The sequence below is a fragment of the Prolixibacter denitrificans genome (assembly GCF_003014495.1).
Lineage (GTDB): Bacteria > Bacteroidota > Bacteroidia > Bacteroidales > Prolixibacteraceae > Prolixibacter > Prolixibacter denitrificans.
On the sequence record NZ_PYGC01000007.1, the window covers coordinates 173,015 to 230,685 of the forward strand.

Consider the following 57,671-nt stretch of genomic DNA (forward strand, 5'->3'; position numbering starts at 1 on the left):
ATGGTTATTGCAATTTGCCAGAATTGAATAACCGGACCAAGGCATAATCAAGTAAAAATATTTATGAAGACATTGGATCATGCTCCTAAATTCGATCCAATTTTTGCCTTTTTATTCCTTAATCCAATACGGATTGCCGGCAGCCTGCTTATCAGGCTGCCTTTTTTTATCCCACAGATAAGTTAGCAGTAAAAGTAGGACGACTATTTAAAAGGATGTATAAACATAATAACCATTACAATTACCGCTGCAAACCACAATGACCGCTCCCACCGTTGGCGTTTGTTCTTCGAAATCCGGTTAAAATAGTGCCGGATAACGGGTGCCATGTACCGGATTGTGAAATAGGCACCGATGAAACCAAGTAGATTGCCAGCCAATACATCGCCCGGGAAATGGGCTCCAAGATAAATCCGGGTATAGGATACCACAACGGTCAGCAATCCTAAAATAAAGGGCATAACCTTTCTTTTTCTGATATGCCAGGCAATCACAGTGAAGGCAGCAGCTGTAGTGGTACTGTGGCCCGATGGAAAACTATACTTGTGCAATATGTAATTCCCGACATAATGCACCATGCCCTTTCCTTCAAAAACTGTTAAAGGCCTGTCCCATTCGAAAAACACCCAATGCTTAAGGAACTGCGCAATGAAGCCGGTAATAATCACACTGGCAATGGCAACAAGCACCATATTCATATCTTTTCGCATAAAAAGCAGCAACATTAGTGCGGAAAGGAAGAATGAATCTCCCAACCATGTCAAAATCAGCATCGGGTAATCGAGCCATTTGAAATAAATGCCATTCATGACGAGAAAACTGTCATGATAGCCATAAGCGAGTAATAAAAAGCCTAATAGTATCCAAAACATTAGTAGTGGAGCAAGGAAATATTTATTATCCCAAATAAAGTTTTTCATACCAAGTTACTAGTTTGTATCTGCTTTAATTTTTTATTTCTGGTTACACTTCCTGCCTGCTTAGCGAATGCGGAAATTCGACGCCATCAGGCCAATTCTAAAAACCGATATTTCGTGATTGAAATAGATATTGTAATAATCCTGTCCGTAATAATATTCGGCGAACAATGATATATCGTTCAGTAATTTAGGATGATAAGCCATCCGAAATGAAAAATCAAATTGCTTTGATAAATCGTATCTCTTTTCCGGTGAACGATTGTCAATGATCCACGTGAAATGCATGTGGTATCTTAATTGGCTCTGATTGAAATAATTATCCGGTTTGTTTTCGTGGTAGTCGTTGCCGGAAATCAGGCTTTTAACCGCTCCCAGGTAATTCTTTAGTTCTGAGTCGAAATTGAGCCGGAAGAGACCGTAATCATCTACCAATCCTTTTGAATTGAGCAGGTGGGTTTCAAATCCAAACTTGAAATATTCCGGAACCAATTGATTGCCTCTCGACTGGTCGTCGATCAGTATCCACCCGGCCTTGACAAAATTCGTTGCAAAATTGCCGTTTTCAGTGTTGTAGGTCCCGTCAGAATTATACACCGGCCCGCTTTGCCCGTTGGAATGATGTCCGAGGGTTAAATACGAAAGCAATTCTCCTTTATATACATCAGGGTTACCCAGATTACGATACACTGTCAGGCTGGGCATATAACTCGGCGTGGTTATCGGATAGGAACGTTCATCCTTCATCCGGATAACTCCTTTGAATGAAATATCCATTGCCCATTTGCCGTCGTGTGACAAATTCACCAGGTAGTACGGAGCGATTACCGCTTCGAACAACAGCGGATTCAGGTTTCCAATTCCCTGCTTAAATGTTATATAACTAGGCGAATGGGCCATTCCGATATATTCCGACATTAATTTTTGCGGCGATGGCGATTCCTGTGCCAATACTTTTGAATTAGTCAGCATGAAAACGATTCCGGTAAAACCGAACGCAATCAGCCAGCTTTTAAACAGACTTTTCATCACACAATCTCTTCGTCCTGTTCTGTCTGGAACTTCTTATATTTTAACATTAGTTAATACTAACTAACTTACATTTCATAAAAAAAACGGTTCCGGAAATGTTCCTTCTTTTCTCCCTTTGGCACCTTAATTCCCAGCACCTGGATAGTATCGCCCACATTGCTACTGATACTATGTACCAGGTGTGCCGGACATTCGACCAACATCCCCTTGGTTCCAATCATTTTGTCTTCGGCTAACCGGATGGTAGGATTTCCTTCTACAACGTAGTAGAGCATGTCGCATGGTAGAATTTTCGGCCCCATGCTTTCGCCTGGCTGTAAATCAAACTGCAGAATTTGCAGCGATTTGTTCTCATATAGATATTGCAAGTCCACTTCTTTTCCGCTAATGGACCTGAGCCACGGATTTCGATGTACTATTTTCATCCCTGTTACTTTTAAACCAATCCATCACTTGGTTAATTCATCCAATTCTTATTTCAACATTCTTTTCTTGAAATGAGCATCAACACGTTTTCCAAAATCTTTGAGCCTTCCTCTACGAGGTTTATTTTCTGCTCAAACAACTGCCACTTCATCATCATCATCCGCATCGCGCCCATTATTATGATGGTTATTTGTGAAGAAGGAACATCATCCCGGATTTCTTTCTTCACCTGCCCCTCCTTAACGATTTCTTCCAATTTTCCTGCTACCAAAAGCGTAATGTCTCTGATTTTCTCTTTCAGATAATCTTCGCCCTGGTAAATCTCCTCGGAGGAAATAACTGAAATCAAGGCCGGATTCTTCTGCAGCCGGCTAAACTGAAATTCAAAGGCCTGCCGCAGCTTATCAAAACTTGATGAATCACTTTGCGCGATCCTGGTAATGTTCGATTCTGTTGACCCTGAAAAAAAGTCGATGATATTCACCAGGATTTCTTTCTTGTTTTTGTAATGCCGATAGATGGCCGGCTCCGAAATACCAATGGCATTCGAAAGGTTTTTGATGGTCAAACCCTGTAGGCCTTTTTCAGCAATCAGCTTGATTCCCGTGTGTATAATCTCCAACTGTCTTTCGGTATACATGATCTGTTAGTTAATACTCACTAACAAAAGTACAACACTTTTGGGAACTGAGCATACTCGATTAAATATTTTTATATAAAGTTTACGTTAACTCACTTTTCGTAAAAAAGAAAGGAGGCTAATTGCCTCCTTTACACTATATAATGTTCTTTAGATCAATCGTCATCGTCATTATCCTCCCCGGCCAATCGGGCGGGATAGGGAACTTTTCCTTTTGCACTGAACCATAAAATGCGATTCAACAGGTCATCATCTCCCCCATCGATATGATCATATTGTGGCTCCATACTGATATTGGCGTAGTGCAACGCTTTTCCTTTCAGGGAAGAAAGTGCTGCATTCATCTCGTCAAGCGGAATCTGGTTTTTCACCGATTTGTAAGGAGTGTAATCAGGTGTTTGATCGAAACAGGCATCCATTGTCGGAGCTATGGCATCCTGAATATTCATCGGTGTAAGTCCCAGTATCTGTTCAATGGTTCGAACCATTGCAGGTTGGTTATATGCTGCATGAACTGCTTCATCTTTGTGGGAATACGGACTAATAACCGTTCCTACTGTCCGGTAAGCTGAAATGTGGTCCCAACCAGTCTGACTGTCATCTTCGGTAACGAAAATAACGGTATTCGACCAGAACCGACTATGACTCAACGCCTCTACAATCTGGCCCAACGCCAGGTCATTGTCCGCAACCATAGCCCTGGGCGTTGGATATCCGGGACGAGTTCCAGCAGTGTGATCGGCCGGAAGTGCCATTACCATCAATTGCGGAAGAGAGTCTCCTTCCATGTTCTCGTACTTCTTCAAATCTTTAATGAAGGCATCAGCACGCATTACATCCGGTATCGCATGGTGGTCATATCCAGGGTAAGTTTTGCTCAAAATCGTTTTAACCGGTCCTACCGTGGTCTTATTGGTGAAATGGAATGGTTCACCATTCACAAACTTCTGATATATATCTTTCCAGCCAAGTGACTTATCGAATTCGGGAACCGCTGCTTCACCGTATATCTTTACCGATACTCCGTGTTTCATCGCGTTATCCCAAATAAATCCAGTGGGAGCATAAACCAAAGCGTCGTACTGAACATGCGGATAGCTCCGGAACCAGGCACGCACATTTTTCTCTACATAATCGGTAACAATCGATGCATCGGTCCATTGGTGCCCTTCGGCAGAACATTTTCCGGAAGCCATGTAATTGTCCATCAAGACAAAGTCGTTGACCAGGCGGTGCATATTCGGTGTAACCTTACGTCCGTATATACAAAGAGTCGAATCACCTCTGCCTTTCTTTACATCGCCTAATACCTGATCGTAGGTCCTGTTCTCTTTGATAATATAAAGAACATGCTTGAATACCGAGGGTTCTCCAATCCGGTCAGGAACCGGCTTTGGTTCGACACCTTCACGGGGCGCCAATTCAGCCATTTTAACTCTCGCCAGGTCATTTACTGCAATTACCGTATTTGTGTGCTTTTCCAGCTCTTCTTTATCCGGCATAGGAATCACTGAAACCGACGCCAGCATATGGTGCGAATTGTACGCCAGCGTTTTCTCCGGTCCCTGCTCTAATCCTACGTGTGCACCTGTCGCCTCAATATTGGTGACGTACATTTTTTTCTTGTCGGCGATGGTAATCGATGATGGATAAGCGCCTGTCGGAATAAATCCAACGACTTTACTCTTTTGGTCGAGACCACGCGCCGATGCATGTTTTCCCAAACGTACAACCGCTACAGCATTATCCATACCGTTTGCTACGTACAGGTATTTTCCGTTTTTCGATACGGTTATGCCTTCCGGCGAATCGCCCCAATATTTATTGAGGCCGGGTTGCAACCGAACCATAATGCTTTCAGTCACTTTATCGGCAACCGGATCGATAACCGACACATCATCGCTGTTGGAGTTGGTTACATATATATATTTTCCTCTCGGAGCCGCAACAATCTCATTGGGATGAAGTCCGGTTACAATTTCACGTATCAACTGACCGCTATTCGGATCGAACACCGAAATACTTCCTTCGCGGGTTGCTCCGGTATTCAATGTCACTTTCGCTTCGCCCCATGGCACACCAGATACAACGTCTTCATCTCCCAGTGGCAGTCGACCTCCCCAGTTGGTCACAAAGAGTTTGCCGTTGGCCTCAGCGATTCCATAAGGTGCGACTCCCGTATCTCTTCGCCAGATGATGTTTCCTGTCTCCAGGTCCTGCTTAACCAGTTCGTTGTTACCGTCGAGCACGACATACAGGTAGTCTCGCCCATTTTCTTTTCGAATCAATAGCTCATTAGGCAGAGCTGTCTTTGCGGGTGGTAGCGGGTCATATGAGAAATAATCTGTAATTCCGGCTTTTCCGTTTTTCCAGCTTGCCCGAATGACATACGACTTTCCTCCGCTTGTCGCTGCACTCCATAATACCTCCAGCGAATTGCCTGTTTGATGCCAAATAATACCTGAATACGTACTCATGGCCCCAGCTAACTCCGACCGTGATTTTATGGGCAATGTATCAACGATTTTATCGGTTTTTGTGTCAATAAAAACCACGCTGTACCGTTCTTCTACTGCCAGCCATTTACCATCCGGTGACAAGGCTGCATCGAGCGCATGATTTTCCAGACCTTTATCGCCAAAGTAAATCTGCTTTCCGGCGGGCCTGAGTATTCTGTTCCAGGGAAGAACATCGTTACCCGATTCATCCACTTTTTTCCCTTGCGCCACATTCTGGCTCCACGCCGGAGCAGCCATCAGGCACAACAGGACTAGCGTTAATTGTATTAGTTTCATGACAGGAATTTTGATTTATTAGGAAACTGATATATCGCTTCTTTGTTCAGGTAGTCCTCCTATTATTTCACGCTACCACTTCATACCAAGGCAAAGCAAAAAGAAAAAATCCCTACCCGAAAGCATCAGGGAGGGATTTTATCATAAAAAAAGTTAAAAATATGACAAAACTATTTCTGCTCATTCTGCCCGGACTGCGGCATTTTGAATGAGCCCATGTTCGTAATCTGGTATTGCGACATATTAAAATTCTTATCACTGTTCTTATTCACTTCTGTAACCTTTAAACTGGTGCGCTCCCCCGTTTCCTTATCCAATGAATTACTCTCCATCAGGAATCCCCAGGGCATACCGTTGGCATACATCGACGACTTGAATACCGAGGACATCAAATCACGTGTCTGCAACTTTACATCCCGCGAGATCCAGAAGTCGGCCTTATCCATTTCGTCTTCATACACGTACTCCTCGCATTTGTATCCTGCAATGTTTTTTGTCCGACCGGTTTTTTTCAGGTTGGGATTCATCGCTGACATATCTGCCGGCGCTGTCTCCATATCTGCACTGGCATTATATAATGAATCAATGTTCGTCATCAAATCAAGTCCATACACTATTCCCGTGTGTTTTCCGTCCTGATCGGAAAGAATAATGGTAGCCTTATTCTTGTAATCGAAAATGTAAATCCCTTTTCCTTTTGAATCTCCCCCCATATCTCCGCCTGCAAATTCATAAGCAAAGTTATGCCTGCCGGGATTCATAAAAGTGACCAGCGTAGCATCGCTTTCCAAAGATCCGTCCTTTTTATATGATTTAACGACCATCGTAGTAGAATACTGAAAATCATACTCTTTCTCTATCGGAACCGGTTCACCGGACATTCCCATGCTCTTCATCACACGCTGCATCCGTTGCTGTTGTCTGGCTTCCCGCGACATCTCGCCTTGCCCATTAGCTGTGCTGTCATTTTTATTACTTTCCAGCGAATCCTCTACTTTATCCAGCCCTTTGTCAATTTGTTCATCCATTTTATCTTCAGCGCGCTTCTCGGCCTTTTCCTGAGTCTTTTTCAAGGCCTTGTTAGCCATTTTTTTTAGAAAGCCCTGTGCCTGCGTTGGCTGCGAAAAACAAAGGGCTCCGGCAAGAACTAAAAGTAAAATCCATGTTTTTTTCATTGCTAAATCTCGATTTAAATTGGTTTATTTTTGGTTGAGTGTTAATAAAATTAATACTTGTTTATCTGAAAACCAACAATTAAGATAAATATATAACTATCGTCAATTATTGTGTATATCACAGAAACACTGCACCTAACGGCGCGCATATGCGACAAAAAATGGGTTAACCAACATGCTTACTGCTCATTATCCGGTAATCAAATATTTATTCATCAAAGCATACCGTGTGATGAATTGAAAAAGTTACTTTTGTTGGGTAAAATTTTGATCATATGAATACGTGGTTCGAGTGTAAAGCAAAATATGTAAAGATTGACGAAAACGGACGGGAGAAAAAGGTCAACGAAGCCTATCTTCTGGATGCTGTATCGTTTAGTGAAGCAGAAAGCCGCATTTATAAAGAGCTGGAGACGATGGTGAGTGGTGAATTCACGGTTACGAAAATTGCCAAGACCAACATCGCTGAAATTATTCCGTCGGAAGATGGTGATCGCTGGTTCAAAGCAAAAGTATCGTTCATTACTATCGATGAAGAGAAAGGTAAAGAAAAACGGACTGCGCAATACGTTCTGATTTTAGCCAAAACCGTAAGGGATGCCTACGAAAAAGTCGTTGAAAACATGCAGGGAATGATGGCTGATTTTGAAATCAACGCTGTAAACGAAAGCCCCATCATGGATGTATTCCCTTATTTTGGACAGGAAGAGGAAATCCCGGATAATCTCCGCCCGCTGAATGACGATGAGCTACTGGCATCTAATAATGAAGCAGAGGAAGACCAATCTGACGATCTGGAGCCACTCGAAGATGACGAAGAAGCAGAAGAAGAATAAAAGCTTGGCTACACAACACTGAGTTCAGACTGTCCAGATAGGACAGTCTTTTTTTTATACCCAAACGGGTTGTCCGGCTTTCGTCGATCGTTTTTTGAAAGCCCAGTAAACAACCAGCGAAGAACCTATTCCAACCACAACACCCGCCAATACATCGGAAGGATAATGCACCCCCAGATCCATACGGGAATAACCAACCAGCCCTGCCCATACAAACGAAGGAACAATGACGTACCAACGCGGAAACATCAGGCTGAGAGCCATCGCCATGGCCATAGCGTCAGAAGTATGGCCCGATGGAAACGAAGGACTTCCGCCAGCCGATAATTTTTCAATAAACGGATAACTAATAAAGGGGCGCGGCCGCTGAAATGTATATTTGAGAATATTAACAACAATGGCTGACAGGAGCATGCTTCCTGCCATGTACCAACCTTTCTGCTTTAAAATCCGTTTCTTTACCCGGTAGCCCGCCATCAAAATCATCAACGGAATTCCATAAGAAACCGGGAAAGCTGCTGCAGAAATAATTTTAAATGGCCAATCCAACGCGGTATTTCGGTTAAGATTGACAACCTTCAATATATCGATATCCGGATTTTGTCCGAAAGCAGTGGTATATACGAAAACCAAAGCAACCGTAAACAATATGGTCACTGAGTTTCTACTCATTTTCTAATTCTTTGAATAACGTAGCTGGCATCCTCTTTCATAAGTTCTTACTTCATCTGTCTACGCTACCGGATGATGTTGCTGGTAACGAATCACAATCACATGACAAATTTATGATACTTAAAATTCCTGAATGTTACATCACTCTTAAGCTTTATGCCCCTGTTTAAGTGTAACACTTACGATTACGGGCCGTAATTTTTACTCAAACTCTAAAGCGATACCATCCAGTCTTTAATCTACAACCTATATCATTCAATTTGAAATCTTTATATTTAATGTGCTAAACTAACAACACTAAACAATGAAAAAATCCAACCAGCTTACGCGAAGAAAATTTATTGGAACAGCTGTCGGATCAGCTGCCGCATTTACCATTGTGCCGAGTCACGCAATTTCCGGTCTTGGCCACATCGCACCCAGCGATAAATTGAATATTGCCGGCATAGGTATCGGGGGAAAAGGAAAGGTGAACCTGGGAAACATGGTCGGACAAAACGTTGTAGCCTTGTGCGATGTCGATTGGGATTATGCCGCGCCGGTTTTCGAAAAGTACCCGAAAGCCAAACGTTTCAAGGATTTCCGTAAAATGCTGGAACAGCAGAAGGATATTGATGCTGTCGTTGTAGCCACGCCTGACCATACACACGCAATTGCGGCAATGGCAGCGATGAAAGCAGGGAAACACGTCTATGTGCAAAAACCGTTGACGCATTCCGTGAGCGAGTCTCGCTTGTTAACTGAAACTGCCAGACAAACCGGCGTAGTAACTCAAATGGGAAATGAGGGCCATTCTGATGATACGGTTTATGAAGTAGCGGAAATTATCCAAAGCGGAATCTTGGGAGATATCCGGGAAGCACATGCCTGGACAAACCGCCCTATCTGGCCGCAAGGACTGGAACGACCTAAACAGTCTGAAAAAGTTCCGGAAACGCTCGACTGGGATTTATTCATAGGACCGGCGGCTTTTCGCCCCTATCATTCTGCTTATACGCCATGGAGTTGGCGTGCCTGGTGGGATTTTGGCACCGGCGCCCTGGGAGACATGGGCTGTCATATTCTGGATGTGCCGTTTTATGCCCTCAATCTAAAATATCCTGTTGTGGTTGAAGCCAGTTCAACCATTTGTAACACGGAAAGCGCCCCGGAAGCTTCGCGGGTTGAGTATACTTTCCCCGCAAGGGAAAACCTGCAATACTGCAACTTCCCGGAAGTAAAAGTAACCTGGCACGATGGCGGATTAATGCCTCCCCGACCGAAAGAGCTGCCCGACGGCGAGCCCATGGGCGGCTGGGGCGGTGGCAATTTGTTCATCGGCTCCAAAGGCAAACTGGTGTGCGATTACTACGGCCGCGACTGGAAACTGTTATTACCGGGAAATGAGAAACCGATTACAAAGGTTGACCTTCCGCGATACGCCGACGACCCGCTGGGTGGAGGCAGGCACGAGATGCAATGGGTACGGGCCTGTATGAAAGGAAAAGATGGTGCTGAATTAACATCATCGAATTTTGAATATGCCGGCCCCCTTTCGGAAATGGTTTTGATGGGAAACCTCGCTATTCGGTTACAGGCACTCAACCGCCCGCTTCATTGGGATGGTGAGAAAATGAAGTTTACCAATATTTCGCCTGACGATAAATTTAAAATCATTACCTCCCATCAATACAAAAAGATTGACGGACAACCGCAGTTTCACACCGACTGGACGGACGAATTACCAGCTGCTGAAATGGCAAATGAATGGGTAAAACACACTTATCGTAAGGGATGGAAAATTTGAATGAAAAAAAAATTCCACTCAATTTGACACATTAACAGGCAGTTTGGTTTCGACCCGATGTATTTTGTTAATAAAAAATCATATAAGAAAGCATACTAAGACAATATTGAAGGATAGGTACACGTTTTACCTATGCTTCTACAAATAATTCTACCATTTTTTTGGGGTGCTGCTTCTTCGGGAGTCGCACCCCTTTTTGCTTTTTAATCACCTAAAATGTCAGGAGTGAAAAGCTTCCCGAAGTATATAGATGCTCTTTGAAACCCCTTCGTCTGCAGGCTCTTTACCTTCAAATTCGAGCGAAACATATCCCTGATAACCGACATTTTCCAATATCTCGGCAATCCGTTTGTAGTTTAAATCGAGGGTATACCACTCACCGCCCCCAAAGTATGTTTTTGCCTGAACAAAAACGGTGTAAGGCGCTATCATTTCCAGTTTCTGATAAGGGTCTTCCAAAAAATTACCGGTGTCCATTAACAATCCCAGCCATGTTGAATCAATCGCTTTCTTAATGCGCAACATGCCTTCCGGAGTGCTGGACAAGCCCCAGTGATTTTCCAGCGCCATCACTACGCCCAATTCTTCGGCCCGAGGCAAACACTTTTCAATGCTGTCGATTGCCCAGGCAAATGCATCGTCTTCATCATAGCCCGGAATCGGTTCTTCATGCCCCCGGTGAGCCATCAAATCGTCGAATGACTTACGCGTTCCCCACCTTCCGGAATTCAGCCGGATACTGGGAATTCCCATATCGGCGGCAATTTCAAGGCAGCGAAGTGTATGTTGAATATTCTTTTCCCGCTCTTCTTCGTCGGGTGAAACAAAATCCTGATGGATGGACAAACAAACCAAATCGATTCCGTTGACAAAGGCATGGCGCTTCAGCTTATTGAGATAGGATTTGGATTCACTGTCCATTTGCCGGTGCAGCACGTCGACACCTTCAATTCCTAACCGGGCCGCCTTTTCAATAATCTTATCGACCGACACTTTGGGCTCCTTAAAATGCCAGTACGAATAGGTCGATACCGCCAGTTTAACTCTTGTTTTCTGCGGAATGGAAGGCATTCCCGGTTTCATGGATGGCAATAACAATCCTCCGGATGCCAGGCCCGCGACTGATAGGAAGTTTCGTCGGTTTGTTTTCATGCTTTGGTTGATTAGTTAGTTAAAATAAGGTTACGGAAACATGTGATTATGGAGACTTAATTCCTTCATTATTAAAAAACAACAAATCCTTCACGTCTTCAACTTGCATAAACGCTTCTTGCTTGTTCAGGTACCGGTTCCCAACAACCCCGACCTTCTTGCAATGCAGTAAGCGTATTACTGGATAATTCATCTTCACTGATTTTGGATCGAATACCGTATTTTGACGAATGACCAACCCGGCTGAGGAAGTAGCATCTAAGATACTTTTGCCTTCGTTGTAAAATGTATTTCCCTCCAGGGTGACATCCTGGTGAACAAAGGTGGTGTCAGCCGAAGCATCTGAGAGAACCGGACCAATCAAAATCATGGCCCTATTGCCCTTTGTTGAGTTGCATCGTCTTAACATGTTGTTTTTAATAAACACTTGGTTTAATGCTACCGGCTGGAATGTCGAAGCCAGGTCACCTCCCAGCTCGATGCCATGTCTTCCTGAGCGGATATGATTGCCCTCTACCGTGATTTTTCCTGAAGTTTGCAATCGAACTCCATCTTCCATCATATTATTCAACCGGTTACCCCGCAAAATAACTTCCGGCTGCCGCGAAATATTCGTCAGCAATATACCCGGTTTTACTGTTTCCGGAAGCGCCCTATCGAACCACAATTCCTGGTATTGTTCATTCAGGTCGCGAATCCGTGTGATGACTCGTTCTTCGCGAAGAGTGAGATCGGCAGAATTAATAAACCGGAGCGTGTCTCCAACCTGTGCAAACTGACTGCCCCACTGCTTTTCACTTATCTGTCGAACTCCAAAAACACTGTTACTTATTCGTTTTATAATTTTCAACGTTGGTCCGGATACCGATATGGCGGCTCCCATCATTCCCGAAAAACGGCTGTTGGTTATGGCAATCTCCTTTTGGCACCCAATAAAACGGATACCTCCGGCCAGTGACGACAATCTTTGTCCAGCCAGGCTATCCGGTAACACATTCAGCCGGTCCAGCATGATATTTCCCGACTGCTCAGCAACCATTATTTTGCCCGGCGCGTGAACTACCGAAACATTAGACAAGGTAACACCATTGGAACCGGTCAGATGAAACGCCGGCGAGATTTCACTTTCCAACCGCTCGCTATCCGCTTTCCAAACTACTTTCCATCCTTCTTTGGGCAATTGATTCGGAGAGACTTCTATCCAAAAGTTCCCGTAACGCAACGGTTTTATTGACACATTAGCCGATGTTCCCAAGTTAGATGACAAAAACGAGCAGCGACCGGAAGCATCAGTCCGAAGCCACCCAGCAACTTTAACGGGCAGGTTTTCTCCGTTTCTTGTCATCGAAAGCCTCCCGTTTTCTACTTCCAGACTATCACCTATGCTGGTCTCAATCGTAAAGAAATGCCCTTCCTTATTTACTTCGGTGACTGTTCCTTCGCCCCAAACGGAGGACAAAAAACGAATATTGATATTCCGGATGCTGATATTCTTACATTCCTGAAGCTCGAATGGCAACATCATCCCGTGTATAATAAAAGTGGAACCTGAACCATCAATAATCAGATTTTCGAAGTTGAACAGTGGGAAAGCAATTCGTCTCAGTCCGTTAGAAGAGCCTGTCAGAGCCAGATATTCTTCCAGAGCATAATCTGGGTAAAAATGGTAAGTTCCTTTCGGGATGGTTAATCGAGAAGCCCCCGATTCGTAACAAGCATCCAACGCTTTTAAAATAACCGGTGTAGCATCTTTTTTTCCGGCGATTCCGAACTGAGCCGCATTAATACCATTCCGGACCTGTTGGCCCCACACCGGAGAGGCAGCAATAAGGATGAGGAAAAACAGCGTATTCTTTTTCATAATTTGGTTGATGGTCAATCTAAATTTTTATTCAAGATATAAAATTCGGATGACCCGGAGAAAGTGTTAACAGGCTTATTATGAAAAGTAACAAGTTAATAACGTAAATTTTCGAAAAGGGAGATTCTTACTCCTCGTCGGAGAATTCGGCTTCATCCATATTTTCTGCGGTAGCAATTGGTAGCGAAAAAGAAAAAGAAGTTCCGTGACCGGGACGGCTTGAACCTATTAATTTCCCTCCATTTTTTTCAATAAACTCCGATATCAGACTAATACCCAAACCAGTTCCTGATTCGTTATCGGTGCCTTTTGTTGTGTATGCCATACGCTGTTTAAGCATCAAATCGAGCTTGTCCTGCTCCATCCCCACACCATTGTCGCTGACCGTTATAATATGCTCATCTTTTATTTCGCGACTGGATATAACTACCGTTCCACCACGGTCCGTAAATTTGATGGAATTGCTGACTAAGTTTCGTAAAACGGAGCTAATTTGGTTGTAATCGCAGTGTACCCGGGCATACTTGTCGATGTCTAGCTCAACTTTAATATCCTTTGCATTCGCAACCTGCTGCAGCAAACTGATGGCTTCTTCTCCCATGCTATGCAATGGATAATTCCCCGGAAACGACTCAATGCCATCATGCTGATTCTTTGCCCAGAAGAGTAAATTCTCGGCCAGGAAATACACCGCTCCCATTTGCTGGTAACACTCCTCGATGAACACATCCAACTCCTGCTTATCAAGCTTCATATCACCCGTAGCATAGGCACGAAAGATTTCGTACATGCTGGATAACGGCCCACGTAAATCGTGACCGATGATGGAAAGAATCCGATTCTGCACCTGGTTCAAATGGCTCAATTCACGTTGCTTTTTCTGCTTATCAGCCAGCAACATTTCCTGCTCGGCCCGCTGTTCCGACAGAACAATGTTCATTGCCTTTAGCTTGCGCCGCTGCTTGTGCAACCAGAGTGTAAGGAGAATGAAAAACAGAAGCAGGAAAATCACGACAATCAACGTATCATACAACTGCTGTCTGTCAAGATTCGCAAGACCGAGAAAACTAAAAGGCGACTCACTGACCGATGATCCGGATTGTATAATGTGTCCGGCTGTCGTAGGTAACATGCCATAACTTGCGTTCAAACCAAAGGTGAACACAAATGTCAACATCAGAAAAAGCGATGCGAAAAACCGGTGAATATGAATGCGCCTGAAAATGTTCATTCGGGCAAATATTACTTCAACAAAATTCTGTCGAAAGACAAATTAGCTTCTACCATTAAATTTGGGCTGAAAATAACTGGTTTTACGTTTTCGACCAATTAATCTGACGACTTCCTGCTTAATAAAATGATTTTCCTGTACAAAATGTTTATTAACGACAACTGTTTTTTACCAAAGGAAAGAGATAAGACATTTCGAAGCGTCTGGTTATCTATCAAAAAGGTTGAATGGGAATTCCCGGTGCAGGCAACGCTTTGCTCCATTGCCTCTAAAACACATTGTGCGAATAAGGGTATTTTGCTATTTTTCGGGCAAATTAACAGTATTAACAAATTAACCTTAACTAACGTGAAACGTAAAACGCTAATCCTGCTTGCGTCAGCAGTATTCCTGTTGTCGTGTTCAGCAAACAAACAACCCGTACAGCGAGTGAATCCATTTTTCAAAACATTCGATACTCCTTTCCAGGTTCCTCCTTTCGAGCAGATTACCAATGCCGATTACCTGCCTGCTTTCAAAAAAGGAATGGAAGAGCAAAATGCCGAGATAGATTTGATTGTCAACAATTCTGAAGCACCAACTTTCGCCAACACTATCGAGGCATTTGAATACAGCGGACAGCTATTGAACAAAGTAGCCAATGTATTTTTCAATGTGAAGGGAGCAAATACCAATGACTCGATTCAGGCTATTGCCAAAGAAGTTGCTCCGTTGCTTTCACAACACGGCGATGCAATCAACCTGAATGAAAAGCTTTTTGCCCGCATCAAGAGTGTTTACGACCAGAAAGATGAACTCGACTTGTCGCCGGAACAGAAGAAACTTCTCGAAGAAACATACAAAGGTTTTGTCAGAGGTGGTGCCAACCTGGAACCCGAACAAAAAGAACAGCTGAAGAAAATCAATGAGAAATTGTCACTCCTTTCGCTGCAGTTCGGTGAAAACCTCCTGGCTGAAACAAACAACTTCCAACTCGTCGTCGACAACCAGGACGACCTGGCCGGATTACCGGAATCGGTTATTTCCGCTGCAGCGGAAGAAGCCAATGCAGCCGGCATGGATGGAAAGTGGGTATTCACCTTACAGAAGCCGAGCTGGATACCTTTCCTCACTTATTCTGAGCGTCGTGATTTGCGCGAAAAATTGTACAAAGCCATGTACAACCGCGGAAACAATGACAACGAGCACGACAACAAAGCCATCATCAATAAAATGGTGAATCTGCGCCTGCAGAAAGCGAACCTGATGGGCTACGACAACTGGTCGGCTTTTTTACTCGACGACCGCATGGCTAAGAAACCGGAGAATGTTTATGCTTTGCTCGAAAAAGTATGGACACCGGCATTGAAACGCGCCGAAGAAGAACGTGCCGATATGCAGGCCATGATTAATAAAGAAGGTGGCGATTTCAAGCTGCAGAGCTGGGATTGGTGGTATTACGCCGAAAAAGTGAGAAAAGCCAAATACAATCTGGATGAAGAGCAGTTGCGCCCCTATTTCGAACTGAATAACGTTCGTGAAGGAGCTTTCGCGGTAGCAAACAAACTGTATGGCCTGACATTTACTGAGCTTAACGACATGCCGCTTTATCACCCTGATTGCAAGGTATTCGAAGTTAAAGACAGAGACGGTTCTGAAATTGGCGTTCTCTATATGGATTTCTATCCGCGTGCATCGAAACGCGGTGGTGCCTGGATGACCAGCTACCGGAAACAACACTTTAACGAGGAAGGTAAAGACGTTCGACCGGTTATCTCGATTGTAACGAACTTCTCGAAACCGACGGGCGATAAGCCGGCATTGTTGACTTACGATGAGGTTGAGACACTCTTCCACGAATTTGGTCACGCATTGCACGGACTCTTGTCAAATTCTCATTACAATTCGTTGTCCGGAACAGCCGTTGCACGCGATTTCGTTGAACTTCCATCACAGGTTATGGAGCATTGGGCACCACAACCCGAAGTACTAAAGATGTATGCCCGTCATTACAAAACCGGTGAAGTGATTCCTCAGGAACTGGTTGATAAATTGGTGAAAGCCGGTAAATTCAACCAGGGATTTGCTACGGTTGAGTACCTGGCTGCTTCCTTCCTCGACATGGATTATCATACCATTACGGAACCGCAGGACATTGATGTCAATAGTTTCCAGACGAAATCGATGAATAAAATTGGTTTGATTGGTGAAATCATTCCGCGTTATAAGTCAACTTACTTCGCTCACATTTTCTCAGGCGGATATTCAAGCGGCTATTACAGCTATATCTGGGCCGAAGTGCTCGATGCAGATGCTTTTGAGGCATACAAAGAGGCTGGTAACATTTTTGATCAGACAGTTGCGACTGCCTTCCGCACACAAATTCTCGAACGTGGAGGAACGGACGAAGCGATGAATCTCTATGTCAACTTCCGTGGAAAAGAACCGGGAATTGAACCGCTGCTGAAGAACCGGGGATTACTCGACTAAACTGATTACCATATATGAAGTTAAGACCCGGTTCTTCTGAGCCGGGTTTTTTACTTTTTATCCTGCCAGAATAGCTTCTTTAATAAAACGGTATTTTCATAATATGCGATTTCCGATTTTTAATCTCACCTGTATTTACTATATTAATCGGACAATTTGCATTGAGAATACCCCTCCGATGCAATTATTGGGTGTGTGTTAATTGAGGATAGATGAAAACAAAAAATTCGGTAATGTCTCAAATCGAAAAAATCAACTTAAAAGAAAAATTCTCCAAGTTCAGCGACCATTGGAGCCCAAAGGTAATCGGACAGCTTAATCACCAACAGGTGAAGGTGGTTAAATTCCAGGGTGATTTTGTGTGGCATAGCCATGAAAACGAAGATGAGCTTTTCATGGTCATCGACGGCTCGTTTACCATGGAGCTTCGGGATAAAACAATTGAGGTTCATGAAGGAGAACTGATTATCATCCCGCGTGGAGTTGAACACCGTCCAATAGCAAAAGAAGAAGTCAGCATTCTGCTTTTCGAGCCCGGAACAATTGTCAATACCGGCGAAGTACGCAACCAGCTGACCGTGGAAAAACCAGACCACATATGAGATAAAAACGGAAGATATTTGAAACAACCAATATTACACTAAATCATAACACATATCATGGAACAAAGAATCTCGTATATAACGCTTGGCGTTAGAAATCTGAAAGAATCAGAGAATTTTTACAGCAATCTGCTGGGATGGAAGAAAACAGAAGAAAGTACCGGAAATATTATTTTTTATAAACTGAACGGCCTCATCCTGGCATTGTACCCGGTTGAAGCACTGGCCAGCGATGCTGAGACGGTACCCGGTGCAAAATGTTTCAGTAATTTTACCATATCGTATAATACCCGCACAAAAGCCGAAGTTGACGATGTGATATTCAAACTAGAGAAGCATGGAGTCAAAGTGGTCAGAGAGGCCGAAACCGTTTTTTGGGGCGGCTACCGTGGGTACGTTAGTGATCCGAATGGATTCATGATCGAAATTGTATATAACCCCAAAGCTGAAATGGACGAAGCAGGAAATATTCTGTAATTTCCGGAAATATAATCCCATTGAATTGACTGCGGGCGGGAAAAATTCTTGCCCGCTTTTTTGTGCTCATTCCTTCACCTTTTTTAACGAATTCCGGTCAACCTTTTTGAAAGCTTCAGGTTACTATAATATCACTATCACTCTACGATTAATAACGGAAAGATGAGCAGTACGATGTGGGATCAGCGATATGCAGCTGAAGAATATGTTTATGGAACCAGCCCCAATGAGTTTTTCAGGGCAGCACTGGAAAAGCTAACCCCGGGAAAACTTTTATTGCCGGCTGAAGGTGAAGGAAGGAATTCGGTTTATGCCGCATCGCAGGGATGGAAAGTAACTGCGTTCGACACCAGTACCGAAGGCCGGAAAAAGGCAATGCGGTTAGCCGAACAGCAGGGTGTTCATATTCAATACCAACTTGCCGGATACAACCAGGTTTTGCTGCCCGAAGAGCATTTCGACTGCGTTGCCATGGTGTATGCCCACGCGTCAGCTGCTGACAGAACGCAAAGACACAGACGAATGCTGAGTTTTCTGAAACCTGGTGGCACATTTATTCTGGAAGGTTTCTCGAAAGAACAGATTCATAACCGCACAGGAGGACCGCGAGATGTCGAGATGCTTTTTTCGGAAGAAGAATTGAGAAATGATTTTCAGGAATTAAGCGAATTGAAAATCTGGAAAGAAGAAATCGAACTACAGGAAGGGCCGTTCCACAATGGATGCGCTAATGTGATTCGTTTAATCGGTGTAAAATAAGCTGAAATTCAAGTTTCAGCCATTACGTTGCTACCCCATTATTATATTATTATACCTAAAACCCTCTGTAAGATAACTGGAGACTTACAGAGGGTTTATTTTTATGCAACTCTAAACATCTCTACCGAAACCAGAAGACGATGGCTGCGGTAAGCAACAGTAATATAATCGATAAATAGCGATAATTCTTATACCACGGCAAGCCTTTCAACTCTGCCGTTTCTTCCCGGAAAATCTTCTTCGACCAGGTCATATTCTCCACTTTCTCAGCTGATGGTTTTCCGGTAGCGAGACTCACACCTACGTGAACTCCCATACAGATAAGCAACAACAATGGAGCCTTATTCAGGAAATGAATGTTGTTGATAGTGTCTGACCAGCCATATATTTCGGACAGGAAGACAAATATGGCAATTGCCAAACCGGTTATGAGGCTGACAAATGCGCCGTTGGCATTCCCTCGCTTCCAAAAGAGTCCCAATAGAAAGACAGCAACCACTGGTGGTGCAATCAAGCCGAGCACCATCTGGAGATATTGGAAGAGCGAACCGAAACGATCGATTTGCGGAGCCCACAGTGCAGCAATCACCACTAAAATAACGGTTGCAATCTGTCCAACGCGAACCAATTGCTTACTGGTTAGCCCCGGCTTAATTTTATGCACAAAGTCCATCGTAATCAGCGTCGATGCTGAGTTCAGCGTGGCACTCACACTCGATGACATTGCAGCCAGTAGACCAGCGATGACCAGTCCCAAAACTCCCTTTGGCAACAAACTGTAAATCAACACGGGGTACGTCAAATTGGGACACTGAGACAGATGGGTACAAAGCATTCTCGCTCCGGTAGCGTCATTAACGGTGTAATAGTGCAGACTGCTAATATCCATATTCGAATAAAGTACAATGGCGATCACACCCGGAAGTACCATGATGAAGATGACCGGAAGTTTCAGTAAACCAGCAAACAAAGCCCCCCAACGACCGTGATTCAGGTCTTTCGCACTCAGCACCCGCTGAACCATGAACTGGTTGTTGGCCCAGAAGTAAAATCCCAATAACGGAACGCCAAACACCAAACCTGTCCACGGCATCAGTGGATCTTTGCTCGATTTCACCAGGCTGAAAATTTCTTTGGTGGACGTATGCAGTTTTCCGGCATCAATCTGCGCATGCAAGCCATGAATCAAACCGGACCAACCGCCCACTGCCGAGAAGGCATAGTAGGTTAGAATAGTCGAACCAATTACCAGTATCATAGCCTGAATCACCTCGGTGTGCACTACTGATGACAATCCGCCCGGAATGGTGTACGCAGCCGCGGCCAAAGCCAACAAAATGATGATGACTGTGGAATTAACTTCCGGAAAAATCAGTTTCAAAATCAGGTTACCGGCATATAATCCGGCTGCCGTATCAATTACTACATTTCCCAATACGGTAATAAACGAAAAATAATACCTGGATCGACTGTCGTACCGGCGCTCGAGAAACTCCGGCATGGTGTAAACTTTCGACTTCAGGTAAAATGGTAAAAAGAAAACGGCAAAGAAAACCAAAACAACGGCAGCCATCCACTCATAGTTGTAAACGGCTACATTGGTTTTATATGCATCCGATGCCAGGCCGATTAACGTACTACTTCCTATGTTCGCGGCAAACAACGAAATACCGACAATCGGCCAGGTCATATTTCTTCCCGCCAGGAAATATTCTTCCGAGTCCTTTCTCTTGGCTTTTTTGAGACCATAGATGATGATACCAACGATATATACGATGATGATACCAATATCAAGCGGGCTCAGACTTAAGTCTTTCATTACTTAGTTTTATATAAGGTCCAGATTTTGTTCTCCTTTGGGAGAAGAGTGGTTGATTGTAAATTGCAGATTATTCAAATCGACAGACAATTGCGCAAATTCATTGCCTTTATTCCACCGCAATTTTAGTTCATGCTGTTCACTTTCCTGAATTTCAAATTCTCCATTGAAAGCAGGATGTGTGTTGCGGAATTCAATCAGTTTTCTCAGTTTTTTAACCACAGGCTTTTGTAACGACTCTTCCACCTCTTCTTTAGTGTAATAGTGTCGATTGATATCCCTACCAACATTTGTCTTTTCCAGAAGTTTCATGTCGTTAGTCCCTGCGAATAATCCCATATAGTAAATCTGAGGAATACCGGGAGAAAAGAATTGAATGGCCCGGGCAATGATGTAACTGTTCTCATCGCGTCCCAATGCGTCGAAATACGTACAGTTTACCTGATACAGATCGAGATTGGAAGCAGCGGCACCTGTCGCTTTTTTGCTCTGCCCGCCCGAATTTTCATGTATTTTCCGGACGATATGGTCAATGTCCTTGTCGTCAATTAACCCAGGCTCTCCCTGTTCCGAAGCAACGTCGACAATACCGATTCCGTCGTGAGTATCCAGTACCGTAAAAGCATTCCTCGGACTCATGCGCAACCAATTTTTCAGGTTGGTTGCACTTTTGTGAAACAACGTATCGAGCACGAGCACCGGAAGGGCAAAGTCATAAATATAGTCGACCTTTTCGGCAATGCTGATTTGTGTTTTGTAATGAGAGTGAATTTCCACCAGCACGTTCATCCCGCGTTTGCGTGCCTTCTGCGTCAGCGATTCGATAAACTCAAAGGTTTTGTCGATCATAAAGCAGGATGTTCCCGGTAGCTTAATGGCATAACCAGCTGCATCCAGACGAATCATCCGAATTCCGGCTTGCTGAAATGTATCCAGAATACTTTCCAGGTATGCTTTTCCCGGCTCGCTGTTCACATCGATGTCAATCTGGTTGCTGGTAAAGGTTGTCCATACAAACCGTTCGGTGCCATCTTTAAACTGAAAACGGGAGAATGGAAATCCCGGACGTGGCCGGTAGATCTTGAGTAAATCCTGGTCGGTTGCTCCCTGAGGGAAAATCTTCCGGTAGGTAAGAAACATATCGGCAAACGGCGAACTCTCGCCTTTTTCCAGATAATCGAGAAATTGCTGCGACTCCGCAGAAACATGATTCACAATTAAGTCAGCCATTACATCAACATCCCGGCTCAACGCTTTGATGTCGTCCCAGGTTCCCAAACGGGGATCCACCTTTCGGTGATCGATGGGATCAAATCCCGCATCCGCCCGGTCGATGGGATAAAAAAACGGCAACAAATGAACGCCACCAAATAAAGGCTTTAGCTCGTCCCGATGTAATTGTTGATGTAATTCATTTATATGCCGGCTACTGAACCGGTCGATATACGTAATCAGCTGTACTTTATTCTCCATACGTGTTCAATCTCTGTTCTGATTGGTTATGGAGGGAAGAAAATTACGAGTAATTCTCTCCCCTCCTTTTCCAAACCTACCTATGCAAATTCAGGTAATCCCTCATTACATCAGAATGAATAGGTAACGGTCATTGTTGTTGCTCGTCCGGTAATCGGCCGGGCACGCATGTAATTGACTGAATTGTTGGTAAAAGGATCCGCTTCCATTTCAGTAAAACCGAGTGTGTTCGTTAAGTTATTCACATTCACCCGCAACGATAGTCCTTTCGTTATAGCGTAATTCGCAAATGCATTCACGTATGCAAATCCGGGTAACACAACAGAGTTATCATCTTGTGAGTATACTTTAGTTGTTCCGACCAGGCTCATTCCCAATGCACCTTTTCCGATGGTGTACGACGGACTGATATTGTACATCAGAGTTGGAACACGGCGCGGTGTATTACCTACGTTATCAGCAGTAAGACTCTTCGTGATTTCTGCTTTAGTGAACGTTCCACCGGAATTAATATTCAGGTTTCCGGTCCGAATAACCGTCTCCAGTTCAGCTCCGTAAGATTTGTACTTGTTATTGATAATCTTGTTGAATTCGGTATTCTGCTCATCCACATGGTTGTAAAATCCGGTCAGGAAGATACCGGCCACCGGCGAGTTGTACTTGAATCCTAATTCAGCTTGCTTGATACCATCATTGCTCAAACCTTTAACAGTTTTACCTGCAGCGGTAATAAATGGAGTGTACAACAAACGGTCGGCATTGGCGCGTCCTCCTTTACTGTAACGGGCGAACACAGCCTTGTGCGCATCGAATTTATAATTGGCACCAACCGAATAAGAAGCATAGTGATAAGAATAACTTACCGGATGTGGGTTGGAGTTATCCAAAACTGTTACGCTCTGTTCAACAGGCGAAATATTGCCATCCTTGTTCACATCAACCTGAGCTTGTTCATTACCAAGGTAATAACCGAATGCATCTCCCATATCGTAACGAACACTGGCATCAACATTCAATTTATCAGTTACATCGACTCCCATATTCGCGTAAGGAGCATCAATGGTGTAAGTCATATCATAACCACGGGTACAGCAGTTGCCCCACGCCGGAACACCATGGGCGGTCAGTCCGCCTTCACTGTAAAATGAACTGTCGGCACTGGCCACATTCATCAGGCGTGGCTGATTCTGAACATCGGTCAGATAAGTCTGCCACAACCAGGTCATGGCAATGCGCTGTGAAGCATGATAGTAACCGGCTGTTACGTGGAAGTTATCGAGTTGTTTCGAAATGTGTACATCGTTGGTGAAGTTGTCCAGGTTGTTCAATTGCACATCAAACGTGTGCAACAGCATCAGCAATCCGTTTCCATTCAGATTGGAAAGCTGTGACTGTGTCAGAGGCGTACCGGCATTGGCACCGTTTGCATAACTCAATGTCGCGCCGGCCCCTGCTAAACTGGTAGCCATTTCGTCAGCGGGTTTCAGGCTTACCGGGAACGGTGAATTGAAAGAACCGTGGTTAAAAGCTAACTGTCCCCTATCGTGAACAGTCCAGCCATTTCCTAAATCGAAGTTAAATTCAGCTCCTACTGCATCTGAAATCGGATGCATTCCGTCAGCCATGTTGAAAGAACGACTGTTTCCGTTGGCATCAACAGACAGCTGATGAATAAAATAAGGACTCTGCAATGCAGCATGCTTCAGGTCAAACCCGGGAATGGATTTATAGGTCGGATTCGAACCGGTTCCGGTTACCATGACCGGCATCGGCATATACGAAATCGCCCGATCGTTCAGGTGCTTCAGGTACAACCTTACGTAACCTTTGTCGAACTCCTTGGTGAAGTTGGCTTTAATCTGACCACCTTTATTGGCTGTAAATCCGGCATTTCGTGGCCCAACACCTTCGCGGTAGAAACCGCCGATGTTAAAACGGAAACCGTTACCAAGAGGTGCTCCGTAGTCAAAGTCGGTGCGGAATGTTTGGTAATCGAGGCCAATGGTTGTTCCAATGCTTCCGCCTTTCTTCACTCCGGTTTTGCTGATAAAATTGATGATACCAGCCGGTGAGTTACTGGCCAGTGTGGATGCACTACCACCTTTCAATGCCTCTACGCGGGCCACTGTTTGATCGGAGCGCAGGAAAATATCGGCGTTACCGAAGGAGATATCACCGAATTGCATTACCGGCATTCCATCTTCCTGAAGTTGCAGGAATTTCGCACCTCCGGTCGAAATCGGTACACCACGAACTGAAATGTTGGCGTTACCTTCACCACCTGTCGACTCAGAGTGTACACCCGGAATGTTTTTGAACAACTCGGCCGTTGTCGTTGCACTGAACTCTTCCATTGCCTTTGGCTTGAGACTCGTCAGTGAAACACTGGAATTGATGGCCGATTTAGGGTTAACCACACCGGTTACAACCACCTGGTCCAAACCGATGAGGTCTTGTGACAAAGCAAAATTGACCGTTGCAGTCTGCCCATCTTTGACTGTGACACTTTTTTGCACTTTGTTGTAACTGATGAACTGAGCCACCAGATCGAAAGACCCGGCTTTCACTTTGGTAAGTTGGTAATTTCCGTTGGCATCAGTTATGGTACCTGTATAAGTTCCCTTAATCAGGACACTGGCACCCACCAGCGGTTCACCGGTCTTCTTGTCGGTGATTTTCCCTTTAATGACTCCGGTTCCCTGGGCAAAAGAAATAACAGGGACCATAAGCAGCAGCAGGGTAAGCTGCATTAATTTCCGTTTCATAGTTTTTGGATTTATGTGATTTCAAATACAAATTTTCAATCCGAGATTCTTCGAAAACATGTTTTCATTTGTACCAATCAGCGGACAAATCTATATTCCCAATCATCCAAAAACAATAGATTTTCAGTAGGTTGAAGTCCATTTAGCATTTCAACCGGTTTCGCAACCGGTTGCGGTTGATAACTTTTTCATTGTTCTTTAACATTTATGTTACTTAGATTTAATAAACGAAGAATTTCCTACCTTTGGATGGTCATCAGCTTAACCATGCATGAGCCAGAGTATCACGATCAAAGACATTGCAAAACTCCTGGGATTATCGAAATCAACCGTAAGCAGGGCGTTAAAAGACCATCCTGACATCAGCCCGGAGACCAAACGTGCCGTTAAAGAGATTGCCGAAAAACTGCACTACAAGCCAAACCATGTGGCCATTTCGTTGCGTCACCGAAAAAGCCGGATGATTGGTTTATTGGTACCTAATATTTCCTACTTCTTTTTCCCGTCGGTTATCGAAGGCATCGAGGAAATCGTGCATGAGCATGGATACCAGTTGATGATTTTACAGTCGAATGAATCCTACGAGCGCGAAGTGAACAGTATCGATACCATGTTGGCCAATAATGTGGAAGGTATTCTTGCTTCGGTTTCCCGGAAAACGGAAGATTTCAGTCATTTCAAAAATGTCATCGACCGTGATATTCCCATTGTCTTTTTCGACCGTGTTCCGGAAGAAATTAAAGCCGACATGGTTCTGGTTGATGATATTCGTGGGACATACGATGGTGTTAAACATTTACTGGATACCGGAAGGAAGCAAATCGCGATCTGCATTGGTCACCCCAATCTATTGATTAGCAAAAATCGTTTGAAAGGATACAAAATGGCCCTTAACGAAGTGGGCCTCGAAGTGGAGGAAAAGTACATTATATCCGGACAATCGATCGATGATGTGGAGCGTGCAACCCATCAGCTTTTGAATCAGGAAAATCCCCCGGATGGAATTTTCGCGATAAGCGACCTGACCATGACCGGCATCATGAGAGCCATTTATGCCAATCGTCTTCGCATTCCGGAAGACATCGCAGTAATCGGATTTTGTGAAGAGCCCTTCAGTACGATGTACAACCCTCCTTTATCGACCATCCAACCCATGGGCTTTGAAATCGGGAAAATGGCCACCGAAGTGTTGTTTACTCGTATCCAGGCAGAGCACGGCTTTATGATGACACCCGAAATCCACAACATCACCAGCAAAATGGTTATCAGGGGCTCGACCTGATTTCAGCAATTACCCAATTTTGTCTGACAATACCGAAAGTCTTCTCTCTTTTTGCCTTTCCTTATATTCCTTTTAACTTTGATCGGGTCGAACTTAAATACCCGATAAGTATGAGCATTGTATTAATGATTCTTGCCGGAATTGTTGTTTTGTCACTGTTGGTTATCCTCACCGGTTCGCTGGTATTCAGAGGAAAAATATCACGGGAAGTAAATCGTTTGATGTCAGCGGAAGAAAGCTCACTACCGGGAGTGATTCGGGCCGACAAATTAAATGGACTTCCTGAGCCTGTCAAACGCTATTTGAAATATGCCGGAGTTGTGGATAAAAGAGAATTGCTGCGTCTGCGCATCAGCCAGAAGGGCGAAATCAGGACAGACAGGGACCAGAGATGGATGCCGTTCAGAGCGGAGCAATTTGTCTCTACAACAAAACCCGGATTTCTGTGGCGGGCCAATACATTTCCCATCCTGGTAAGAGACATGTTCGATGGTAAAAAAGGAAGTATGCGCATCAATTTACTGGGCTTGCGCAACCTGGCGATTGCTGAAACACGTGAAATAGATCAGGGTTCGCTCATGCGCTACCTGGGTGAAATGGTTTGGTATCCAACAGCTTTCCTGAGCGATAAAATAACCTGGCACCCAATGGACGAGAATTCAGCCATGGCGGTTATCAAAGCAGGTAATACAACTGCGGAGGGCGTATTTCATTTTAATGCATTTGGGCAGGTAGAAATGTTTACTGCCAAACGCTACCGCGAAATACACGGTCACTTCGAGCTGGATAAATGGATGGCTCAGATGGAAGAATACCGCGATGCAGAGGGTTTTATGATACCGTTTAAAGGAACCGTTTCGTGGAAACTGCCGGAAGGAGATTTGGATTATTTCCGGTTCGAACTGACTGCCTACCACCGAATTTCCTGACAAAAACTACTCATACCAGGATGACGTAAAAGAAAAATGGTCACTCTCCCGTAGGAAAATGACCACTATCTCAAGTTTGGGAAGTGTTTTCAGCTATTTACGTAACTTGAGAAAATCTTGTTTCATTCTTTCCAAATCGGCCAGCCAATCTTCAATCTCCTGCTCGTGCTCCAACTCTTCGTTTAGAATGGTGGTGGCCATTTGATAGGTTGTATGATCTTTCCCATAGGTAAAATCAGCGATATCCTTGTAACGCTGAATGGCACAGCGTTCTGCGTCTAGATTTTGATTGAGTACCAATTCAATATACGGATCGGTCGGTTCTTCATATTTGCATTTGCTTAGCTTCACCCACTCCGCCGGGTTCAGCACCGGTGTTCCACCTAATTGTACAATACGGTCGGCGACCATAACGGCATGATTCAGTTCCTGATCGGCATGAATCATCAACTCAGGTTCTACCTCGCTACGCATGGGACCTTCTATTACACGGGCTCCAATCCAGTACTGATAATACGCCAGCCATTCTTCACTTAAGGCTTCATTTAATGTTTTAATGAGTTTTTCTACATCCAGGTTAAGGATGTCAATTCCACGTTTTCCCATGATTTCAATCTGTTTTTTGGTTTGAGTAGGCTTAAGTTAATGATTAAAAAACAGATATCCGGTTAGAATCATTATAAAAACCGGCGTTCTACCATTCGAATCAGAAAAAACAAAAAAGGACGGCTTTTGCCGTCCTTGAAAATTTATTAATCAATAATATGCTAAAAAAGCGAATTCTTTCGTGGTTTGTCTGCCCTTTTTTCCTTTTTTAAATCGATGTAGCGCTCCTCATTCTTACTCAGGAAGTCATCCAGTTTATAGCGTTTCCAATATCTCAACGCTTCACTTTTCAGGAATTCATCATCTCCTTCCCCATAATACTCATTGAAATATTTCGCTGCTTGCTTTAGGTTACGCCGGACAACGTCACCCAACACGTAATTCACTCCTATATAAAATTTGGCTACTACATCTCCATTTTCACTGGCTTTTCTGTAATAGCTGAAAGCTCGCCGATGATTTTTCTCTACGCCCTCACCTTTTTCATACATCGTACCGATATTGTACAATGCAGCATGTTCGTTTTGCTCCGCAGCCTTCTTGAACCAGTCCATCGCCTGACCAAAGTCTTTTTTCCGGCCGATTCCCATCAGATATATATTTCCCATTTCGGTCTGTGCCAACCGGTATCCGGCTTCCGCCGACTTCAGATACCAGTTATATGATTCGGTCTCCGATTCTTTATCACCAAACTCCTTATCGGCGTATGCTTTCGCCAGCAGGTACATGTATACACTGTCGCCGTTTTCGGCACATCTGCGCATCCAATAAAGGGCTGCTTCCCTTTCCGGCTGTACTTTGTCAAAATGGTGATACAGCTCCTTCTGGGCATCCAAATTTCCATCATAGCCGGCCTTCTTCTGCCAGTATCTCGAACTATCAATATTTTTCGAAAGCCCAAGCTTACCAAACTGGTACAACTGGCTCAGCCGGTACTCCGCTTTCTCATATCCGGCTTCCGCCGATTTAAAATACCAATACCGGGCAGCTTTCGCATTTCGAGCTACTCCATGGCCGGCCTCATAGTAAGTTGCCAGCGTAAATTGTGCTACCGGATCGTTGGAAACAGCCTTGCGCTGAAGTTGTGCAACATCCACTTCCTGAGCTTTTAGCAAGCCACTTACCCCCAGAAGTAAAGTGATGAGAGCTATTTTGAACTGAATTTTTTTCATAATCGAACGGTTTTTCGGCGAAGAAGGATTTTCTTTTCTCTCAAAGATATTACGTTTATTTGAATCTTTTATTGTTTAGTTTTCAGGATTTTTTTCGCAATCCATTCTCATTTAATGGCAGTTAGCATTATTCTTTTCAAATAATTCCCGCTAAATAACATAAAAATATACAAAAAAAGTCCGAGTTATAAAACTCAGACTTTTCTGTGATCCAGGCGGGACTCGAACCCGCAACCGGCAGCTTAGAAGGCTGCTGCTCTATCCAGTTGAGCTACCAGACCATCCTTTATTTTGCGCTGCAAATATATAAAATATCCCCGTTCTCTAAAGGGAAACAGGGATATTTTGTCTGATTTTATTCCTTAAACCAATACAATATTATGCTCAGCACACTGCTGCACCATATCTTCCGGCCACAAACTGGCCTGCACCTCACCGATATGCGCTTTCCGGAGGAAATACATGCACAAACGTGATTGGCCAATTCCGCCACCAATCGATAGCGGTAATTCGCCCTTCAGCAACTTCTTGTGGAATAACAATTGCTTGCGGTCTTCCGTGCCTGACAATTTTAACTGCTTTTCAAGCGCTTTCTTATCAACACGTATTCCCATCGACGATAATTCGAATGAACGGTTGAGCATACTGTTCCAAACAATAATATCTCCATTTAAACCTTTGTATCCATCGGAATTGGACGTGGACCAATCATCGTAATCCGGTGCTCGTCCATCGTGCACCTCACCATTTGCCATGGTTCCGCCGATGCCAATAATAAAAACGGCACCGTAGGCTTTGGCAGCCTCATCTTCCCTCTCCTTCGGCGTCAAATCCGGATAACGCTCGGCCAGTTCTTCTGCATGAATAAATGTAATCTCATCGGGTAACGACGGTTTCAGTTTGGAATAATTTTCATAAACCATAAACTCCGTCCGCAGCAACACAGCATAAATCTGCCGAACTACTTTTTTCAGAAAATTCAGCGATCGCTGTTCCGAGGTAATCACTTTTTCCCAATCCCACTGATCGACATACAGTGAATGCATATTCGAGAGTTCCTCATCTGCCCGGATGGCATTCATGTCGGTATAAATTCCATAACCTACCGGGATGCCGTATTTCGCCAGCATCATGCGCTTCCATTTGGCGAGCGATTGGACAACTTCCGCCTCCTTGTCGTCGAATTCCTTTACCGGAAACGAAACGGGTCGTTCAACGCCGTTCAAATCGTCGTTTACGCCGGTTCCTTTCAAAACAAAAAGCGGTGCTGTCACCCTTCTCAGTCTCAATTCTGCAGACAGGTTCTCCTGGAAAAAATCTTTCACAAACTTGATAGCCTTCTCCGTATTCTTCAAGTCAAGAAGTGGCTTGTAGTTTTCAGGAAAATATAGATTCATGCCTTTGGATTTATTAGTTTAACATCGGCAAATGTAACAGATTTGAATATTCAGTCTCCTGAAAATATGAGTTTCAAAAACATGTTGTGACATTTGCTTATTATCAGAAAACTTTTCCGACAAACACTAAATCAATCCATCTTTCCCATCGAATCGTACATGTAAACGGCGAAGGTGGCCAGCCAGTGCGAACCAACATAGTTTTCCGACAACACATGTGGCAAGGCATCGGCGGCGTGTTGATGGGCCATTTGAATCAACTGACGAGCCATCACACTCTCCGGCGGAAATTCCTTCGCTATATCGAACATGCACCACGCGCGACTCAGGTTCAGACCATCGAGATGTACGCCTTTGGGGTCGGCGCGGTCGCTGACAACGGCCGGATGTTGCAACGATTCCGGTATTTGCGGCATAAAAGTCCGGAACCATTCCTGAAAAGCTTCCCGGTCGAGAACGCGCAACATCAAATCGGCTTCGATAAGCGAAGGCGAGAGGAAATCATCACCTCCCGGTTCCCAGGCCGCTGGAATATTTTTATCGTTCTCATAATAAAACAGCGCTCTTTCTTTCAGCAAGTTTTCGAATGTCGAATCCCGGGTTACGTTGGCATAATCGAGCGCCAGCAGTAGTCCCAATGCCGTATTTTCATGAACACCTCTCCGAATGGGATAGTACAATCCCGGCAGGTAAAAATGGTAACGTTGAACGAGCTCCTGCGCCAATGGCGCCAGTGTATTCGCCCACTCTTTTCCGTTTGGATTATCCCAGGTCAACAATTCGGCCTGAAGTTTGAGCAACCATCCCCATCCGTAAGGCCGTTCGAAACTTTCACGCCCCGGTGCCTGAAAATAGGTAACCTCGGTTTGTATATTCTCTTTCGTAAAATGCCGATCGAGTACATCGATGATTTGCTTTCGCTGCGGTAAATCGGGATACATTTTCAATAAACGAACCAGCAACCAATGACCGTGCACAGCCGAATGCCAGTCAAAGCATCCATAAAAAGCAGGATGCAATCGGTTAGGCGTCTGTGCATCCTGGGGCCCGTTCATGGTATGACTGATTTTGTTCGGATAAATCTTGTCGACATTCTTCAGGACCAGATCGGCAAATTGCGCTGCCTTTTCTTTGGTGAGTTCCGGAACCACCGGCGTTTGAGCTTTTGACATATTCATAAAACTGGAAAGAAACAGGAAAAGCAAAATTAATTTTCTCATTATCTGAAGGTTTATATCGGTTAAATCAAATGAATTGTCTGGTTCATGAACTTCTCCTTTGATTTCCCGTAAAGGGATAAACGAAAAAGCGCGAAAAAAATTAAGCATTTTTATGGTAAGGGTAACGTAAAACACGCATGAAATCCAAAAAAAAGATTTATTTGCACCTGCAAATCAGTCGTTGGGAAACGACTATAAAAAACCAATTATCAATATGATGAAGAGCGATATTCAGGCAAAAAATCTGAATTTACAGACTATATATGAATTGAATATCGAATGAAGATTTAACATGATAAACGAAAACAAGATTATTGTCGGAAGCGAAGAATGGTGTTCTCTTCCTGATTTAAACATTCCGGCCATTAAAGCCCGGGTTGATTCCGGCGCCAAAACCTCCTCCATTCATGCCATCAACATTCAGCCTTTCAAGAAAGAGGGTATACCGTGGGTGAATTTCGACATTCCTCCTATTCAGAATGACGGAAAGACCTCCGTTCATTGTGAGGCAGAAATCGTCGACCGCCGTACGGTGAAGAGTTCCAGCGGCATCAGCGAGCGCAGATATGTGATTAAAACATCTGTAGCGTTGGGTGAGGCATCGTGGGAAATTGAACTGACACTAGCCAACCGCGACTCGATGGGTTACCGCATGTTGCTCGGACGCGAAGCAATGAGCGGCCGTATGCTGGTCGACCCCGAAGCCCGCTTTTTGTTTGGTCAGAAATCAACGGCACACCTGAACGAGTTATACCAGCCAAATCAGCCGGCTCGACAAGGTTTGAAGATCGGGCTTTTGGCTTCTGATCCCAACCTCTACAGCAATCAGCGCATCATGGAAGCCGGCGAAGCGCGTGGCCACGAGATGCATTTCCTGAACATTCGGCACTGTTATATGAAGCTCGATGCCACTAATCCGGAGATTCACTACCGGGGAGGACGGATTTTGAATGATTTGGATGCGGTTATTCCGCGCATCCGGCCCAGCCAGACTTTCTACGGATGTGCGTTGACCCGCCAGTTCGAGGCGCTTAAGATATTTACGCTCAATTCGGCGGCAGCCATCAGTCAGTCGCGTGACAAGCTTTTCTCGTTGCAGTTGCTGCTTCAAAACGGATTGGAGATTCCGACCACGGGATTTGCCAACTCGCCGCTCGATACCTCTGATTTGATTAAGATGGTAGGTGGTTCGCCCTTGATTGTGAAGTTACTGGAAGGCACACAGGGAAAAGGCGTTGTGCTGACCGAAACCAAAAAGGCAGCCGAGAGTGTGATCAATGCCTTCAAGAGCTTGCATGCCAACATTCTCGTTCAGGAGTTTGTCAAGGAAGCCAATGGGAAAGATATTCGTTGCTTTGTGATTGATGGCAAAGTGGTGGCGTCCATCCAGCGGGAAGCTGCTCCCGGCGAATTCCGGGCCAACCTGCACCAGGGCGGAACGGCTTCGGTGGTGAAAGTGACGCCTGAAGAAAAACGCATCGCCATAAAAGCGGCCAAAACCATGAACCTGAAAGTAGCCGGCGTGGATATTATCCGCTCGGCAAAGGGACCGCTCCTGCTGGAAATCAATTCGTCGCCCGGACTGGAAGGCATCGAATCGGCAACCAACAAGGACATTGCAGGTAAAATGATTGCCGCCATTGAAAAACATGTGGGCTGGAAAACAGAGAAATAAATTCTGGTTGACCACCATACCGCACGTAGAGACGCCATGCCTGGCGTCTCTCTTTCTTACCACCTACGTTGTATTACCTTATCCGCGGGAATACAATTGCCCGACGCAGCTGGTATGGCCTGCCTCTGCCAATATGAGCATTCCGTGCAGCGTGTGCGGATTACCTATACAAATAGGGGTACTTCATGCAGCGTGAATGAATTGCTCCCCGCCAGCCAAGTATTACATCCAACCCAAATGAATGGCCTGTGGTCAGCCAGGTGCCCCGTTTAATTTAAATGAGCGACCTGGCGACAGCCAGATACTCCACTCAATTCAAATGAACAACCTGGCGACAGCCAGATACTCCATTTAATTCAAATGAGCGACCTAGCGGCAGCCAGATGCTCCATTTAATTCAAATGGATAGTCTGCGGCCAGCCAGTCACTTCATTCAACGCAAACGAGTTGTCCGGCGGAAGCCAGGCAGGCCGTGAAATTTGAATGGTTCGTCTGTGGCCAGTAATATCCCTCGTCGCTACCAGAATGAGCATCGACAACCTATCGCTGTAATGATCATACTAATTTAATTGGCCATACCGGAAGCTTCGTTATTTTTGCACGCGTCATGGGGAGCTCGTACAGCCAAAATATCTTCCGGCTTTACATCATCAAGTGCGCCAAATGGTTCATGCTGGTGATGCCCATTGTCGTCCCCTTTTACCAAAGCAACGGCCTCAGCATGCACGACGTGTTTTTCCTGCGGGCCATTTATTCCGTTGCCATCGTTCTGCTCGAAATACCTTCCGGTTACTTTGCCGATGTGTGGGGACGAAAAACCACGCTGGTAGCCGGTACAGTGATGGGGGCCATTGGCTTTGGCATTTACAGCTTCTCGTACCGGTTTGGCGAATTTTTAGTGGCCGAAATGGTGCTGGGCGTCGGACAAAGCCTTATCTCGGGCTCTGATTCGGCTTTGCTGTATGACTCACTCAAAGCCGAAAAACGGGAATCGGAATACCTGAAACTGGAAGGACGCGTAACCTCCATCGGAAATTTTGCCGAAGCCATTGCCGGCGTGTTGGGCGGATTGCTGGCCACGCTGAGTTTGCGTTACCCCTATTACGCACAAACACTGGTAGCTTTTGTAGGCGTTCCGGCGGCCATTTCGCTCAGAGAACCTCCCCGCGACGACCGTCACGTGAAACCCGGATGGAAAGATATTTTCCAGGTGGTGAATCATTCGCTGATTGAAAACAAACAATTGCGTACAGCCATTCTTTATTCATCGGTTATTGGCACCGCTACCCTCACCATGGCCTGGTTTGTGCAACCTTTCTTTAAGGAAATATCGCTTCCTCTCTCGATGTTTGGTGTGCTTTGGACCGTACTGAACCTATTGGCCGGACTGGTTTCTATGATTGCTTACAAGTTTGAAAATGCGCTGGGGCGGAAAAACACGGTATTCCTCATCCTGATATTTATTACCGGTTCGTACATCGCCATCAGTCAGAACATGACGGCCTGGGGTATCGCTATTCTGGTGGTCTTCTACTTTGTGAGGGGAATTGCCACGCCCATTCTGAAGAATTACATTATTCAGTATACCACATCGGCTAACCGGGCCACTGTGTTGTCTGTACGGAGTTTTATCATCCGAATCATTTTTGCGGGCGTCGGACCGTTCCTGGGTTGGTACACCGACCAGTTCTCTTTGGGTTCCGCGTTGGCAATTGCCGGCATGGTCTTCTTCACCGCCGGATTTGTCGTTCTGCTACCGTTCCTGCAAAACCGTATCCGCATAAAGCGAACAAATAATCGGTAACCTCAAGCAATTTCCAGTATCTCGCCATCGAATCCCAGCTCCACGCCTTCGGGCAACTCTTTTGATACTTCAGCATGCAGGCCCATTTGGTGACTGATGTGTGTGATGTACGCTTTGCGCGGACGAATTTTCCCAACGATCTCGATGGCTTCGCTCAGGCTCAGGTGCGAAATATGCGATTCTTTCCGTAAGGCGTCAATCACTACCACCTCTACCCCTTGCAGCTTCTCCAACTCTTCGTCAGCAATCGTACTGAAATCGGTGAGGTAGGCAAATTTCCCTACCCGGAAACCGTAAACCGGCAACCGGTGGTGCATCACCCGAATGGGAATGATGTCGAGCGAACCAATCTTCAGAACGGAGCCATTGATAGGCACCAGGTTCATCTGCGGCGTGCCGGGATATTTTTCTTCCGAGAAAACATAGTCGAAGATGGTGCGCAGGTTCTTATCAACCCGGGCTTCGCAGTAAATGTCGATGGGGGCTTTCCGAATCCAGTTAAAACTGCGGATGTCATCCAAGCCAAAGATGTGATCGGCATGTTCGTGGGTCAGTAAAATAGCATCGATATTTTGCACCTTTTCCCGCAACATCTGCTGACGAAAATCGGGGCCGGCATCCACCACTACGCGGGTGCCGTTGTCTTCAATCATTATCGAACTTCGTAAGCGTTTATCGCGCGAATCAATCGAACGACAAACTTCGCAATTGCAGGCGATTACCGGCACTCCCTGCGAAGTTCCTGTTCCCAGTAATGTTATTTTCATGTTGAATTTTACTTTTTACGATCCTCCCGACTTTTCGCGGTAGCGGAATGACAGGTACATCAGGTAAGGCACCATCATCATCCCCATAACGGCCGGAGGAATTCCGCCCCTCGGCGGCAGTAAGGTGAGGCTAACAGCAATGGCAAATCCGTTATTCTTCAGCGAAGCCAGCAACATTCCACTGATTTGCTTCGGTCCGTTCAGCTTCTTTGCCCAGCGCTTTAAAGCCCAATCTGCCGCAAGGCTGATTCCAAAAGTAGCAAAAAAAGTGACGGCGGCTACCGGCAAAAGCAACATTGGGTCGGTCAAAAAAACATCCTGATTGGAGCCAATGACGGTATAAATCACCAACGCAAATCCCAAGTTGACAACCTTCCCGCGAAGGTAAAACACCAGCTTTTGAATGGGTTTCGCCAGCAGGAAGCGGGAAGCCACCATGGGAATAACGAGCAGGATGACCAAAATACGACCAATAATTTCGGGAGAAACAGAAACGCCCGGAGCAAAAACCATCAACATTACCGGAATCAGGATAAACGATGCCAGGTAGCTGCCCAATACACCAAACACCGCAAAAGCCACGTCACCACGTAAGATAAAAGCAAACGGAATGACGCCCGTTCCGGCCGGTGCAGCTGCAATGATCACAAATCCCCAGAAAAGTTCCTTCTCAGGAGTAAACAACCAGGCCAGCAAAATAATGAGCGTTCCCAACACCAAATAACTGGCTGAGATACCAAACAGCATGGGACGAATGAGATTGCGCAGCGGGAAAAATTCCTTGAGGGTTATCCCCGTAAGGGAAAAAGCCAGCACAATGGCCAAAAGCGGTAAAACCAACGGGCGTAATGTTTCCGCACCCGCCGGAGCGAGTAAGCCGACAATAACTGCGAGAGAAAATTGGGTATTGCGGAGAAACAAAAAGCGGAGAACGTATTTCATAAATTCGGTTACCGACTTCAATCCATACAAACAAGCCGGCGAAAATATTGTTTTTCGCTACCTTTGCGCCCATGAAGAAAATGGCTAATCTGTACCTTATACCAACTACGCTTGGCGATACCGAGCCAGGCAACGTAGTACCTGCCAATATAGTTGAAACGGTGCGTTCACTCCGCTTTTTTATCGTGGAGAATGTGCGCACCGCACGTCGCTACCTGAAGAAGCTGGATCGCGATATCGACATCGACGCGTTAGAGTTCATGGAGCTGAACAAACATACCGACCGCAAACAACTGGAACGTTTTCTGCATCCCGTCTTAAACGGAAACGATACCGGCATTATCTCCGAAGCTGGTTGTCCCGGTGTAGCCGATCCGGGCGCTGACGTGGTGAAACTGGCTCACGAAAAAGATATCCGGGTAATTCCGATGGTTGGACCATCATCGATTTTGCTTTCGCTGATGGCATCGGGAATGAACGGACAGAACTTTGCTTTTGTGGGCTACCTTCCCATCCCGAAAGGAGAACGGCAGCGGGCTATCAAAGATTTGGAGCGCCGTTCGGCCACCGAGCACCAAACGCAGATTTTCATCGAAGCGCCTTACCGGAATACGAAGCTGCTGGAAGATATTTTACAGGCTTGTCACGACGAGACGCGGCTCTGCATTGCCGCCGACATCACACTGGAAAGTGAATACATCAAAACGCAGACGGTGGCACAATGGAGAAAAGGATTGCCTGAACTGCACAAGCGACCGGCAATTTTTTTGCTTCATAAAGATTGATTTCAAACTGAATGGCTATACCTGCTTAACAACAGCCGTTTGATTTTGGCCACAAATCAATATATTTGGGCACTGAAAGTCTAAGCCAATGTTTGAAGATTCTCTGGAAGTTCTGGATCACGTGCGATTGCATTTTAGTCCGGCCGGCATTCTGGCACTAAATATCGCACTGGCCTTTATCATGTTTGGTATTGCGCTGGATATTCATATTTCCGATTTTCGCAAAATTATTACCCGACCGAAGTCGACCTTAACAGGAATTGTTTCTCAGTTTTTGCTGTTGCCTGCACTTACCTATTTGCTGGTTCTCTTTTTGCGTCCGACGCCAACCGTGGCCCTGGGTATGATTCTCGTAGCATCCTGCCCTGGTGGAAACATTTCCAATTTCATTTCCTCGCTGGCTAAGGGAAATACGACGCTGTCCATCGGTTTATCAGCTATTGCGACCCTTTCAGCTACTTTTATGACGCCATTAAACTTTGCCTTCTGGGGAAGTCTTTATACCCATTTCTACAACCGTAACGATGCCGAGGCGTTGCTGCGTCCGTTGCATATCGACTCGGGACAGATGTTCCAGACAGTATTCATTCTATTGGGTATTCCGTTGGTGCTGGGACTCATTTTCGCGCGCCGTTTTCCTCGTTTAACGGTTAAAATAAGAGGCCCCATCCGGAAGCTGAGTGTTGGTATTTTCATTGCCTTTGTGGTGATTGCGCTGGCCAAGAATTTTGAATTCTTCATTCAGTTTATTCATCTCATTTTCATTATCGTGCTTATTCATAATGCACTGGCCCTTGTCACCGGATACAGCGCCAGCAGCCTGATGAAACTGCCGCAGACCGACCGGCGAACCATTGCCATCGAAACCGGTATCCAGAATTCCGGACTGGGACTGGCACTCATCTTTAATCCCAAAATATTCCCGCCCGACATGGAACTCGGCGGTATGGCCATCATTGCGGCCTGGTGGGGCATCTGGCACATTGTCTCCGGTTTGAGCCTGTCGTGGTTCTGGTCGCGTAAACCGGTCACAGACGACGAAGCCGAAGCAGAACCATTGGTGAATGTTCACCATCACAGCCACGCGGAAGGGAAATAAGGAAATTATGGGAAAGATTTATCGCTATTCCATCGGTTATGATATTGTCAGAGGATTTGTCAAAACGGCGCATCGGCTCTTCTACCGAAAGGTTATCGTAACCGGAAGAGAAAATATCCCTAAAGACAAACCCGTCATTTTTGCCCCGAACCATCAGAATGCATTAATGGACCCGCTGGCATTGGTTTGTACGCTTCCCTCGCAAATTGTTTATCTCGCAAGGGCGGATATTTTCAAAAGTGCAATTAATCGGCCTTTCTTACGTTTTCTGAAAATAATCCCGGTTTACCGGATTCGTGACGGTGTGGAAAACCTGGGCAGGAATGAAAAAACATTCCGGCAAACCATCGAGATTCTACAACACAACACGCCTCTCTGCCTTTTTCCCGAAGCACGACACACCGATAAGCGGACTTTGCTGCCTCTCAAGAAAGCGGTTCCCCGCATCGCCTTTCAGGCAGAAGAGAGCGGTGGATTAGGAAAAGATTTGGTCATCATCCCGGTAGGTATTTATTACAGCGATTACCTGGAGCCTCAATCCATTCTTCAAATCAACTACGGAAAACCGTTACAGGTAAGTGAGTTTCTGGCTTCCTACCGGGGAAATCCGCAACGGGCCCAACTGGAACTTCGGGACGCTTTGCAGGCTAAATTGTCGCCATTGATGATTGATATCCGGGATGCCGAACATTACGAACTCTATGAAACGATTCGTCGTTTGTACCGGGCAACCATGTTGAAAGAAGAAAATCTTTCACCTCACCCTTGGGAAAATCATTTTCGGTCGGACCAACTGACCATTCAGAAACTGGAAATAGCTGCGAAAGAAGACGATTCTTTTCTTCAGTTACTTACGGATAAAGTACAGAAATACGAAGGGTTAAAGCACGAACAAAAAATAAAGGAAGATGCACTGGAGAAAAAGCCGCTCACACCAGCCCAGGCATTTCTAACTGGTGCAGGCTTTCTACTGGCATCTCCGATGATTGCGTTTGGATGGCTGCATCATGCACTTCCCCATTATCTTCTAAAAAATCACGTAAACAACAAAATTGAAGATTCGCAGATGCGCAGTTCTTTCTACTTCGTGTTGGGAATGCTGGCATTTTCGGCCATGTATGTGGTTGAATTATTGACTTTGGGACGACTGTTTCCCGGATGGTGGAAAGTGCATTATCTTATCGCGATGCCACTGAGCGGAGTTTTTACTTACCGGTTAATCCGCAGTTGGAAGGTGTTTCGAAACCGGCTTCGTTTGCGGTTTGGATTATCAAAAGAGAAACAAAAGTCGCTGCTGGATAGCAGACAAGAAGTTATTTCCTTCTGTCAAAAAGCATTTTCTGCACAAAAACAATAGAATCAAGCTAATGCGCTGTTCTGGTCGCGCAATTGTTCCATCATCTTAAACTCGAATTCGAAGTTAGGTGTAAATACATCTTTGCCCAGATTCTTCTCAATTTGTGAGCGGCTCCAGAATTTCCCCTCTGTAACTTCATCGGAGTGTAATCGGATTTTCTTGTAATCGTATGATGTATAACTGTACACCAATTCGGCTTCCACATCTGTCTCCCACTTGTAACTAGCCATCGGGCGTGCCTGGAAATCAGTCAAACCAATTTCCTCGTATGCTTCGCGCTTCAAAGCCGTTTCAACCGATTCGCCAAACGAAATATGTCCGCCAACGGCTGTATCCCATTTGCCGGGCTGTACCAGTTTATCTTCCGGGCGCTTCTGCAAATAAATATGTCCTTTAGGATTGAAAACATGAAGATGCACGACCGGATGCAAAATCTTCTGACCGTTATGACAAGTAGATCGGGGCGCTTTCCCTATGACTTTCCCTTCTTTGTCCACTACCGGCAACCACTCTTCGTCGTCAGCAATAACCGGCATTTTTCTCTGCTGCCGCTTGTTTCGAAACCATTCAATCACAAAATAGACGGCGAAAATAATGTAAAACAACCCGCCGCTAATAAACGCCCAGGCTGCTTCGCTCATGTAAAAGGCCGAGAAAATAATCAGACCGGTATGTACCAGGAAAATCCAAAACATGTTCCGGAGATTCCGCTGAAACTGCGCCTGTTGTTGTTCATTGAAAGAGACATCCTTCATGTAACGGCCAGCCATCATCTGCACAATGTTCAGTTTGCCAAAAGCCGAAACACCCAACACCGCACAAAGAATCAATTCAATCAAAGCCGGCTTCAACTTGAAAAAGATGTCGTTATCGAGAAGAATGGAGATCAGCGAAAGCACTACCAGCAAAGCAGTGTCAATCAGCACAAACTTTTCGAGACGGCGCTCCTTGATTCCGGTTACGACTAACTCGATTAGTCCAACGCCTACCGCTACCGCAATACCGATTTTCGTTCCCCAGATTTCATCCGCAAGGATAAAAACAAAAAGCGGAATGAAACCCGGCAGCAATTTTTTAATGAGATCCGTGCGCGTCACGTCGTCAGTTTATGGATTGAAAAAAACCGCGGTGAAGTTCCGCGGTCAGTGTTTAAAATTGTCTTTCGATTATCACCGGATTGGAGTCGCTCTTTATCACTTTGTAGACCGTGACATGGAAAACGAGCGTCGAATAAGCGGGGACACCCGATTGAGGCGTTCCTCCGTAGCCCAGTGTGGATGGAATAATCCATACCGCCTTCTCACCTTCTTTCATTTGCAGGATGGCTTCTTCCCAACCAGTAATTACCGATCCGGCACCTACCGTGAAAGTAAATGGTTCGTAATTGCCTGAAGAGTCAAACACGTATCCGTCCTGAACTCCGGTAGAATCGGTACTCTCAATCAAATTTCCGGTATAGAATACTTTTACCTGGTCACCGACAGCGATGGAATCCGCCCCGGCAGGAGCATCCTGCTCTTTGATGACATAAAGTCCCGAGGGAGTAGGCTGTGCATCCGGATAATACTTGGCTACGTACTTATCCCGCAATTCCAATTCCAGTTCCCTGGCTTTCTGGCGGCTTGTCTTGCTACAGGAAACAAACCCTACACCCAATACAACAGCCAGCAATAAAAACTTTAAACCCCTACGTTTCATATATTTCATTCGTTAACTATTCAAACTTCCGCTTTACGGTCTTTCTAATTTCCTTTCCGACCGATTTAAAAATTCAGCGCTAATTTATTAAAATTCGGCGCATCTCGCCTATTTCCTTTCCCCGATTTCAATTTCCCAGTTTCCTGTGCTCATCTTTCAATTTAGCAGAAAATTCGGGCAACAACTCTTCGAATTTCTGAATGGTTTCAGCCAGCGACAACTTTGATTCTCCTCCTGAGGCGTTCATATGCCCCCCACCGTTAAAGTGCAGGTTGGAAAATTCGTTGGTGGGAAAACCTCCTTTCGAACGGAACGAGATTTTCACCAAGTCTTCCTTTTCGGTGAACAATGCGGTGAAAATAACACCCTTAATCGACAACGGATAATTGACAAATCCTTCTGTATCGCCGGGCACAAAATTGTATCGCTCCAGCTCTTCCATGCTCAACGAAATATAGGCCGCATGGTATTCCGGGAATACTTTCATTTTCTGGTCCAGGCTGTACCCCAAAAGTCTCATCCGGTCGGCCGAGAAATTATTGTATATCAAATCGTGAATCCGGTCCTTATCCACTCCTTTTTCCAGCAAGCGGCTCACCACTTCGTACATATCAGGTGACGAAGCGTTATAGCTGAAAGAGCCGGTATCGGTAGACAAACCGGTGAACAGTGCTTCCGCTGCATCTTTATCGAGGTATTCACACAAATCGAGACTTTCGACAAAACGGTAAACCAACTCGGCGGTCGAACTGGCTTCGGTATGCGAGAACATCAACTCCGTCACATCAGCCGGAGCGGGATGATGGTCAATCAACACAATCGGGCTGGTCACTTTCTCAATGAGTGGTCCCAGTTTTCCGGCCCGGTCGGGAGCATTGAAATCGAGCAAAAACACCAAATCAGCTTTTTCCAGAATCTGCTGACTCACATCCGGTTCGTGCTCATATACTTTTACGTCACCGGTGCCACTCACCCACTTCAAAAAGGCAGGATAATCAGTCGGAGAAATGACCGTTGGAGCGTAACCCGCGTTCTTTAAAACACGCCACAATCCCAAACTGGAACCAACAGCATCACCGTCCGGATTTACATGTGGAATAATCACGATGTCCCGGACATTTTCACTCAACACTTCCTTAACTTTCGCTATTGTTTCAGGGGATAATCTCTTCAAAATTGACCTCTTTTTAAACGTAAGACGCAAAGATAGGAATATTGGTTGTTTCGTACCTGCACATTTTGAAATATTTCAGTGGACGTTCTCCGGATTGACCTTTAAAAATTCGGATAAAATCATTTCTTCAACATATCGATACTATGTTTAACAGCAACTCATTATTGACGGTCAGTTTCCGCAATTTCCTAATTTTGATTGAAGAGAAATCGGAGTGATTTTCTCGCAAAAATATCGCTTGTCATCCGTTCTAAATAAATGTGTCCGGTGAACTCATCGGTGATACGGATGTTTCTATTCGCAACTAAATTTATCTACATGGCTGGAAATACTACGCTAACGATGATTAAGCCGGGGGCCGTTCGCCGGAATTTAATTGGTCCCATCCTAGGTATGATTACTGAACACGGTTTCAAGGTGGAAGCACTTAAACTAACGAAATTGTCGGCTCGGCAGGCCGCCAAATTTTACAAAGTTCACCGCGGAAAGCCTTTTTACGACGGACTGGTTACCTATATGTCATCAGGCCCGATTGTGGCTGCCATTCTCAGAAAAGATAACGCTGTAACCGAATTCCGGGAGCTCATCGGCAATACCGATCCCGAAAAAGCTGACGAAGGTACCATCCGGAAATTATTTGCCGAGTCGCTTTCGCACAATGCAGTTCATGGCTCCGACAGTGACGATAATGCGATGAAAGAAGCTGCCTTTTTCTTTTCGGAAACCGAAAGATTTTGTCCCGAGGAATGGCATTGTGACGAAGAAGTCAAAGAGTACCCTCAATAAAATAATTGTTCTTACGCATGCACTAAAACCTGTTTTCACTGAAAGCAGGTTTTTTATTTTAAAAATATTCATCTTACTGAAAATCATATCTTCCAAAGTGTTCTGCTCCTTGTTCCGAAAATCATTATCTTGAGGCGCTTAATCAATAGACTTACCCAAATCATGAGAAATCATTTGTACTTCGTCACCTTTGTGGCGGCCCTGGGCGGACTAATGTTTGGATTTGAAACTGCCGTCATTAACGGAACCATATTTTACGTACAGCAGTTCTTTGGTTTTTCCGAAGCGATGAAAGGCGTGGTCGTCAGTACGGCGCTTGTTGGCTGTATCATTGGCGCGCTGTTCATCGGAAAACCGGGCGATATTTTCGGCCGGCGCCAGATGATGAAACTGATGGCTGTGATGTTCCTGCTATCGATGATTGGAGCCGGCCTGGCAACCAATCTCACGGTCTTCATTACGGCCCGCTTAATCGGGGGAATTGCCGTTGGAGGTGCATCGGTACTGACTCCCATGTACATTTCGGAAATTGCACCACCCAAATTGCGCGGTCGTTTGGTGGCCACCAACCAGCTGGCTATCGTATCCGGAATTTTGTTGGCGTTCTTCTCCAATTACATCATCGATAGCATAGGAGCTGCCAATTGGCGCTGGATGTTCCTGGCCGGAACGATTCCGTCAGGTGTTTACTTCCTGTTGCTGTTCTTTATTGAAAGAAGTCCCCGCTGGCTGGTCAAAATGGAACGTGTTGAAGAAGCACTTCACGTTATACGGAGGGTTAATCCGCATGAAAATGCAGAAACCCTGATGCACCAGATCAAGGATTCGCTGAATCAGGAGGTAATGAAGAAATACTCTTTCATGTTTAAACCTCCGTACCTGAAGTTGGTCCTGATTGGAATTGCCGTTGGGATGTTTAACCAAATGGCCGGAATCAATGTCATCATGTACTACTCGACGGATATTTTTCGGGTGGCCGGTTTCTCCGGTGAGTCCGCAATGTTCCAGTCGGTACTGATTGGGGTCACGAACCTGGCATTTACCATCATCGCGATGATATTCATCGATCGTTTCGGACGTAAGTTTTTGCTTTATGTCGGAGCAACGGGCATGTCGGTATTCCTCGGATTATTTGCCTGGTCATACATTACCGGCAATTATGCAGGATACCAATTGCTGGCGTACCTGGTTGGATACATTGCCTTTTTTGCCTTTTCACAGGGAGCTGTTATCTGGGTTATCCTATCGGAAATGTTCCCGAACAATGTACGTTCACGGGGCGCAGCTATCGGCTCTTTCTCACACTGGTTCTTCAACTTTGTGATTGCCCTGCTTTTCCCGGTTGTATCTGCCAAAATTGGCGTCGGATGGGTGTTCGCCTTCTTCTTTGCCGCTACGTTGCTGAGCCTCCTGTTCTATCACTTCGCGTTAATCGAAACCAAAGGCAAATCGCTGGAAGAACTGGAAATGGAAACCATTGGCAAGCGAGTTTCTTCCTGATTCCTATAACAGATAATATTTCAAGACGCAATTTTCAAGGCCGTATGCTTTGATATTGCGTCTTTTTTCATACCTTATCCTAATCGATAACGATTAAGATTGACAGGTACCAAATACATCAAGACGCCTTTTTCGAGAAATATATTTTCCTGCTGATTCCGGTAGGTTGAGTTTTTATCTCTGATTTCAGCTCTGGGAAAAGTATCTTTTCAACGAAAGGCAACAGTGAGAACCAGAAAAATGATCGCCATGAATAAATACATGAAAACCTTTGCTTTGACCGGTAAGGAAAAGATGGAAATACAGGAACGGCCAATGCCGGAAATAGCCAATGATACAGACGTTTTGATACGAATGATACGCGTGGGAGTTTGTGGTTCCGATATGCATTATTACAAAGAAGGTGGTATCGGAAGTCAGGTTATCTCCTATCCGTTTACCCCCGGTCACGAGGGAGCTGGTATTATTGCTGCCGTTGGCAAAGGTGTGAAGCATGTTGCTGTTGGCGATCGGGTTGCTATCGACCCGGCTATGCCATGCGGACATTGTGATCAGTGTGAAGCCGGACGACCGCATACCTGCCGCAATCTTAAATTTTTGGGCAATCCCGGTCAGGCTGAAGGTTGCCTGTCTGAATATATCGTCATTCCTGAAGGCTCGTGTTTTCCCATCAACAACCGCCTGGGATTCGATGAAGCCGTTATTTCCGAGCCGCTGGCTATCGGTTACTACGCAACCAAATTAGCCGGCGATTTGAGAGGAAAGTCCATTGGAATTCTGGGCTTTGGACCTATCGGGATGAGTGTATTGCTACCAGCTCAGGTTCAGGAACCAGCAAAAGTATATGTGACCGACAAACTGGAACACCGACTGAAAATTGCCCATGAAACCGGTGCCAACTGGACGGGGAATCCGGACGAAACAAATATTGTGCTCGAAATCAACCGACTGGAACCGCTGCAGCTGGACTACGTCTTTGAATGTTGCGGAAAGCAGGAGGCGGTTGACCAGGCAATTCAGCTTTTGAAGCCCGGAGGAACATTGCTGATTGTTGGCATCCCGGAATTCAGTCACTGGTCCTTCCCCGTCGACGAGCTTCGCCGGAAGGAAATCACCATTCAAAATGTTCGCCGACAAAATGGTTTCACACGCCCGGCACTCGACCTGATTGCCGATAGTACCATGGATGTTACACCGATGGTTACTCATCATTTTCCGTTTGAAGAAACCGACAAAGCTTACGCCACCGTTGCTAATTACGAAGACGGCGTAATGAAGGCGATGATTGATTTCTCTGCCGGACGTTACGACGATTAACAAAATTCACTTTCGAGAAAAAAGGCGAAGGCATTTCCAGACAGATCAGGAATTGTATCTTTGGGAATTTTTCACATCCATGATATACGAAACCCTCAGGAAATACTTTGGCTACGAAACCTTCAGGCCTTTACAGGAAGAGATTATTCAGTCGTTGCTCGGTGGTCGCGATTGCCTTGCCATTATGCCAACCGGCGGTGGAAAATCGCTCTGCTTCCAGCTGCCGGCACTGGTTAAAAAAGGAACAGCTATCGTCGTTTCACCACTCATCTCCCTGATGAAGGACCAGGTAGACGCTCTGCGCGCCAATGGTATTGGAGCAGCATACCTGAACTCAACGATTTCGGCTGCTGAATCGGTTCAAATCTTCAAGGATGTGATTTCCGGGAAAATCAAGTTACTGTATGTTTCGCCGGAAAAACTGCTTTCGCAGGATTTTTATCGCCAAATCAAAACCATCGACATCAGCCTGTTTGCTGTCGACGAAGCGCATTGTATTTCACAGTGGGGACACGATTTTCGTCCGGAATATACGCAGCTAAGCTTTCTTTCGCGTGAATTCAAAGCGCCCATCATTGCCTTAACTGCCACCGCTGATCGCATCACTCGAAGCGACATTGTGCAGCAACTCGGCCTGCGAAACCCGGAAACATTCATTAGTTCGTTCGACCGCGAGAACCTGAGCATTTCAGTTCTTCCCGGAAGGGACAAATTTGCCAACATCAAACGGTTCATTTCACAACGAAAGAACCAAGCCGGCATTATTTACTGTCTGAGCCGGAAACAAACGGAGCAGCTGGCTAACAAACTCAATGGTGAAGGGTTGAATGCGGTGAGCTATCACGCCGGCATGCCTGACACAGCGCGACAAACAGCCCAGGATGATTTCATCAACGACCGGGTGCAGATTGTCTGCGCCACCGTGGCCTTCGGCATGGGTATCGACAAACCGAATGTTCGCTGGGTAATTCATTACAATCTCCCGAAAAACCTCGAAAGCTATTACCAGGAAATCGGACGCGCAGGACGCGATGGGCTTCCGGCGGATACGTTGTTGTTCTACTCCTACCGGGATGTGCTTACGCTGAAACAGTTCATCGAGGAGAGCAAGCAAAAGGATTTGCTAACGCAAAAACTGGAGCGCATGCAACAGTTTGCCGATGCACGAACCTGTCGGCGAAGAGTTCTGCTTAATTATTTCAATGAAGCGTATGATAAGGACTGTGGCAATTGCGATGTGTGTCAGAATCCGCCTGCTGTTTTCGACGGTACCGTCATTGCACAGAAAGCACTTTCCGCCATTGCCAGGGTAAAAGAGCAAGTCTCCTCCGGCTTGTTAATTGATATTCTTCGGGGGTCAGCCCGAAAAGAATTGATTGAAAACGGCTGGGCTGAAATCAAAACATATGGCGCCGGCCGTGATATCTCCTACCGGGACTGGCAGGAATACCTGCTTCAGATGCTCAACATGGGCTTGTTCGAGGTAGCTTACAACGACAGTAACAAATTGAAATTAACGCTGCTGAGCCGCGATGTTCTTTTCGACGGAAAGAAAATCAACCTCGTTTCACCCGAAGAAGCGGAAAACCGCTGGCAACAGCAGCAGGAAAAACAACAGGTTCAGACCAAAGTGGAAGAGCTGGACAATGCATTGTTCGAGCATTTACGGACCGTCCGGAAAGAGTTGGCTGCCGAAAGAAATGTTCCACCCTACATCATTTTCTCCGACGCTACGTTGAAACAAATGGCGACTTCCAAACCGACTACTGAATTTGCCATGCGGCAGATTTCGGGTGTTGGTGAGTTCAAGTACGAACAGTTTGGACTCATCTTCATTCGCGCCATCATGGATTTCAACCAGTTTGGCGAAACCAATGAAAAGCAGTCGACCAACCGTTATCAAAAAACGTATGACTTCCTGCAAAAGGGATATACCCCGGAAGAAATAGCCGAACGATTAAACCTGAATATTGTAACGGTTTGCTCCCATCTGGCCTATTTGTACGAAAGCGATTACGATATTTCGTTGCATGAGTTTCTCGACAGGAAGGAGTTGCAGCAGATTGAAGAAGCCTTGCTCACGCCTGGCTTGAAACATGAATTGAAACCAGTTTATGAGCAATTAAACGGTGAAATTCCTTACCATAAAATCCGGCTGGGACTCAGTATCGTTAAGAAAGAACAAGGTTAGTTCTGGGTAGAATGCTCCCGGACAAATTCTTTCCATTCGGTCAACGTTAGCGTGTTGGGAGCATCGTACACCGCATCGATGTCGGCCGCTTTATTCTTTTCGGCCAGGTAACCACTCCAGCACATAAACCAACAGTACTTCGGCTGCTTAGCCAATGTATCAGGCGGTGGCAACTTCCCCACTTCGCCCAAACCAATCGGTTTTCCGTTCGCCAGCTTCAGTAAGTCATCGTAATCAGAACGCTGGAAATTTTCACTGTACACATCGGTTGCCAATACATCTACCACATCATCACCCGGATAAAAATCAGCATATGGCTTGACGTTGTTCCGGATTTCTGTTCCGTTGAAGACCCAAATCAGGTTATTCAAATGATGTACATTGACGAAGCGGTCGAACAGCATACGGTAAAGCTTTTTATACCTTTCGGGATTGCCACACCACCAAAACCAGTCACCGTTGGGCTCATGATACGGTCGCCATAAAACCGGGACACCGGCGTCGCGCAGTTCTGCCAGATAACCAGCAATGACATCGACCTGGTGGCACCAGCGCTTGTGCAGCCTGGTTCCGGGCGTTAACAGCTTGTTCCATTGTGTATCGGTCATTTTTGCCATCACATTATCGTCGAAAGTTCCGGGTTCATCATCAATCGGTCGGATGGCATGCCACATCAGGGTAATCACGAAACCTTCGTGATATTTACGAATGGCTTCTTCCATGTTTCGCTGCCGGAAATTAATGCCATCGAGTGAATTGGGAAGACTCTGGCCAAATTCCTGTCCCCACACGGCCGGATAATAACCGGTCAGCATTTTGGCTTCCTCTGTTCGTCCGGAAATAAACACCGGGTGATTGTGTTGTCCCGTCAACGTATATTTTCCACTAACATCGTATAACAGCTGCAGCAACTGTTTTGCCTCAGGCGAAGCATCGGGATTTACTGTAAATGCACCGGGCGTCCACTCAAGTGAAAACTCCTCTTCTCTTTCGCAACCGGAAATGAAGCTCATCAATAAAAGGAAAAGGAATAATTTTCGCATACCCGAGAAAATTTGGCACGCATCGCTGGCAAGGAGAGTGCCGGTTCAGTTTCTGTTAAGGCTGCCATTCATCAATGGCCTGTGAAAGATAGGAAATTAATACAATTCATTGGCGTGTGGGTTTACTGCAACAGGTTTTCGGGAAAGCTTCCGGCATAATGTAAGCCAATTCCCCGCGCTTTTAATTCTTTACTTACCCGGTAGACAATTCGCTGATTTCGCTCACTTTCCACCGCCCTGCGAATTATGATCTCGTTGATTTGCTTTGGGTAATCGGTGGCGGCCTGCATATAAATGCTTAAATCGTTTTGCGTGTTGTCCCCTACCAGGATGAATTTCTTTGCCGGAAAAAGCTGAATGATCTCCTCCAGAATTTCCAGCTTATGCAAATCCTTTCGTGGCAGTTTTCTTCCGGTTAATACGTGACGCATTTTCCGGAAATGTTTCAGAAAAACGGGACCGGGTGGCAAGTTATTCTGCCGCAGAAAACGGTAAATCAACGGATACAGATTCTGTTCGCTATTCGATAGGTAAAACAGTGCTGCCCCATCTTCGTGCAAACGGTTGATCAATCGAACCACGTTGTCCACGGTTTTCCGCTTTTCGACCCTGGTCAGCATTAACGTCTTAAATTTCAAAAGCTTTTTCGAAATAAAGGAATGAATCAAGGTATCGTCGATGTCTGAAATCACCAGGATATGTGTATCGAGATGACGAACCTGCCGGGTGAATAAATTCTCAGGAATATGTACTTCGGTATGTCCCAGAATGTGGACCTCCTTCAGGCATGTTGGTGTTTTCCTGAATTTCCGTTTACCAAAGAAAAGTCCATTCCGGTCTGTTTTCATTTCAATTGTGGCCGAATCGAACACCAATTGTACCCTGCACTGTTGACAACGGTTAGCCAGGTACAATGCAGCAATTCGGCGAAAGGTTTCCATCCGGGAATAGTCCGTAAACGAAAACTTCCGGTAATAACTGTAAATAAGTTGCCCGAACACAAGGGTCGTGCTACCGTTTGAAATGGCATGAAAACTAAGCAATACCGGTTTCTTCTTCCTCATCTTCACCTCCTGGTACGATTATCCTGACAGCTGACTCTATCGTCGATATGGTTAAGTGTTCCACTTTCCCTATGTATTCTCCATCAATCTGAAAGTCTACCTCCCGATTGATTTCAATTTCTGCTTCCTTGCAGCTGATTACATCAGAATACATCTCTTCATCGAGAAACAGCTCAAACTTGGTTAGTCCGAGATTGATCAGCTCCTCGAGCTGTATTTCCTGAAAATTACATATTTCGAAGCGCCCATCAGACATCGAGCCATTCAGCGACAAATAAACACCGGTTCCAAACCTCCGGGCATTGGCAAACGCCAGCATGTAGCCTTCTTTCCTGTAGGTTTCCCCGGGCGTTTTGATAGTATACTGCATCTGCTCGCTCTCCTGAAAAGCCCGGAAAAGATGCCTGGCATATCCGACCATCCGGCGGTCGCCTGACTGGGCATAATTTTTCACAATGAGCGCATTAACACCAATATCCCCCAGGTGAATTCCCAGATATTTTTCATTAAAGCGAAGGAGATCAATCGGTCGTGAAACCTGCCCCTTTACGGCCAGTTCCAACGCTTCAGGAAGAATTTCAGGAATCGTCAACTCGGTCGCCAATCCGTTAGCCGAACCTAACGGCAAAATACCTATCGGAATGTCCGTGTTTATCAGGTTTCTGGCAACCAGCAAAACCGTACCGTCACCACCACAGGCAACAACTCTGTCGGGACGGTACCAGTCGATTTCGGCTTGCAACGTTTCATCATCATTCTCGCCGGTTGTGTACCGAAACTTGAAGTCAAATTTCTCCCTCACCGAAAGCCAGTGAATGCGAAGGATGGTTTCATCCTTATCAATTCCTCCGGAAACAGGATTCATTACAAACAGAATTTTTTCCATTCAGCCACGTTCAATGATTTCTGAAAGCACTACATCTATTGATTATAAATGGAAAATAACGATTGTTTACCGGAAGAACAAATATTTTCCTCCCGGCACTGACGGACGGCATCCCGACTTTATCATTTGTCTCCACACCTAACAAAAATCCATTGATGTACCTACAAGATAATTGGGTACTTCTTTAGAAAACAAAGAGGTATTATATCAGGAAGAATACGTACGGGAGAACTATATATAGAACGTATCCAAACTTCCAGGCAACTTGCTGCCAGTTTTTTTTGGGGGAAAGATGTTCTCTAAATGAAAAATTACTCTCTGTAATGAATATTTTCGATATCGGTCGTTCCTTTACTGGATATCACATCCTTGATGTCATTCCATTCCCACGCAATCACCAACAGGAATACAATCAGCACTCCTGCCAGAAAAAATAATAACTCGCGTGGTGTTACTCGTTGAATCTTCATGGTCGATTGTTTTTTTGGATCTGAGTCTAATACTATTTATACAACAATAATTTGAATTATAAAGTAACTTTAAACTATCGGACGATCAATTGTTTAAATATTACCTCTAACAAACACAAAAAGGAAAGCTCGCCTGATTATCAGGTAGCTTTCCCTTTTCACACCAAGGGCAAGATAGGAATATAGCCGGAACTGTACAAGGATTTTAATAAGTTATATGCTTCAAAAGACATGTTTCTATAAGACAAGATGTATAGATAATTCGCTCTCTTATTCAGCTAGCTCTCATTCGCCGCTCCTTGCGCACCGAAAACCCATATTGAATAACGAAGTTTCAATCGAATTCATCGACCGGGCCGAAACGGTATAGCTGTAAGCGCCATTGGCATCGAAAAAGAATGAACCACCCCGAATGACGCGCACATTCTGATTGGGCTGAACGGTATACTCACCGCCTGGATAAGCTTCATAAACATCGGCACACCAGTTCCATACATTACCGCCCATGTCAGTCAGGCCGCAAGCAGTTTCACCATAATAACCTACCGGTGAAGTATAAACGAAACCATCAGCTCCCTGTCGGTCAGTTATTTGGTTGCCCTGCCATACATTGGCCTGATACTTACCATCAACAATCAATTTGTCACCCCAGCTGTACGTCGATTTATTTTCTCCGCCACAGCGTGCTGCATATTCCCATTCCGCTTCCGACGGCAATCGTTTTCCGGCCCATTCGGCATAAGCCGAAGCATCGTTCCAACTGACCTGTGTCACCGGATGATTGTCCGGAGCCTTCGGGCCATCGGGGCCAAAAGGATATTTCCAGGTAGCCCCCGGAACCAATTCCCATTGTCTCTTCTGAAAACTGAACACTCCCGCATCTCCAAAATTCTGAGCATCGGTCATGTAACCGGTGCTTTTTATAAACCGCCTGAATTCAGCGACTGTCACTGGTGTTTTATCGATATAAAATGATTTGACCGTTACCTGATGAACGGGCTTTTCATTCGACAAGCCCTTTTCCGAGCCCATCATAAACGTTCCGCCAACAAAGTGAACCATACCGGATGTATCGGCTTTGGACTGGCGTACTGGCTGCTTCAATTCTCTTTTGACTGTTGGAGATTTGCTTTCGGAATTAGTAGTATTCTTCCGTTGATGACATCCCAAAACGAACATCAAAACAATGAATGAGAGGACAAACAATCGGTTAGACATAGGCTTAGTTTAGAGGTTGATTGATTCTTTCGTTGAAAAAGTTCGCCATATCAAACAACTACGGCGATATGATGACAATTCCGTTTCAATCGTTAAAATACACATTCATCAGATACAATATCTGCCGAATTTAGTATCTTTTCAAAATAATTGAACAACACCTGTTATGCCGAATAAGCCTTTCCTTTTATTCCTTGCCTTTACTGTGTTCTTCATTTTTCGCCCAGTTACAACTGACGCTTCCAATCCTTTGAAACCCTACCTGTGGACGAATGTGGTAGTGCTCTATCAATTAAAGGCCGATCCGGTGAAAGAAGAACCGGCTTTTCAGCAAACTATCGACAAAAATTTTCAGCGATTCAAACAGGACAAACTGGTATTTATTGACTTAACGGGAAAAAATTCAGGAAAGTTGCATGCCCAACTTACTCCCGAAGCACTCGAAACCCTCCGGAAACGCTTTAAAACAGAGCCAAATAAGTCGACTTATGTCATTGTGGGCATGGACGGATGGGAGAAGTTCCGACAGACCGGACGCTTCAATCCGAGTCAATTTATTGACATAATAATGCAATATTCGTCTTCCAACTCCGAAAAGTAATTAACAATCGCCTCGCCGCTATCACTTGATTTCCTTATAATTGAACAATATATTTCTAACAATTGCCGAAATTGTTAATAACTGTTAAATGATTTTCTGGCATTGTGCCTCCTTTTTGCCGTAACTTTTTTCAAACCTAAGAAAACTAAGTGGCTATACTCGTTCAAGCCAATCATTCTAACGGGCATCTTTTAAAACCCCAATGATGAAGAAAAGAGCCATAACCGGGATGATGGTCTTTATATTTCTTTTTGCTTACCCCGGGAAAGCCGGTGTTGTGGATGATTATTCTTCCCCCCAAAATTCCCCTGAAAAGCTGATCGAAATCGAGACATCCCTTAAAAACAGCCCTGCCACCCAGCGATTGGTTAAGCACTGGCTGATTGGTGAAACCGAAGGTTACATTACGGCCTGGTATTACCACGATAAGTTATTCCTCATTGAGGAGTGCAGCTCCGAAGAGGGAGGTATGATGAAACAATCGTATCTCATCGACGGTCAGCAATTGCTGATGGCTTCGTTCCTTCGGATGGAATACGGATACGGTTCACAGCCGGATGAAGTACGATTCCTCGATACACGACGCTGCTACAACGACGGAACATTGCAGACAATGTTTCGCCGTTCAGACTTTCTCCGGCACATTGCCGGTGACTGGACAACAGCGCTCGACGAAGAGACGAATGTTCCATTCGAAAAGGTTGATTTCCGTCAGGGAGCATACTATGCTACCGACTTACGGCAATTGGAATATCTGCGTTTGAGATGGGAGAAACATGGCGTGCTGTTGTTGATGGAACATGCATCCAATTTGCAGGACCAACCGCTGGAAGCAACTGCCCCATTGCTGGCCCAGAAGTGAACCAACTACAGTTCACGCAGATAACGGCATAAATGATAAACCGAATAGAATGTTTTTTCACCGTTCGTTGTTCGAACCTGCCAGCAAGGTGGTTCTGACCGGACGGTGATTTCTATTTCGGTATCCGCTTCGTTGTTCATTTCTAGTCCGTTTCTTTCCAGCGCTTTTTGCGTCCACAACAACTCTGAACCGGCTCCCGTCAGCCGGGCTGTAAGCTTCGGGCGTCGTTTGATACGAAAATCGCCTTTTTCCATGTCGAAAACCAAATCCGACTTCTGGAACAGCAAAGGAAATTGTCCATTCAAAATCAAATCTTCCGGCGCTCCCTGAACCACATCATCCTGCAGCATCAACCAAATCATATCAACCTCACTGACAGCGATGTTCAAATCGTGAGTTGAGAAAATGATGGTCTTGTTTTTCTCCCTTGCCAGATGATGAAGGATGCTCACAACTTCGTATTTATTGGGTACATCCAGGAAAGCTGTTGGCTCATCGAGCACAATGATGTCGGTGTCCTGAGCCAGGGTCCGGGCAATCATGGCCCGTTGTCGTTCGCCGTCGGAAATCTGATTGATAGGCCGCGACTGGTATCCATTGAGGCCGACCATTCCAATAGACTCATTAACGATCCGGCGATCTTCATCCGTCAGCTTGCCAAACCAGTTGGTGTGTGGAAATCTTCCCAGAGCTACCATTTCGAAAACGGAAAGATTGGCAACACGAATGATTTCAGTGGAAACGAAACTCAGCGTCGTGGCCAGTTCCTTTTCCCGGTAGGACGCGATGGATTTTCCGGAAACTATAATATCACCGTTGATAGGCGGCTGGAAACCGGCTAATGTTCTTAGCAACGTACTCTTACCAATCCCGTTTCCCCCAATGAGTGCCACCAGTTCCCCCTTTTCCGCGCCAAGCGAAATGTTGCTTTTGACAATACGCTCCTTCCCACGCGAATCGCGGTAACCAACCGATACCTGATTCAGTTTTATGGTCTTGCTATCACTCATTAACTCAGGGCTCCTACTGTTTTATTTCTTAAGATAATCCAGATGACTACCGGAATTCCAAGCAGTGCCGTAACTGAATTGATGGGCAATGTCGATTCGGAACCGGGAAGTTGCGAGACGATATCGCTGAAAAGCATGGTTGCTGAACCGAGCAAAATCGTACCCGGAATCAAGCGTTGGTGGCGAGCCGTTTTTAAAGCCATACGCACGATATGCGGCACGGCGATACCGATGAAGCCAATGGGGCCACAGAAAGCCGTGATACTTCCGGCCAGAATACAAGTCGAAATAAAAATCAACACGCGGGCCAGTTGCACGTTCATTCCCATGCTGCGGGCATAATCTTCGCCCAGCAAAAAAGCATCGAGTAACTTGGCAGAAATAATGGCTAAAAACAGTCCCAGCAGAACTCCGGGTAACAATACCTGAAGCTGTGCATTGGTTACGCTACCCAAACTTCCCATGGTCCAAACCACGAATGATTTCAACATCGATTCGCTACTGAAATACTGCATGATGTTCACGATAGCCGAAGTCGCCGCAGAGAAAAGAATTCCCAATATCAGGATGGTCATAATGTCTTTTACCCGGGCTGAGACAGCCAGAATCAGCATGAGTATCACAGCTGCACCAATCCACGCTGCACCGGCAACCGACCACGCTCCCATAACACTAAAAGCTCCGGTTGCAAACAAGCTTCCGGCTCCCAACACCAGCAAAGCGACACCTAAACTCGCTCCGGAGCTGATGCCCAATACATACGGTCCGGCCAATGGATTCCGAAAGACCGTCTGCATTTGTAAACCTGCTACCGACAAAGCCGCTCCGGCCAAGAGTGCGGTCAACGCTTTGGGAAGGCGAAACTGCCGGACAATAGTCACCAGTTGCGAATCGACCTGACCGGGTGCAAAAAGCGCCTTTATTATATTACTTAGGGAAATATGATACGAACCGATGAAGAGATCGAGCACAAAGAATACAATCACCAGAACAGCCAGAAGAAAAAGGCTTCCTTCCGGGCGAAAACTCCGTTTCATCTTTGTCGCGTTTGCTTGCTCCATCAGTTAGTTTAATTGCCGGTAAAAATACAATTTTCCGTCGGTCTCTTTGTCGGGATGAAAGATGCGGACCAAATCTTTCAGAATCAAATCGGGCCTGACAACACCTTTTTCCCAATAATCGTTTCCGCCTCCGGCACTCATTCGGGCATTGTTGTTATAAACCTTGTGTTTTTTTACCGGTGGTAACGACGAAAAGCGGCTATCGACTGATAGCAAATCCTTAATCGAACCTGCAGTACCGCTGTTAATCCAGAAATCAGCAGACTTGGCTTTCATGAACACATCTTCGATGGATACCACAAAAGCATTACGGGAAGTATTTTCGTGCCAAAGATATTCACCACCAGCATCGTGAATCAGATTGGTCAAATTGGATTTTCCTCCGGCCATCCACCAGTTGTCTTTCCAGGGCAAACCAGTCAACACCTTCGGACGATAATCCACCTCAGCCACTTTCTTCTTGATCTGTTGATAATTCTTGTCAATCCGGTTGAACCACTTATCTGCCTCCGTCTCTTTTCCGTATATCGCGCCAAAAAATTTAATCCACTCGCATTTGGCCAGCGGCGTCCTTTCCAGGTACTCGCCCACCAACATCACCGGAACGCCGAGGTCTTTCAGCTTATTCAATTGTGCACTCACCTCTCCGTCGACGCCGTAGGTTAAAACCAAATCGGGCTTCAGGCTCAATAATAGCTCGTAGTTTAATCCCTGCGCATAGCCAACTTCCGATAACTGCTTATTGTGATATCGTTGAATGATAGACGAATCGGAAACCAGGTTAATATCGGGAATTCCGACCAGCGAGGAAGTTTCGTTCAGCGCTTCGAGAAAGCCCAGCTGCGTAGTAGAAAGACACACAACCCGT

49 protein-coding genes and 1 tRNA gene (1 of these 50 cut by a window edge) are annotated in these 57,671 nt (G+C 45.4%); 19 read left to right on the forward strand and 31 right to left on the reverse strand.

The genetic code is table 11. The annotated features are described in order from the left end of the window. Positions 1–203 precede the first annotated feature (203 nt). The 6 genes from CLV93_RS14085 to CLV93_RS14110 all read right to left on the reverse strand — a co-directional run bounded on the left by CLV93_RS14085 (position 204) and on the right by CLV93_RS14110 (position 6,898). Positions 204–920 (reverse strand): phosphatase PAP2 family protein, encoded by a 717-nt coding sequence (locus CLV93_RS14085; protein WP_106542845.1) that lies wholly within the window; start codon positions 918–920, stop codon positions 204–206. Positions 921–980: 60 nt separating this feature from the next. Beyond that, the gene (locus tag CLV93_RS14090) at positions 981–1,946 is read right to left on the reverse strand and encodes a hypothetical protein (protein WP_106542846.1); all 966 of its coding nucleotides are present in this window, start codon (positions 1,944–1,946) and stop codon (positions 981–983) included. 68 nt (positions 1,947–2,014) lie between these two features. Then, positions 2,015–2,374 carry a cupin domain-containing protein gene (locus CLV93_RS14095; protein WP_106542847.1) on the reverse strand — a complete coding sequence of 120 codons (360 nt, stop codon included), beginning with the start codon at positions 2,372–2,374 and terminating at the stop codon, positions 2,015–2,017. Between the two features lie 53 nt (positions 2,375–2,427). Next, complete coding sequence (locus CLV93_RS14100) at positions 2,428–3,015, reverse strand: TetR/AcrR family transcriptional regulator (protein ID WP_106542848.1); 588 nt, start codon at positions 3,013–3,015, stop codon at positions 2,428–2,430. 155 nt (positions 3,016–3,170) lie between these two features. Then, on the reverse strand, positions 3,171–5,810 hold the full coding sequence (locus tag CLV93_RS14105; RefSeq protein WP_211297853.1) for an alkaline phosphatase family protein: 2,640 nt from the start codon (positions 5,808–5,810) through the stop codon (positions 3,171–3,173). 170 nt (positions 5,811–5,980) lie between these two features. Beyond that, a complete protein-coding gene (locus CLV93_RS14110; RefSeq protein ID WP_170108955.1) occupies positions 5,981–6,898 on the reverse strand; it encodes a DUF4412 domain-containing protein in 918 nt (305 codons plus the stop codon). A 362-nt stretch (positions 6,899–7,260) separates the two neighbouring features. Between CLV93_RS14110 and CLV93_RS14115 the strand changes: the two genes are divergently transcribed. After that, entirely contained in the window at positions 7,261–7,821 is a 561-nt protein-coding gene (locus CLV93_RS14115) for a DUF4494 domain-containing protein (protein ID WP_106542851.1), read from the forward strand. 54 nt (positions 7,822–7,875) lie between these two features. On the opposite strand, the gene CLV93_RS14120 is transcribed toward CLV93_RS14115, so the two are convergent. Next, positions 7,876–8,493, reverse strand: coding sequence for a phosphatase PAP2 family protein (locus tag CLV93_RS14120; protein WP_211297854.1), 618 nt, complete (start codon positions 8,491–8,493; stop codon positions 7,876–7,878). 304 nt (positions 8,494–8,797) lie between these two features. Here CLV93_RS14120 and CLV93_RS14125 point away from each other — a divergent pair, with 304 nt between their 5' ends. Further along, entirely contained in the window at positions 8,798–10,279 is a 1,482-nt protein-coding gene (locus tag CLV93_RS14125) for a Gfo/Idh/MocA family protein (RefSeq protein ID WP_106542852.1), read from the forward strand. A gap of 219 nt (positions 10,280–10,498) precedes the next feature. Here CLV93_RS14125 and CLV93_RS14130 read toward each other — a convergent pair whose 3' ends face one another. The 3 genes from CLV93_RS14130 to CLV93_RS14140 form a co-directional block, all read right to left on the reverse strand. Next, positions 10,499–11,431, reverse strand: a complete 933-nt coding sequence (locus tag CLV93_RS14130; RefSeq protein WP_106542853.1) for a sugar phosphate isomerase/epimerase family protein — start codon at positions 11,429–11,431, stop codon at positions 10,499–10,501. A gap of 46 nt (positions 11,432–11,477) precedes the next feature. Continuing rightward, positions 11,478–13,292, reverse strand: a complete 1,815-nt coding sequence (locus CLV93_RS14135) for a right-handed parallel beta-helix repeat-containing protein (protein WP_106542854.1) — start codon at positions 13,290–13,292, stop codon at positions 11,478–11,480. A 127-nt stretch (positions 13,293–13,419) separates the two neighbouring features. After that, positions 13,420–14,523 carry a sensor histidine kinase gene (locus CLV93_RS14140; RefSeq protein ID WP_106542855.1) on the reverse strand — a complete coding sequence of 368 codons (1,104 nt, stop codon included), beginning with the start codon at positions 14,521–14,523 and terminating at the stop codon, positions 13,420–13,422. A gap of 348 nt (positions 14,524–14,871) precedes the next feature. On the opposite strand from CLV93_RS14140, the gene CLV93_RS14145 reads away from it, so the two are divergent. From CLV93_RS14145 to CLV93_RS14160, 4 genes are all read left to right on the forward strand, one after another. Then, a complete protein-coding gene (locus tag CLV93_RS14145) occupies positions 14,872–16,992 on the forward strand; it encodes a M3 family metallopeptidase (protein WP_246187248.1) in 2,121 nt (706 codons plus the stop codon). Between the two features lie 212 nt (positions 16,993–17,204). Next, positions 17,205–17,594 (forward strand): cupin domain-containing protein, encoded by a 390-nt coding sequence (locus CLV93_RS14150; protein WP_211297855.1) that lies wholly within the window; start codon positions 17,205–17,207, stop codon positions 17,592–17,594. Positions 17,595–17,651: 57 nt separating this feature from the next. Beyond that, entirely contained in the window at positions 17,652–18,071 is a 420-nt protein-coding gene (locus CLV93_RS14155; protein ID WP_106542856.1) for a VOC family protein, read from the forward strand. Positions 18,072–18,233: 162 nt separating this feature from the next. After that, positions 18,234–18,830, forward strand: a complete 597-nt coding sequence (locus tag CLV93_RS14160) for a class I SAM-dependent methyltransferase (protein ID WP_106542857.1) — start codon at positions 18,234–18,236, stop codon at positions 18,828–18,830. Between the two features lie 121 nt (positions 18,831–18,951). Here the strand turns inward: CLV93_RS14160 and CLV93_RS14165 are convergent, their stop codons facing one another. From CLV93_RS14165 to CLV93_RS14175, 3 genes are all read right to left on the reverse strand, one after another. Beyond that, positions 18,952–20,649, reverse strand: a complete 1,698-nt coding sequence (locus tag CLV93_RS14165) for a sodium:solute symporter (RefSeq protein WP_106542858.1) — start codon at positions 20,647–20,649, stop codon at positions 18,952–18,954. 9 nt (positions 20,650–20,658) lie between these two features. Continuing rightward, positions 20,659–22,122, reverse strand: a complete 1,464-nt coding sequence (gtfA, locus tag CLV93_RS14170) for a sucrose phosphorylase (protein ID WP_106542859.1) — start codon at positions 22,120–22,122, stop codon at positions 20,659–20,661. A gap of 110 nt (positions 22,123–22,232) precedes the next feature. Then, positions 22,233–24,887: a TonB-dependent receptor gene (locus tag CLV93_RS14175; protein WP_106542860.1), complete on the reverse strand. Its 2,655-nt coding sequence runs from the start codon at positions 24,885–24,887 to the stop codon at positions 22,233–22,235. Positions 24,888–25,158: 271 nt separating this feature from the next. Here CLV93_RS14175 and CLV93_RS14180 point away from each other — a divergent pair, with 271 nt between their 5' ends. Further along, the gene (locus CLV93_RS14180) at positions 25,159–26,169 is read left to right on the forward strand and encodes a LacI family DNA-binding transcriptional regulator (protein WP_106542861.1); all 1,011 of its coding nucleotides are present in this window, start codon (positions 25,159–25,161) and stop codon (positions 26,167–26,169) included. A gap of 110 nt (positions 26,170–26,279) precedes the next feature. Continuing rightward, positions 26,280–27,098 carry a DUF6544 family protein gene (locus CLV93_RS14185; RefSeq protein ID WP_106542862.1) on the forward strand — a complete coding sequence of 273 codons (819 nt, stop codon included), beginning with the start codon at positions 26,280–26,282 and terminating at the stop codon, positions 27,096–27,098. A gap of 93 nt (positions 27,099–27,191) precedes the next feature. Here the strand turns inward: CLV93_RS14185 and CLV93_RS14190 are convergent, their stop codons facing one another. The 5 genes from CLV93_RS14190 to CLV93_RS14210 form a co-directional block, all read right to left on the reverse strand. Further along, positions 27,192–27,704 carry a ferritin-like domain-containing protein gene (locus tag CLV93_RS14190; protein WP_106542863.1) on the reverse strand — a complete coding sequence of 171 codons (513 nt, stop codon included), beginning with the start codon at positions 27,702–27,704 and terminating at the stop codon, positions 27,192–27,194. Positions 27,705–27,865: 161 nt separating this feature from the next. After that, positions 27,866–28,876, reverse strand: coding sequence for a tetratricopeptide repeat protein (locus CLV93_RS14195; protein ID WP_106542864.1), 1,011 nt, complete (start codon positions 28,874–28,876; stop codon positions 27,866–27,868). Positions 28,877–29,083: 207 nt separating this feature from the next. Next, positions 29,084–29,157 (reverse strand) — tRNA-Arg (locus CLV93_RS14200). Between the two features lie 81 nt (positions 29,158–29,238). Continuing rightward, on the reverse strand, positions 29,239–30,273 hold the full coding sequence (gene asnA / locus CLV93_RS14205) for an aspartate--ammonia ligase (RefSeq protein WP_106542865.1): 1,035 nt from the start codon (positions 30,271–30,273) through the stop codon (positions 29,239–29,241). A 131-nt stretch (positions 30,274–30,404) separates the two neighbouring features. Further along, positions 30,405–31,493, reverse strand: a complete 1,089-nt coding sequence (locus tag CLV93_RS14210) for a DUF2891 domain-containing protein (RefSeq protein ID WP_106542906.1) — start codon at positions 31,491–31,493, stop codon at positions 30,405–30,407. A gap of 292 nt (positions 31,494–31,785) precedes the next feature. On the opposite strand from CLV93_RS14210, the gene rimK reads away from it, so the two are divergent. Beyond that, positions 31,786–33,168 (forward strand): 30S ribosomal protein S6--L-glutamate ligase, encoded by a 1,383-nt coding sequence (rimK, locus tag CLV93_RS20685; RefSeq protein ID WP_170108956.1) that lies wholly within the window; start codon positions 31,786–31,788, stop codon positions 33,166–33,168. A gap of 607 nt (positions 33,169–33,775) precedes the next feature. Continuing rightward, positions 33,776–34,972 carry an MFS transporter gene (locus CLV93_RS14220; protein ID WP_106542866.1) on the forward strand — a complete coding sequence of 399 codons (1,197 nt, stop codon included), beginning with the start codon at positions 33,776–33,778 and terminating at the stop codon, positions 34,970–34,972. A 2-nt stretch (positions 34,973–34,974) separates the two neighbouring features. On the opposite strand, the gene CLV93_RS14225 is transcribed toward CLV93_RS14220, so the two are convergent. Together CLV93_RS14225 and CLV93_RS14230 are read right to left on the reverse strand one after the other, a co-directional pair. Next, on the reverse strand, positions 34,975–35,739 hold the full coding sequence (locus CLV93_RS14225; RefSeq protein WP_106542867.1) for an MBL fold metallo-hydrolase: 765 nt from the start codon (positions 35,737–35,739) through the stop codon (positions 34,975–34,977). 15 nt (positions 35,740–35,754) lie between these two features. After that, complete coding sequence (locus CLV93_RS14230; protein ID WP_146142031.1) at positions 35,755–36,681, reverse strand: bile acid:sodium symporter family protein; 927 nt, start codon at positions 36,679–36,681, stop codon at positions 35,755–35,757. Positions 36,682–36,752: 71 nt separating this feature from the next. On the opposite strand from CLV93_RS14230, the gene CLV93_RS14235 reads away from it, so the two are divergent. From CLV93_RS14235 to CLV93_RS14245, 3 genes are all read left to right on the forward strand, one after another. After that, entirely contained in the window at positions 36,753–37,466 is a 714-nt protein-coding gene (locus tag CLV93_RS14235) for an SAM-dependent methyltransferase (protein ID WP_170108957.1), read from the forward strand. 88 nt (positions 37,467–37,554) lie between these two features. Continuing rightward, entirely contained in the window at positions 37,555–38,565 is a 1,011-nt protein-coding gene (locus tag CLV93_RS14240) for a bile acid:sodium symporter family protein (protein ID WP_174821590.1), read from the forward strand. A gap of 7 nt (positions 38,566–38,572) precedes the next feature. Continuing rightward, positions 38,573–39,922, forward strand: a complete 1,350-nt coding sequence (locus tag CLV93_RS14245) for a 1-acyl-sn-glycerol-3-phosphate acyltransferase (protein ID WP_170108958.1) — start codon at positions 38,573–38,575, stop codon at positions 39,920–39,922. A 2-nt stretch (positions 39,923–39,924) separates the two neighbouring features. Here the strand turns inward: CLV93_RS14245 and CLV93_RS14250 are convergent, their stop codons facing one another. The 3 genes from CLV93_RS14250 to CLV93_RS14260 form a co-directional block, all read right to left on the reverse strand. After that, positions 39,925–41,019: an NUDIX domain-containing protein gene (locus CLV93_RS14250; RefSeq protein ID WP_106542870.1), complete on the reverse strand. Its 1,095-nt coding sequence runs from the start codon at positions 41,017–41,019 to the stop codon at positions 39,925–39,927. A gap of 52 nt (positions 41,020–41,071) precedes the next feature. Beyond that, complete coding sequence (locus CLV93_RS14255) at positions 41,072–41,620, reverse strand: FKBP-type peptidyl-prolyl cis-trans isomerase (RefSeq protein ID WP_170108959.1); 549 nt, start codon at positions 41,618–41,620, stop codon at positions 41,072–41,074. 127 nt (positions 41,621–41,747) lie between these two features. Beyond that, positions 41,748–42,794 carry a DHH family phosphoesterase gene (locus tag CLV93_RS14260; RefSeq protein ID WP_146142032.1) on the reverse strand — a complete coding sequence of 349 codons (1,047 nt, stop codon included), beginning with the start codon at positions 42,792–42,794 and terminating at the stop codon, positions 41,748–41,750. Between the two features lie 318 nt (positions 42,795–43,112). On the opposite strand from CLV93_RS14260, the gene ndk reads away from it, so the two are divergent. The 4 genes from ndk (at position 43,113) to recQ (ending at position 48,588) form a co-directional block, all read left to right on the forward strand. Further along, positions 43,113–43,580, forward strand: a complete 468-nt coding sequence (gene ndk, locus CLV93_RS14265) for a nucleoside-diphosphate kinase (RefSeq protein WP_106542910.1) — start codon at positions 43,113–43,115, stop codon at positions 43,578–43,580. A 162-nt stretch (positions 43,581–43,742) separates the two neighbouring features. Continuing rightward, the gene (locus CLV93_RS14270) at positions 43,743–45,080 is read left to right on the forward strand and encodes a sugar porter family MFS transporter (RefSeq protein WP_106542873.1); all 1,338 of its coding nucleotides are present in this window, start codon (positions 43,743–43,745) and stop codon (positions 45,078–45,080) included. A 249-nt stretch (positions 45,081–45,329) separates the two neighbouring features. Continuing rightward, positions 45,330–46,397, forward strand: a complete 1,068-nt coding sequence (locus CLV93_RS14275; RefSeq protein WP_211297856.1) for a zinc-dependent alcohol dehydrogenase — start codon at positions 45,330–45,332, stop codon at positions 46,395–46,397. A gap of 79 nt (positions 46,398–46,476) precedes the next feature. Next, positions 46,477–48,588, forward strand: coding sequence for a DNA helicase RecQ (gene recQ, locus CLV93_RS14280; protein ID WP_106542912.1), 2,112 nt, complete (start codon positions 46,477–46,479; stop codon positions 48,586–48,588). On the opposite strand, the gene CLV93_RS14285 is transcribed toward recQ, so the two are convergent. The 5 genes from CLV93_RS14285 to CLV93_RS14300 form a co-directional block, all read right to left on the reverse strand. After that, the gene (locus CLV93_RS14285; RefSeq protein WP_106542874.1) at positions 48,585–49,631 is read right to left on the reverse strand and encodes a glycosyl hydrolase; all 1,047 of its coding nucleotides are present in this window, start codon (positions 49,629–49,631) and stop codon (positions 48,585–48,587) included. The two genes, recQ and CLV93_RS14285, sit on opposite strands and share 4 nt — an antisense overlap. A 122-nt stretch (positions 49,632–49,753) precedes the next feature. Further along, positions 49,754–50,695, reverse strand: coding sequence for a phosphatidate phosphatase App1 family protein (locus tag CLV93_RS14290; protein WP_106542875.1), 942 nt, complete (start codon positions 50,693–50,695; stop codon positions 49,754–49,756). Continuing rightward, positions 50,667–51,581 (reverse strand): diacylglycerol/lipid kinase family protein, encoded by a 915-nt coding sequence (locus CLV93_RS14295; RefSeq protein WP_106542876.1) that lies wholly within the window; start codon positions 51,579–51,581, stop codon positions 50,667–50,669. The genes CLV93_RS14290 and CLV93_RS14295 overlap by 29 nt, the downstream gene beginning before the upstream one ends. Positions 51,582–51,892: 311 nt before the next feature. Further along, on the reverse strand, positions 51,893–52,051 hold the full coding sequence (locus CLV93_RS20275; protein WP_153637053.1) for a hypothetical protein: 159 nt from the start codon (positions 52,049–52,051) through the stop codon (positions 51,893–51,895). 285 nt (positions 52,052–52,336) lie between these two features. Further along, entirely contained in the window at positions 52,337–53,269 is a 933-nt protein-coding gene (locus CLV93_RS14300; RefSeq protein WP_211297857.1) for a formylglycine-generating enzyme family protein, read from the reverse strand. A gap of 250 nt (positions 53,270–53,519) precedes the next feature. Here CLV93_RS14300 and CLV93_RS14305 point away from each other — a divergent pair, with 250 nt between their 5' ends. Both CLV93_RS14305 and CLV93_RS14310 read left to right on the forward strand, forming a co-directional pair. After that, positions 53,520–53,870 carry a DUF4174 domain-containing protein gene (locus tag CLV93_RS14305; protein WP_211297858.1) on the forward strand — a complete coding sequence of 117 codons (351 nt, stop codon included), beginning with the start codon at positions 53,520–53,522 and terminating at the stop codon, positions 53,868–53,870. A 202-nt stretch (positions 53,871–54,072) separates the two neighbouring features. Then, the gene (locus tag CLV93_RS14310; RefSeq protein WP_146142033.1) at positions 54,073–54,732 is read left to right on the forward strand and encodes a hypothetical protein; all 660 of its coding nucleotides are present in this window, start codon (positions 54,073–54,075) and stop codon (positions 54,730–54,732) included. Between the two features lie 5 nt (positions 54,733–54,737). Here the strand turns inward: CLV93_RS14310 and CLV93_RS14315 are convergent, their stop codons facing one another. The 3 genes in view from CLV93_RS14315 to CLV93_RS14325 are tightly spaced (at most 27 nt apart) and all read right to left on the reverse strand, a layout consistent with a single transcriptional unit that may run on beyond the window. Further along, positions 54,738–55,742, reverse strand: coding sequence for an ABC transporter ATP-binding protein (locus CLV93_RS14315; protein WP_106542879.1), 1,005 nt, complete (start codon positions 55,740–55,742; stop codon positions 54,738–54,740). Continuing rightward, entirely contained in the window at positions 55,742–56,779 is a 1,038-nt protein-coding gene (locus CLV93_RS14320) for an iron ABC transporter permease (RefSeq protein ID WP_106542914.1), read from the reverse strand. Before CLV93_RS14320 ends, CLV93_RS14315 begins: the two co-directional genes overlap by 1 nt. A 27-nt stretch (positions 56,780–56,806) precedes the next feature. Further along, a protein-coding gene (locus CLV93_RS14325) for an ABC transporter substrate-binding protein (protein WP_106542880.1) crosses the window boundary here: on the reverse strand, positions 56,807–57,671 show its 3' portion. The gene runs 284 nt beyond the window's last position; only the last 865 of its 1,149 coding nucleotides appear in the window; the start codon falls outside the window, past its right edge; the stop codon is at positions 56,807–56,809.

What these genes read in the sequence shown, in the direction of transcription:
- asnA (WP_106542865.1), bottom strand. Translation starts at nt 30,273, where the DNA reads ATGAATCTATATTTTCCTGAAAACTACAAGCCACTTCTTGACTTGAAG.
- CLV93_RS14150 (WP_211297855.1), top strand. Translation starts at nt 17,205, where the DNA reads ATGAAAACAAAAAATTCGGTAATGTCTCAAATCGAAAAAATCAACTTA.
- CLV93_RS20275 (WP_153637053.1), bottom strand. Translation starts at nt 52,051, where the DNA reads ATGAAGATTCAACGAGTAACACCACGCGAGTTATTATTTTTTCTGGCA.
- CLV93_RS14160 (WP_106542857.1), top strand. Translation starts at nt 18,234, where the DNA reads ATGAGCAGTACGATGTGGGATCAGCGATATGCAGCTGAAGAATATGTT.
- CLV93_RS14125 (WP_106542852.1), top strand. Translation starts at nt 8,798, where the DNA reads ATGAAAAAATCCAACCAGCTTACGCGAAGAAAATTTATTGGAACAGCT.
- CLV93_RS14185 (WP_106542862.1), top strand. Translation starts at nt 26,280, where the DNA reads ATGAGCATTGTATTAATGATTCTTGCCGGAATTGTTGTTTTGTCACTG.
- CLV93_RS14115 (WP_106542851.1), top strand. Translation starts at nt 7,261, where the DNA reads ATGAATACGTGGTTCGAGTGTAAAGCAAAATATGTAAAGATTGACGAA.
- CLV93_RS14100 (WP_106542848.1), bottom strand. Translation starts at nt 3,015, where the DNA reads ATGTATACCGAAAGACAGTTGGAGATTATACACACGGGAATCAAGCTG.
- CLV93_RS14210 (WP_106542906.1), bottom strand. Translation starts at nt 31,493, where the DNA reads ATGAGAAAATTAATTTTGCTTTTCCTGTTTCTTTCCAGTTTTATGAAT.
- CLV93_RS14195 (WP_106542864.1), bottom strand. Translation starts at nt 28,876, where the DNA reads ATGAAAAAAATTCAGTTCAAAATAGCTCTCATCACTTTACTTCTGGGG.
- CLV93_RS14290 (WP_106542875.1), bottom strand. Translation starts at nt 50,695, where the DNA reads ATGAGGAAGAAGAAACCGGTATTGCTTAGTTTTCATGCCATTTCAAAC.
- CLV93_RS14285 (WP_106542874.1), bottom strand. Translation starts at nt 49,631, where the DNA reads ATGCGAAAATTATTCCTTTTCCTTTTATTGATGAGCTTCATTTCCGGT.
- CLV93_RS14175 (WP_106542860.1), bottom strand. Translation starts at nt 24,887, where the DNA reads ATGAAACGGAAATTAATGCAGCTTACCCTGCTGCTGCTTATGGTCCCT.
- CLV93_RS14225 (WP_106542867.1), bottom strand. Translation starts at nt 35,739, where the DNA reads ATGAAAATAACATTACTGGGAACAGGAACTTCGCAGGGAGTGCCGGTA.
- rimK (WP_170108956.1), top strand. Translation starts at nt 31,786, where the DNA reads ATGATAAACGAAAACAAGATTATTGTCGGAAGCGAAGAATGGTGTTCT.
- CLV93_RS14300 (WP_211297857.1), bottom strand. Translation starts at nt 53,269, where the DNA reads ATGTCTAACCGATTGTTTGTCCTCTCATTCATTGTTTTGATGTTCGTT.
- CLV93_RS14220 (WP_106542866.1), top strand. Translation starts at nt 33,776, where the DNA reads ATGGGGAGCTCGTACAGCCAAAATATCTTCCGGCTTTACATCATCAAG.
- CLV93_RS14120 (WP_211297854.1), bottom strand. Translation starts at nt 8,493, where the DNA reads ATGAGTAGAAACTCAGTGACCATATTGTTTACGGTTGCTTTGGTTTTC.
- CLV93_RS14315 (WP_106542879.1), bottom strand. Translation starts at nt 55,742, where the DNA reads ATGAGTGATAGCAAGACCATAAAACTGAATCAGGTATCGGTTGGTTAC.
- CLV93_RS14310 (WP_146142033.1), top strand. Translation starts at nt 54,073, where the DNA reads ATGATGAAGAAAAGAGCCATAACCGGGATGATGGTCTTTATATTTCTT.
- CLV93_RS14085 (WP_106542845.1), bottom strand. Translation starts at nt 920, where the DNA reads ATGAAAAACTTTATTTGGGATAATAAATATTTCCTTGCTCCACTACTA.
- gtfA (WP_106542859.1), bottom strand. Translation starts at nt 22,122, where the DNA reads ATGGAGAATAAAGTACAGCTGATTACGTATATCGACCGGTTCAGTAGC.
- CLV93_RS14095 (WP_106542847.1), bottom strand. Translation starts at nt 2,374, where the DNA reads ATGAAAATAGTACATCGAAATCCGTGGCTCAGGTCCATTAGCGGAAAA.
- CLV93_RS14090 (WP_106542846.1), bottom strand. Translation starts at nt 1,946, where the DNA reads ATGAAAAGTCTGTTTAAAAGCTGGCTGATTGCGTTCGGTTTTACCGGA.
- CLV93_RS14130 (WP_106542853.1), bottom strand. Translation starts at nt 11,431, where the DNA reads ATGAAAACAAACCGACGAAACTTCCTATCAGTCGCGGGCCTGGCATCC.
- CLV93_RS14270 (WP_106542873.1), top strand. Translation starts at nt 43,743, where the DNA reads ATGAGAAATCATTTGTACTTCGTCACCTTTGTGGCGGCCCTGGGCGGA.
- CLV93_RS14255 (WP_170108959.1), bottom strand. Translation starts at nt 41,620, where the DNA reads ATGAAACGTAGGGGTTTAAAGTTTTTATTGCTGGCTGTTGTATTGGGT.
- CLV93_RS14230 (WP_146142031.1), bottom strand. Translation starts at nt 36,681, where the DNA reads ATGAAATACGTTCTCCGCTTTTTGTTTCTCCGCAATACCCAATTTTCT.
- CLV93_RS14190 (WP_106542863.1), bottom strand. Translation starts at nt 27,704, where the DNA reads ATGGGAAAACGTGGAATTGACATCCTTAACCTGGATGTAGAAAAACTC.
- CLV93_RS14320 (WP_106542914.1), bottom strand. Translation starts at nt 56,779, where the DNA reads ATGAAACGGAGTTTTCGCCCGGAAGGAAGCCTTTTTCTTCTGGCTGTT.
- CLV93_RS14165 (WP_106542858.1), bottom strand. Translation starts at nt 20,649, where the DNA reads ATGAAAGACTTAAGTCTGAGCCCGCTTGATATTGGTATCATCATCGTA.
- CLV93_RS14140 (WP_106542855.1), bottom strand. Translation starts at nt 14,523, where the DNA reads ATGAACATTTTCAGGCGCATTCATATTCACCGGTTTTTCGCATCGCTT.
- CLV93_RS14105 (WP_211297853.1), bottom strand. Translation starts at nt 5,810, where the DNA reads ATGAAACTAATACAATTAACGCTAGTCCTGTTGTGCCTGATGGCTGCT.
- CLV93_RS14180 (WP_106542861.1), top strand. Translation starts at nt 25,159, where the DNA reads ATGAGCCAGAGTATCACGATCAAAGACATTGCAAAACTCCTGGGATTA.
- CLV93_RS14245 (WP_170108958.1), top strand. Translation starts at nt 38,573, where the DNA reads ATGGGAAAGATTTATCGCTATTCCATCGGTTATGATATTGTCAGAGGA.
- CLV93_RS14110 (WP_170108955.1), bottom strand. Translation starts at nt 6,898, where the DNA reads ATGGCTAACAAGGCCTTGAAAAAGACTCAGGAAAAGGCCGAGAAGCGC.
- CLV93_RS14275 (WP_211297856.1), top strand. Translation starts at nt 45,330, where the DNA reads ATGAATAAATACATGAAAACCTTTGCTTTGACCGGTAAGGAAAAGATG.
- CLV93_RS14295 (WP_106542876.1), bottom strand. Translation starts at nt 51,581, where the DNA reads ATGGAAAAAATTCTGTTTGTAATGAATCCTGTTTCCGGAGGAATTGAT.
- CLV93_RS14135 (WP_106542854.1), bottom strand. Translation starts at nt 13,292, where the DNA reads ATGAAAAAGAATACGCTGTTTTTCCTCATCCTTATTGCTGCCTCTCCG.
- CLV93_RS14235 (WP_170108957.1), top strand. Translation starts at nt 36,753, where the DNA reads ATGAAGAAAATGGCTAATCTGTACCTTATACCAACTACGCTTGGCGAT.
- ndk (WP_106542910.1), top strand. Translation starts at nt 43,113, where the DNA reads ATGGCTGGAAATACTACGCTAACGATGATTAAGCCGGGGGCCGTTCGC.
- CLV93_RS14240 (WP_174821590.1), top strand. Translation starts at nt 37,555, where the DNA reads ATGTTTGAAGATTCTCTGGAAGTTCTGGATCACGTGCGATTGCATTTT.
- recQ (WP_106542912.1), top strand. Translation starts at nt 46,477, where the DNA reads ATGATATACGAAACCCTCAGGAAATACTTTGGCTACGAAACCTTCAGG.
- CLV93_RS14155 (WP_106542856.1), top strand. Translation starts at nt 17,652, where the DNA reads ATGGAACAAAGAATCTCGTATATAACGCTTGGCGTTAGAAATCTGAAA.